Origin of the sequence: Pseudoxanthomonas spadix (assembly GCF_003703395.1) — a bacterium.
GTDB lineage: Bacteria > Pseudomonadota > Gammaproteobacteria > Xanthomonadales > Xanthomonadaceae > Pseudoxanthomonas_A > Pseudoxanthomonas_A spadix.
In genome coordinates, this window is record NZ_RDQN01000003.1 from 169,151 (window position 1) to 225,182 (window position 56,032).

The 56,032-nt window shown below is 68.2% G+C and carries 51 protein-coding genes, 3 tRNA genes and 1 pseudogene (2 of these 55 cut by a window edge); 42 read left to right on the forward strand and 13 right to left on the reverse strand.

The window, feature by feature from the left end:
- Positions 1-449: the beginning of a methionine--tRNA ligase gene (gene metG, locus D9R12_RS05990; RefSeq protein ID WP_122229416.1), read on the reverse strand. It extends 1,618 nt beyond the left edge of the window; only the first 449 of its 2,067 coding nucleotides appear in the window; the start codon lies at positions 447-449; the stop codon falls past the left edge of the window.
- Positions 450-562: 113 nt separating this feature from the next.
- Complete coding sequence (locus D9R12_RS05995; protein ID WP_122229039.1) at positions 563-1,009, reverse strand: DUF2147 domain-containing protein; 447 nt, start codon at positions 1,007-1,009, stop codon at positions 563-565.
- A 123-nt stretch (positions 1,010-1,132) separates the two neighbouring features.
- Between D9R12_RS05995 and apbC the strand changes: the two genes are divergently transcribed.
- Together apbC and dcd are read left to right on the forward strand one after the other, a co-directional pair.
- Positions 1,133-1,972 carry an iron-sulfur cluster carrier protein ApbC gene (apbC, locus tag D9R12_RS06000; protein WP_043290440.1) on the forward strand — a complete coding sequence of 280 codons (840 nt, stop codon included), beginning with the start codon at positions 1,133-1,135 and terminating at the stop codon, positions 1,970-1,972.
- A 77-nt stretch (positions 1,973-2,049) separates the two neighbouring features.
- Entirely contained in the window at positions 2,050-2,619 is a 570-nt protein-coding gene (gene dcd, locus D9R12_RS06005) for a dCTP deaminase (protein ID WP_122229041.1), read from the forward strand.
- Between the two features lie 55 nt (positions 2,620-2,674).
- On the opposite strand, the gene D9R12_RS06010 is transcribed toward dcd, so the two are convergent.
- The 4 genes from D9R12_RS06010 to D9R12_RS06025 form a co-directional block, all read right to left on the reverse strand.
- Positions 2,675-3,082: an HIT domain-containing protein gene (locus D9R12_RS06010; RefSeq protein WP_122229043.1), complete on the reverse strand. Its 408-nt coding sequence runs from the start codon at positions 3,080-3,082 to the stop codon at positions 2,675-2,677.
- Positions 3,083-3,096: 14 nt separating this feature from the next.
- A complete protein-coding gene (locus D9R12_RS06015) occupies positions 3,097-3,768 on the reverse strand; it encodes a dienelactone hydrolase family protein (protein WP_122229045.1) in 672 nt (223 codons plus the stop codon).
- A gap of 109 nt (positions 3,769-3,877) precedes the next feature.
- On the reverse strand, positions 3,878-4,381 hold the full coding sequence (gene greB / locus D9R12_RS06020; RefSeq protein WP_122229047.1) for a transcription elongation factor GreB: 504 nt from the start codon (positions 4,379-4,381) through the stop codon (positions 3,878-3,880).
- A gap of 365 nt (positions 4,382-4,746) precedes the next feature.
- Complete coding sequence (locus D9R12_RS06025; protein ID WP_122229049.1) at positions 4,747-5,208, reverse strand: hypothetical protein; 462 nt, start codon at positions 5,206-5,208, stop codon at positions 4,747-4,749.
- A gap of 295 nt (positions 5,209-5,503) precedes the next feature.
- Here D9R12_RS06025 and D9R12_RS06030 point away from each other — a divergent pair, with 295 nt between their 5' ends.
- The 5 genes from D9R12_RS06030 (at position 5,504) to D9R12_RS06050 (ending at position 15,587) form a co-directional block, all read left to right on the forward strand.
- On the forward strand, positions 5,504-7,087 hold the full coding sequence (locus D9R12_RS06030) for a transglycosylase SLT domain-containing protein (RefSeq protein ID WP_122229051.1): 1,584 nt from the start codon (positions 5,504-5,506) through the stop codon (positions 7,085-7,087).
- A 242-nt stretch (positions 7,088-7,329) separates the two neighbouring features.
- Positions 7,330-8,550, forward strand: coding sequence for an efflux RND transporter periplasmic adaptor subunit (locus D9R12_RS06035; RefSeq protein WP_122229053.1), 1,221 nt, complete (start codon positions 7,330-7,332; stop codon positions 8,548-8,550).
- An 85-nt stretch (positions 8,551-8,635) separates the two neighbouring features.
- Entirely contained in the window at positions 8,636-11,869 is a 3,234-nt protein-coding gene (locus D9R12_RS06040; protein ID WP_122229055.1) for an efflux RND transporter permease subunit, read from the forward strand.
- A gap of 36 nt (positions 11,870-11,905) precedes the next feature.
- Complete coding sequence (locus D9R12_RS06045; RefSeq protein WP_122229057.1) at positions 11,906-15,049, forward strand: efflux RND transporter permease subunit; 3,144 nt, start codon at positions 11,906-11,908, stop codon at positions 15,047-15,049.
- Positions 15,050-15,242: 193 nt separating this feature from the next.
- Positions 15,243-15,587: a hypothetical protein gene (locus D9R12_RS06050; RefSeq protein WP_014160225.1), complete on the forward strand. Its 345-nt coding sequence runs from the start codon at positions 15,243-15,245 to the stop codon at positions 15,585-15,587.
- A gap of 21 nt (positions 15,588-15,608) precedes the next feature.
- On the opposite strand, the gene asd is transcribed toward D9R12_RS06050, so the two are convergent.
- Entirely contained in the window at positions 15,609-16,451 is an 843-nt protein-coding gene (gene asd / locus D9R12_RS06055) for an archaetidylserine decarboxylase (RefSeq protein WP_122229059.1), read from the reverse strand.
- Positions 16,448-17,101: an SCO family protein gene (locus D9R12_RS06060; RefSeq protein WP_122229061.1), complete on the reverse strand. Its 654-nt coding sequence runs from the start codon at positions 17,099-17,101 to the stop codon at positions 16,448-16,450. Before D9R12_RS06060 ends, asd begins: the two co-directional genes overlap by 4 nt.
- Before the next feature lie 82 nt (positions 17,102-17,183).
- On the opposite strand from D9R12_RS06060, the gene prmB reads away from it, so the two are divergent.
- The 7 genes and pseudogenes from prmB to D9R12_RS06095 all read left to right on the forward strand — a co-directional run bounded on the left by prmB (position 17,184) and on the right by D9R12_RS06095 (position 25,198).
- Positions 17,184-18,113 (forward strand): 50S ribosomal protein L3 N(5)-glutamine methyltransferase, encoded by a 930-nt coding sequence (prmB, locus tag D9R12_RS06065; protein WP_122229418.1) that lies wholly within the window; start codon positions 17,184-17,186, stop codon positions 18,111-18,113.
- Between the two features lie 62 nt (positions 18,114-18,175).
- Positions 18,176-19,261 (forward strand): chorismate synthase, encoded by a 1,086-nt coding sequence (gene aroC / locus D9R12_RS06070; RefSeq protein WP_210538988.1) that lies wholly within the window; start codon positions 18,176-18,178, stop codon positions 19,259-19,261.
- Between the two features lie 120 nt (positions 19,262-19,381).
- Entirely contained in the window at positions 19,382-20,428 is a 1,047-nt protein-coding gene (locus D9R12_RS06075; RefSeq protein WP_122229065.1) for a 2-hydroxyacid dehydrogenase, read from the forward strand.
- A 100-nt stretch (positions 20,429-20,528) separates the two neighbouring features.
- The gene (locus D9R12_RS06080) at positions 20,529-21,557 is read left to right on the forward strand and encodes an aspartate-semialdehyde dehydrogenase (RefSeq protein WP_122229067.1); all 1,029 of its coding nucleotides are present in this window, start codon (positions 20,529-20,531) and stop codon (positions 21,555-21,557) included.
- 255 nt (positions 21,558-21,812) lie between these two features.
- A complete protein-coding gene (locus tag D9R12_RS06085; protein ID WP_425479055.1) occupies positions 21,813-23,621 on the forward strand; it encodes a FimV/HubP family polar landmark protein in 1,809 nt (602 codons plus the stop codon).
- 29 nt (positions 23,622-23,650) lie between these two features.
- Positions 23,651-24,430 (forward strand): annotated as a pseudogene (truA, locus tag D9R12_RS06090) (tRNA pseudouridine(38-40) synthase TruA); the annotation flags it as partial.
- A gap of 153 nt (positions 24,431-24,583) precedes the next feature.
- The gene (locus tag D9R12_RS06095) at positions 24,584-25,198 is read left to right on the forward strand and encodes a phosphoribosylanthranilate isomerase (RefSeq protein ID WP_122229071.1); all 615 of its coding nucleotides are present in this window, start codon (positions 24,584-24,586) and stop codon (positions 25,196-25,198) included.
- An 18-nt stretch (positions 25,199-25,216) separates the two neighbouring features.
- Here D9R12_RS06095 and D9R12_RS06100 read toward each other — a convergent pair whose 3' ends face one another.
- Positions 25,217-26,116, reverse strand: coding sequence for a LysR family transcriptional regulator (locus D9R12_RS06100; RefSeq protein ID WP_122229074.1), 900 nt, complete (start codon positions 26,114-26,116; stop codon positions 25,217-25,219).
- A gap of 96 nt (positions 26,117-26,212) precedes the next feature.
- Between D9R12_RS06100 and trpB the strand changes: the two genes are divergently transcribed.
- From trpB to D9R12_RS06130, 6 genes are all read left to right on the forward strand, one after another.
- Entirely contained in the window at positions 26,213-27,430 is a 1,218-nt protein-coding gene (trpB, locus tag D9R12_RS06105; protein ID WP_122229076.1) for a tryptophan synthase subunit beta, read from the forward strand.
- A gap of 51 nt (positions 27,431-27,481) precedes the next feature.
- Complete coding sequence (locus D9R12_RS06110; protein ID WP_122229078.1) at positions 27,482-27,844, forward strand: DUF3144 domain-containing protein; 363 nt, start codon at positions 27,482-27,484, stop codon at positions 27,842-27,844.
- Positions 27,841-28,653 (forward strand): tryptophan synthase subunit alpha, encoded by an 813-nt coding sequence (gene trpA / locus D9R12_RS06115; protein ID WP_122229080.1) that lies wholly within the window; start codon positions 27,841-27,843, stop codon positions 28,651-28,653. Before D9R12_RS06110 ends, trpA begins: the two co-directional genes overlap by 4 nt.
- Before the next feature lie 52 nt (positions 28,654-28,705).
- Positions 28,706-29,590, forward strand: a complete 885-nt coding sequence (accD, locus tag D9R12_RS06120) for an acetyl-CoA carboxylase, carboxyltransferase subunit beta (RefSeq protein WP_122229082.1) — start codon at positions 28,706-28,708, stop codon at positions 29,588-29,590.
- Between the two features lie 160 nt (positions 29,591-29,750).
- Positions 29,751-31,109: a phosphoglucosamine mutase gene (glmM, locus tag D9R12_RS06125; RefSeq protein WP_122229084.1), complete on the forward strand. Its 1,359-nt coding sequence runs from the start codon at positions 29,751-29,753 to the stop codon at positions 31,107-31,109.
- Between the two features lie 129 nt (positions 31,110-31,238).
- The gene (locus D9R12_RS06130) at positions 31,239-32,189 is read left to right on the forward strand and encodes an isopenicillin N synthase family dioxygenase (protein WP_122229086.1); all 951 of its coding nucleotides are present in this window, start codon (positions 31,239-31,241) and stop codon (positions 32,187-32,189) included.
- 85 nt (positions 32,190-32,274) lie between these two features.
- Here the strand turns inward: D9R12_RS06130 and D9R12_RS06135 are convergent, their stop codons facing one another.
- Positions 32,275-33,081 carry an SDR family NAD(P)-dependent oxidoreductase gene (locus D9R12_RS06135; protein ID WP_122229088.1) on the reverse strand — a complete coding sequence of 269 codons (807 nt, stop codon included), beginning with the start codon at positions 33,079-33,081 and terminating at the stop codon, positions 32,275-32,277.
- A 167-nt stretch (positions 33,082-33,248) separates the two neighbouring features.
- On the opposite strand from D9R12_RS06135, the gene tpiA reads away from it, so the two are divergent.
- The 22 genes from tpiA (at position 33,249) to folP (ending at position 51,975) form a co-directional block, all read left to right on the forward strand.
- On the forward strand, positions 33,249-34,001 hold the full coding sequence (gene tpiA / locus D9R12_RS06140) for a triose-phosphate isomerase (protein ID WP_122229090.1): 753 nt from the start codon (positions 33,249-33,251) through the stop codon (positions 33,999-34,001).
- 69 nt (positions 34,002-34,070) lie between these two features.
- A complete protein-coding gene (gene secG / locus D9R12_RS06145; RefSeq protein ID WP_122229422.1) occupies positions 34,071-34,496 on the forward strand; it encodes a preprotein translocase subunit SecG in 426 nt (141 codons plus the stop codon).
- A 46-nt stretch (positions 34,497-34,542) separates the two neighbouring features.
- A tRNA-Leu gene (locus D9R12_RS06150) sits at positions 34,543-34,627 on the forward strand.
- A 402-nt stretch (positions 34,628-35,029) separates the two neighbouring features.
- Positions 35,030-35,386 (forward strand): NADH-quinone oxidoreductase subunit A, encoded by a 357-nt coding sequence (locus D9R12_RS06155; protein WP_014160237.1) that lies wholly within the window; start codon positions 35,030-35,032, stop codon positions 35,384-35,386.
- Entirely contained in the window at positions 35,377-35,931 is a 555-nt protein-coding gene (locus tag D9R12_RS06160; RefSeq protein ID WP_014160238.1) for a NuoB/complex I 20 kDa subunit family protein, read from the forward strand. Before D9R12_RS06155 ends, D9R12_RS06160 begins: the two co-directional genes overlap by 10 nt.
- 30 nt (positions 35,932-35,961) lie before the next feature.
- Positions 35,962-36,714, forward strand: a complete 753-nt coding sequence (locus D9R12_RS06165; RefSeq protein WP_122229093.1) for an NADH-quinone oxidoreductase subunit C — start codon at positions 35,962-35,964, stop codon at positions 36,712-36,714.
- A complete protein-coding gene (locus D9R12_RS06170) occupies positions 36,711-38,021 on the forward strand; it encodes an NADH-quinone oxidoreductase subunit D (RefSeq protein WP_014160240.1) in 1,311 nt (436 codons plus the stop codon). The genes D9R12_RS06165 and D9R12_RS06170 overlap by 4 nt, the downstream gene beginning before the upstream one ends.
- Positions 38,022-38,181: 160 nt before the next feature.
- Positions 38,182-38,709, forward strand: a complete 528-nt coding sequence (nuoE, locus tag D9R12_RS06175) for an NADH-quinone oxidoreductase subunit NuoE (protein ID WP_122229095.1) — start codon at positions 38,182-38,184, stop codon at positions 38,707-38,709.
- Positions 38,710-38,713: 4 nt separating this feature from the next.
- Entirely contained in the window at positions 38,714-40,048 is a 1,335-nt protein-coding gene (gene nuoF / locus D9R12_RS06180; RefSeq protein WP_122229097.1) for an NADH-quinone oxidoreductase subunit NuoF, read from the forward strand.
- Positions 40,045-42,291, forward strand: a complete 2,247-nt coding sequence (gene nuoG / locus D9R12_RS06185) for an NADH-quinone oxidoreductase subunit NuoG (protein WP_122229099.1) — start codon at positions 40,045-40,047, stop codon at positions 42,289-42,291. Before nuoF ends, nuoG begins: the two co-directional genes overlap by 4 nt.
- Positions 42,288-43,379, forward strand: a complete 1,092-nt coding sequence (gene nuoH, locus D9R12_RS06190; RefSeq protein WP_122229101.1) for an NADH-quinone oxidoreductase subunit NuoH — start codon at positions 42,288-42,290, stop codon at positions 43,377-43,379. The genes nuoG and nuoH overlap by 4 nt, the downstream gene beginning before the upstream one ends.
- Before the next feature lie 5 nt (positions 43,380-43,384).
- Positions 43,385-43,873: an NADH-quinone oxidoreductase subunit NuoI gene (nuoI, locus tag D9R12_RS06195; RefSeq protein ID WP_014160245.1), complete on the forward strand. Its 489-nt coding sequence runs from the start codon at positions 43,385-43,387 to the stop codon at positions 43,871-43,873.
- A gap of 7 nt (positions 43,874-43,880) precedes the next feature.
- Entirely contained in the window at positions 43,881-44,537 is a 657-nt protein-coding gene (locus D9R12_RS06200; protein ID WP_014160246.1) for an NADH-quinone oxidoreductase subunit J, read from the forward strand.
- The gene (nuoK, locus tag D9R12_RS06205; protein WP_014160247.1) at positions 44,534-44,839 is read left to right on the forward strand and encodes an NADH-quinone oxidoreductase subunit NuoK; all 306 of its coding nucleotides are present in this window, start codon (positions 44,534-44,536) and stop codon (positions 44,837-44,839) included. Before D9R12_RS06200 ends, nuoK begins: the two co-directional genes overlap by 4 nt.
- Positions 44,840-44,846: 7 nt before the next feature.
- The gene (gene nuoL, locus D9R12_RS06210) at positions 44,847-47,012 is read left to right on the forward strand and encodes an NADH-quinone oxidoreductase subunit L (RefSeq protein WP_170159167.1); all 2,166 of its coding nucleotides are present in this window, start codon (positions 44,847-44,849) and stop codon (positions 47,010-47,012) included.
- Between the two features lie 19 nt (positions 47,013-47,031).
- Positions 47,032-48,552, forward strand: coding sequence for an NADH-quinone oxidoreductase subunit M (locus D9R12_RS06215; RefSeq protein ID WP_122229103.1), 1,521 nt, complete (start codon positions 47,032-47,034; stop codon positions 48,550-48,552).
- A 13-nt stretch (positions 48,553-48,565) separates the two neighbouring features.
- Positions 48,566-50,032 (forward strand): NADH-quinone oxidoreductase subunit NuoN, encoded by a 1,467-nt coding sequence (gene nuoN, locus D9R12_RS06220; protein WP_122229105.1) that lies wholly within the window; start codon positions 48,566-48,568, stop codon positions 50,030-50,032.
- Positions 50,033-50,101: 69 nt separating this feature from the next.
- A tRNA-Met gene (locus tag D9R12_RS06225) sits at positions 50,102-50,178 on the forward strand.
- 45 nt (positions 50,179-50,223) lie between these two features.
- Positions 50,224-50,300 (forward strand) — tRNA-Met (locus tag D9R12_RS06230).
- A gap of 269 nt (positions 50,301-50,569) precedes the next feature.
- A complete protein-coding gene (locus tag D9R12_RS15740) occupies positions 50,570-50,737 on the forward strand; it encodes a glycine zipper domain-containing protein (RefSeq protein WP_170159168.1) in 168 nt (55 codons plus the stop codon).
- 107 nt (positions 50,738-50,844) lie between these two features.
- Positions 50,845-51,030, forward strand: coding sequence for a hypothetical protein (locus tag D9R12_RS06235; RefSeq protein ID WP_014160252.1), 186 nt, complete (start codon positions 50,845-50,847; stop codon positions 51,028-51,030).
- Between the two features lie 45 nt (positions 51,031-51,075).
- Entirely contained in the window at positions 51,076-51,975 is a 900-nt protein-coding gene (folP, locus tag D9R12_RS06240; RefSeq protein WP_014160253.1) for a dihydropteroate synthase, read from the forward strand.
- Positions 51,976-51,985: 10 nt separating this feature from the next.
- Here folP and D9R12_RS06245 read toward each other — a convergent pair whose 3' ends face one another.
- The 3 genes from D9R12_RS06245 to D9R12_RS06255 all read right to left on the reverse strand — a co-directional run.
- Positions 51,986-52,498, reverse strand: a complete 513-nt coding sequence (locus D9R12_RS06245; protein ID WP_043290443.1) for a gluconokinase — start codon at positions 52,496-52,498, stop codon at positions 51,986-51,988.
- A gap of 102 nt (positions 52,499-52,600) precedes the next feature.
- Complete coding sequence (gene zwf, locus D9R12_RS06250) at positions 52,601-54,364, reverse strand: glucose-6-phosphate dehydrogenase (protein WP_122229106.1); 1,764 nt, start codon at positions 54,362-54,364, stop codon at positions 52,601-52,603.
- A protein-coding gene (locus D9R12_RS06255) for a glycoside hydrolase family 15 protein (protein WP_122229107.1) crosses the window boundary here: on the reverse strand, positions 54,361-56,032 show its 3' portion. The gene runs 131 nt beyond the window's last position; only the last 1,672 of its 1,803 coding nucleotides appear in the window; its start codon lies beyond the right edge, outside the window; its stop codon occupies positions 54,361-54,363. Before D9R12_RS06255 ends, zwf begins: the two co-directional genes overlap by 4 nt.

Genomic DNA, 56,032 nt, shown 5'->3' on the forward strand with positions numbered 1-56,032 from the left:
TCGGCGCTGCCGCAGTTGGGGCAGGTGCCCTTGATGTAGCGGTCCGGCAGGAACATGCCCTTGGCGGTGTCGTAGAACTGGGCCACGCTGCGGCGGCTGATGTGGCCGTCCTGTTCCAGCCTGGTGTAGAAGCCTTCGGTCAACTCGCGGTTGGTCTCGCCATTGGTCGAGTCGTAGTTGTCGAAGGCCACGCCGAAGGCGGCAAAGTCGCGCTCGTGGCTGGCCTGGATGTTGGCGATGAAGGCTTCGGGGGTGACCCCGGCCTGTTCGGCGGCCAGCATGATCGGGGTGCCGTGGGTGTCGTCGGCGCAGACGAAGAAGGTCTTGTCGCCGCGCAGGCGGCGGGCGCGCACCCACACATCGGCCTGGATGTAGCCGACCAGGTGGCCCAGGTGCAGGGGGCCGTTGGCGTAGGGCAGGGCAGTACTGACGAGTGCGGTGCGGGTCATGGCGATCAAGCGGCTGGGGTCGCCGATTATCGCATGGGCACCGCGCAGGCCTTCGGAAGCGGGACGGCCCGGATCAAGGCCGGGCCGTCCTGGTCAAGCGCTGCGGCGATGCGTCATTCGCGCACCCAGGTCTGGGCGCGGCAGATGAAGGCGATGCAGCCGGAGACGTCCAGCTTCTTGCCGCCCGGCTGCAGCTCCAGCTTGGACTTGTAGGTCTTGCCGTTGTTCGGGTCCAGGATCGTGCCGCCGGCCCATTCATTGGCGCCGTCCGCTTTGAGATGCCACAGAATGGTCATGCCCTTGATCGGCTTGTCCTTGCGCTCGCCGGTGCAGGCCTTGCACAGCGGGTTGGGCCCGTCGTCCGACTTGAGGATCTCCACCACCTTGCCGGTCAGGCCGCTGCCGTCGCTGGCCTGGCTGATCTCCACGATCGACCTCACCTCGCCGGTCTTGTCGTCGATGGTCTTCCAGCGGCCAACGGCGCCATCGGCGGCCATCGCCGCCGAACACGCGCCGGCCAGGGCCAGCAGGGACAACATGATCAGCTTGGTCTTGCGCATGACTCCCCTCCCGGGGTTGAGTGGTGATGCTTTATACCGTAGCGGGGCGTGTGGTGGGACCATCCAGCGATGGCTGCCTCCAGGCGTCTCGCACATGTGGGCACTTCCAAGGACAATGGCGCCATGAACACTCGCGCACACCAGCCCCAGGGCGGCCTGCAGCCCCATCCCCGCGTCCGCAACGTCATCGCCATCGGCTCCGGCAAGGGCGGGGTGGGCAAGTCGACCACGGCGGTGAATCTGGCGCTGGCCCTGGCGGCCACCGGAGCCAGGGTCGGCGTGCTGGACGCGGACATCTACGGGCCGAGCATTCCGGCCATGCTGGGGCTGTCGGGGCGGCCGGAGAGCCCGGACAACAAGTCGATCGAACCGCTGCGGGCGTTTGGCCTGGAAGCGATGTCGATCGGCCTGCTGATCGATCCGGACACGCCGATGGTCTGGCGCGGGCCGATGGCCACCGGGGCCCTGACCCAGTTGTTCAACGACACCCTGTGGGGCGATCTGGACTACCTGCTGGTCGACCTGCCGCCGGGCACCGGCGACATCCAGCTGACCCTGTCGCAGAAGATCCCGGTGGCCGGCGCGGTGATCGTGACCACCCCGCAGGAGATCGCCACCCTGGATGCGCGCAAGGCGCTGAAGATGTTCGAAAAGGTCAACGTGGCCGTGCTGGGCATCGTGGAGAACATGGCCCAGCACGTGTGCAGCAACTGCGGGCACGTCGAGCACCTGTTCGGCCAGGGCGGCGGGCAGGCGATGGCCGCCGCCTATGGCGTGCCGCTGCTGGGCTCGCTGCCGTTGGACGTGCGCATCCGCGAGCAGGGCGATGCCGGCGAGCCGGTGCTGGTGGCCGCGCCGGATTCGGCCGTGGCCCAGGCCTATCGCCAGGTGGCGGCAGCACTGGTGGCCGAGCTGGACAAGCGCCCGCGCGCGGCCATGCCGATCGCGTCCTCGCTGCTCTGAAAGTCCGCTATGGCCGGCCGTGGCCCCCTTACAATGCCCGGCTTACCCACCGTACTGCCACGGGAACCCCACACCGCATGAGCATCAAGTCCGACCGCTGGATCAGGCGCATGGCCGAAGAGCACGGCATGATCGAGCCGTTCGAGCCGGGCCAGGTCAAGCACGATGCACAGGGCCATCGCATCGTCAGCTACGGCACTTCCAGCTACGGCTACGACGTGCGCTGCTCGCGTGAATTCAAGGTGTTCACCAACATCAACTCCACCATCGTCGACCCGAAGCACTTCGACAGCGGCAGCTTCGTGGACGTGGAGTCGGATGTGTGCATCATCCCGCCCAACAGTTTCGCGCTGGCGCGCACGGTGGAGTATTTCCGCATCCCGCGCAGCACCCTGGTGGTGTGCCTTGGCAAGAGCACCTACGCGCGCTGCGGGATCATCGTCAACGTCACTCCGCTGGAGCCGGAGTGGGAAGGCCACGTGACCCTGGAGTTTTCCAACACCACGCCGCTGCCGGCGCGCATCTACGCCAACGAAGGCGTGGCGCAGATGCTGTTCTTCGAGTCCGACGAGGTCTGCCAGACCAGCTACAAGGACCGCGGCGGCAAGTACCAGGGCCAGACCGGGGTGACCCTGCCGCGGACCTGAGCTTGTAGTGACCGCTGCTTTGCGAGGTGAACGGCGCCGCTCTGGCGTCCGGGAATCAGCCCAGCAAGGCGCGCCAGTGGCTCAGTTGTTGTTCCAGCGCCTGCGCACTGTGGCGTTGCGGGGTGCCGCTGCCCCAGACCGGGCCCGGCCAGGCGGGGTCGCCGGTGTGGCGGCCGACCAGGTGCACGTGCAGCTGGCGCACGCTGTTGCCCAGCGCGCCGATGTTGAGTTTCTCCACGCCGGGCCGGGCCCGCAGCAGCTGGCCGACCTGGTTGACCTCGGCCAGCAGCAGGCGCTGCTGGGCCCCGTCCAGCTCGATCCATTCGCTGGCATCGGCCAGGCGTGGCACCAGCAGCAGCCAGGGAAAGCGCGCATCGTTCATCAGCCGCACCTGCGACAGCGGCCCGTCGGCGACGAACACGCTGTCGGCGGCCAGGCGCGGGTCCAGGCTGAAATCGCGCACCTGCGCCGATCCGATCAGCCGACGTGTTTGCGCAGGAACGCCAGCGCACGGGCAAAGGCGGTCCTGGCGCTGGCCGGGTCGTACACCGCCGGACTGGCGTCGCGGTTGAAGGCGTGGTTGGCCGGGTAGGTGAACACCTCCATGTCCGGCCAGGCCTTGCGCTGGGCCTGGACGATGTCGGCGGTGATGTACGGGTCCAGCTCGCCGAAGTGGAACTGCACCGGCGCCTTGAGCGGCTGGTCCAGGAAATCGCCGTTGCGGCCGCCGTAGTAGCTGATGCTGGGCAGGGCCAGGCGCTGGGCGGCGAGCAGGGCCACCGTCCCGCCCCAGCAATAGCCGACCGTGGCAACCTTGTCCTGGCCCGTCGCCGTGCGCGCGGCCCGGGCCGCGATCTCCACCACGTCCACTGCGGCATCCAGGCCGATGGTGTTGGCGATCTCCAGGCCGCGCTGGGTGCCGGCCTGGTCATAGGGCAGTTCCAGGCCGGGCTCGACCAGGTCGAAGAACGCCGGCGCGATCGCCAGGTAGCCTTCGGCGGCGTACTGCTCGGCCACGTTGCGGATGTGTTCGGTCACGCCGAAGACTTCCTGGATGACGACCAGGCCGCCGCGCGGCGCACCCGCCGGTTCGGCCTGCCAGGCGGCCACCGGCCCCTTGGAGGTGGTGAGCGTGATCCATTGACCCATGGGCTGTCCCTCTTCAAGCAGGATGTGGGACGCGGAGTCTAAATGACCGCGCAGTACGGTTCCGTTGCGGGACTGCCGTCAGTGCGTCGCGCCGGGCGCAGATGCACGCTCAGCCGGCGTAGGACACGGCCACGATCACGAAGCTGCCGTTGCGCCCGGGCAGGGCCACTTCGAACTGGTCGTCCACCCTCTTCCTGAGCATGGCCCGGGCCAGCGGCGAATCGATGCTGATGTGGCCCAGCGCCGCGTCGGTCTCATCCGGGCCGACGACGCGGTAGCGCGCGGTCTGCCCGGTTTGGAGGTCTTCCAGTTCCACCAGGGCGCCGAAGAACACGGCCTGCGGGTCCGACGGTGGCCCGGCGACCACGCGCAGGGCCTCCAGGCGCTTGCTCAGGTAGCGCACGCGGCGGTCGATCTCGCCCAGCTGTTTCTTGCGGTAGGTGTACTCGGCGTTCTCCGAGCGGTCGCCCTCGGCCGCAGCGGCGGCCAGCGCCTTGACCACCTCGGGCCGGCGCACCCGCCACAGCTGCTCCAGCTCGGCCTTGAGCGTGGCGTGGCCGGCGGGAGTGATCAGGGCGGTGCTTTTTTCGGCAGGCGGGCGCCAACGGCTCATGCGTGATGGGACGAGGTGTTGCGGAAGATGGCGCCGATTTTACGGCGTGTGCGTGTACCCGGACGCGGCGTCGGTGCAAGGCGCCGACACGCCAGCAAACCGGTCCGCTCAGCGTGCACGGCGGCAGGGCGACCGCGGCCACCGACGCGGTGCCGGGCAGGGAACAGTGCAAAAAAGTTCGGAGCCGGGCCCGGAACGGTTTGAGTGGCCGCAGGCCGCGCGCTGCGCCGGCGGGTGCATGCCTCAAATCCTTCCATCTCCCTGCACAGCGCCGACGGTGTGGTCCGCCTTCGCCTGGCGCAATCGTCAACCCGATGACGCGTTCGGCAGCCGTGCCGAGCCCCCTGCGCCGCTGGCGGGTCGCTTCAGCGCGCACGCTTGAAGGTGTAGGTACCGTCCTGGCTGTGCAGCTCGTCGGCCGAAACCACCTCGAAGTGCACGTCCTGCGCGGCCTTGTCCTGCGGGTCCAGGAGCAGCAGGCCCGGGCCAGCCGCCGACCAGGTGCCGCTGCTGCTGAGCTGGGCGCCACCGGCATTCAGGGTCTGGGTATAGGCGCCGTCGGCCTCGAGGATGAGCGTGGAGCCATTGCCTTCGAATTCGCCAGCCAGGGCCTTCGCATCGATCACCACGCCGGCCTTGTCGGTGACTTCGGCGGCCGGCGCCTGGTCCACGGCGCTGGTGGCGTCGGTGCCGGGCGTGGTTGCGGCCGGCGTGGTGGTGGCCTTGGTCTGGGGCGGCGTCGAGGCCTGCGGCGCGTCGGCCGGTTTGCAGGCGGCCAGGGCAAGTGCGACGGTGACGGCGAGCAGGGGCAGGCGGAGCACGGTCATGCGGCGGTTCCTTGTGTGGCACGGTTTCTTCAACGCACCTGAGGGCAGAGGCGTGCGGCAGCTTTGGCTAACGCCGGTGCCCGGCAGGATCGGGTCCATGGAGGCTCTATTTCGCGAAGTCGTTTCGATTCTAGGCGCAGTTGGCAGCCAGCAGTTGGCAGCCAGCGGTGCGCCGACTGCGGCCGCCGGCCCCGATCCCGACCGGCCGCTGCCGGGCCGGTCGCCTGCGACCCTTGCCGCTGCGCTGCGACCACGGCTACCCTGCCGAACCGTGTTTGCCTGTGTCGTGTGTCTGATGCCCGTTTCGCTCCGCGCCGTGCCGCTGCTTGCCGCGCTCGTCCTGCTGCCGTTGTCCACAGCGGCCCTGGCACGGGTCTCGGCCAGGGACCAGGCGGCCGCCGACGCCCTGGCCCAACGCATGCAGGCCGCCGAGAAGCGCTACACCGATGCCCTGGTGCTGGCCTCCAACAGCGATCCCAAGGGTCAGGCCGAAGGCGACGCGGCGCTGGAGGACATGGAGGACGTGCTGGATGCCTGCGCCAGGCAGAAGGGTTGCCAGATCCACACCCTGCTGGCCAGCTATAAGCGCCTGCTCAAGGAAAAGGTGGACGCCCAATCCGATGCCGAAGGCGACGACCTGGTCGGCGAGAACACCAGCGACGATCCGCTGGACGATGGCAGCGACCACAGCGTCCCGGCCGATTCCAACATCCCCGACTCGGCCCGGACCACGCGGCTGCTGGACGACCAGCGCCATCGGTTCGATTCGATGGTTGCCTACAACCCGGCCGTGCAGGCCGGCATCCGCCGCTGGCTGACCGACATGCGCGGCACCCTGATCGACAGCTACGAGAACTACCAGAACCTGCGTCCGCAGATGCTGCCGGCCTGGCAGGCCACCGGGCTGCCCGAGGCGCTGCTGTTCGGGATCATGGCCAAGGAATCCAATGGCCGGGTGCATGTCAGTTCGCGCGCCGGCGCGGCCGGGCTGATGCAGTTCATGCCGGCCACCGGCAGCCGCTTCGGGCTGGGCCAGGACGGGACCGGCTTCGATACGCGCTTTGATCCGTACGCGGCGACCGAGGCGGCGGCCGCGTACATGAACGAGCGCATGGGCGAATTGGACCGCAACATCGAGTTTGCCCTGGCCGCCTACAACGGCGGCGAAGGCCGCGCCGCGCGGATTTATCGCGACCGCCCCGGCGCCAGCTTCTGGGATGCGGACGTGTACCGCCAGTTCCCGGCCGAAACCCAGGACTACGTGCCGATGGTGATCGCCGCGGCCTGGCTGTACCTGCATCCCAGGCAGTACGGGCTGAAATTTCCCAAGGTCGACGCCAGCCCGGCGCCGCTGAAACTGGCACGCACCGCCTCGATCTACGAGCTGACCATCTGCCTGGGCAACGGTCGTACCCGCGAGGGCTTCATGCGCGCGCTGCGCAATCTCAACCCGCGCTACCAGGCCGAAACCTGGATCCCGGCCGGGACCACGATCAACGCCAGCTCGCACATGGTCCGGCTGTACAACCGCCAGTGCGTCAAGGGCCCGACCGCCGAGCTGGCCCACACCCTGGTCACCGCCACAGTCGATTCGGCCATCAGGGACGACAGTCCCCGCACCACGCGCGTGGCCGTGGGCGATGTCAGCGGCGTGCCGGTCGGGGTGCCCACCACCGTGGCCACTGGTGCGCCCAGGCCGGCCAAGCCCACGGCCGCGCAGGTCCGCAGCTACAAGGTCGCCCGCGGCGACACCCTGGGCAGGATCGTGGGCAAGTTCCAGTGCGACACCAGGGAACTGGCCAGGGCCAACGGCCTGCGCGCGCCATCCTATGTGCTCAAGCCCGGTCAGCAGCTCAAGCTGACCGGCTGCGATCGCTGAGCTGATCCGGTAGCCGCCGCCGACCGCGACATCTGGCGACCGGACGCGGGGCGCCTTGCTGCCGCAGCGTGCAGGGGCGCGCAGGTGTCAGCGCGGTGGCAAGGCGCCTGGGTTGGCTGAACGAATGCCGTTGACGCGGCCGTGCCCCTGTCATCAGTCATGCAGGCAGCTGCGTTCACTGCCGGTAACCTTGTGGCCTGTCGCCGGGGGGCGTGCGGCCCCCCCATCCGGAGAATCATTGCATGTCGCGTAAATGGAAGATCGCCCTGGCGGTGGTCGTGTTGGTGGCGGTCGTGGCATTTGGCCTGCGCGCATGCGGCAGGAAGGGCGCGCCGGAGGAGACCAGGCAGGGCGGCCAGGACAGCACCAGGCCGGTGCCGGTGACCGTCGAGTCGGTGACCACCCAGGATGTGCCGGTGTACCTCAGCGCCACCGGCACGGTGACCGCGCTCAACACGGTCACCATCAATCCGCAGACCAGCGGGCGCCTGATGAGCCTGGAGTTCAGCGAGGGCCAGCCGGTCAGGAAGGGCCAGGTGCTGGCCCGGATCGATCCGCGCGAGCTGCAGGCCGCCTACGACCAGGCCGCCGCGGCCAAGAAGCAGAACCAGGCCCAGTTGCAGACCGCGCGCGACACCTACGCGCGCCTGACCGATCCGGCCTACGCGCCGTACGTGGCACGCACCGACATTGATACCCAGAAGAACCTGGTTGCCCAGTACCAGGCCGGCGTGGCCGCGGCCGATGCGGCCATGCAGGCGGCCAGCGTGCAGCTGCAGTACACCAACATCATCTCGCCGCTGGACGGCATTGCCGGCATTCGCGGCGTGGACGTGGGCAATATCGTCAACACCAGTACCACGATCGTGACCATTACCCAGGTCGAACCGATCTATGCCTCCTTCAGCCTGCCGGCGCAGGACCTGAGCGCGGTGCGCGCGGCCCAGGCCAGGGGCGAGGCGGTCGTGGCCGCGCTGGACAGCACCGACCAGCACGTGATCGCCAGCGACGGGGTCCTGGACGTGGTCGACAATCAGGTCAGCACCGACACCAACACCTTCCGCCTGCGCGCGCGTTTCCCCAACACCGATCATGTGCTGTGGCCGGGCCAGTTCATCAACGTGCGCCTGCAGGTGGCCGTCATCAGGGGCGGGCTGGTGGTGCCGACCCAGGCGGTGCAGCGCGGCCCGGACAGCGATTATGTGTACGTGGTCCAGCCCGACAACACGGTCAGGATGACCAATGTGATCACCGGGGTGGAAGTGGGCGATACCCACATCGTGGTCACCAAGGGCCTGAAGGCCGGCGACCGGGTGGTCACCGAAGGCCAGTTCCGGCTCAAGCCCGACGCCAGGGTCAATGCGCTCAAGCCTGGCCAGGCGCCGCCGGAGCCGACCGAGCAGGAGCTGCAGCAGGCCATCCAGGGCCAGCGCGGTGGCCGCCGTGGCGGTCCGCCGCGCTGATCCACCCCACGCCTGCGCTGCCTCGGCAGCGCAGGTGCGCCGCCTTCGGCGCGGCTGCACGACGATCTGACAGGACGGACTTCCCTTGGGCTTCTCCAGCATCTTCATCCGCCGCCCCATCGCGACCACGCTCCTGATGATCGGGGTGATGCTGCTGGGCATCCTGGGCTACCGCAGCCTGCCGGTCTCGGCGCTGCCGGAAATCGATTCGCCCAGCCTGGTGGTGACCACCCAGTATCCGGGCGCCAGCGCGGCGACCATGGCCGCGCTGGTGACCACCCCGCTGGAGCGCCAGCTGGGCCAGATCTCCGGCATGGAGATGATGACCTCCGACTCCTCGGCCGGGCTGTCCACGATCGTGCTGCAGTTCTCGATGGAGCGCGATATCGACGTCGCCTCCCAGGACGTGCAGTCGGCCATCCGCCAGGCCACGCTGCCCAGCGGCCTGCCCTACCAGCCCACCTACAACCGGGTGAACCCGGCCGACGCGGCGATCCTCACCCTGAAGCTGACCTCGGACACGCTGCCGCTGCGCGAGGTCAACCGCTACGCCGACTCGATCCTGGCCCAGCGCCTGTCGCAGGTGCCGGGCGTGGGCCTGGTCTCCATCGCCGGCAACGTGCGTCCGGCGGTGCGCATCCAGGCCAATCCCGCCATGTTGTCCAGCATGGGCCTGACCCTGGAAGACCTGCGCAGCGCATTGACCCAGGCCAACGTCAACGCGCCCAAGGGCTCGCTCAACGGTGTCACCCAGTCCTACAGCATCGGCACCAACGACCAGATCGAGGACGCCAACGGCTACAACAGCATCATCATCAGCTACCGCAACGGGGCGCCGGTGCGCCTGGGCGATGTGGCCAGGGTGGTCGATGGCGTGGAGAACGACCAGCTCTCGGCCTGGGCCGACGGCAAGCAGGCGGTGCTGCTGGAGATCCGCCGCCAGCCAGGCGCCAACATCGTCCAGACCGTGGCCGCGATCCGCGCGCTGATGCCGCAGCTCCAGAGCGTGCTGCCGGCTGAGGTGAAGCTGGACATCTTCTCCGACCGCACCGAGACCATCCGCGCCTCGGTGCACGAGGTGCAGTTCACCCTGATCCTCACCATCGGCCTGGTGGTGGCGGTGATCTTCGTGTTCCTGCGTCGGCTGTGGGCCACGATCATTCCCTCGGTCGCCGTGCCGCTGTCGCTGGTGGGCACCTTCGGGGTGATGGCCTTTGCCGGCATGTCCCTGGACAACCTGTCGCTGATGGCGCTGGTGGTGGCCACCGGCTTCGTGGTCGACGATGCGATCGTGATGATCGAGAACATCGTGCGCTACATCGAACAGGGCAAGAGCGGGCCGGAGGCGGCCGAGGAGGGCGCCCGGCAGATCGGCTTCACCGTGCTGTCGCTGACCATCTCGCTGGTGGCGGTGTTCCTGCCGCTGCTGCTGATGCCGGGGGTGACCGGGCGGCTGTTTCACGAGTTCGCCTGGGTGCTGTCGATCGCGGTGGTCATCTCGATGCTGGTGTCGCTGACCCTGACCCCGATGATGTGCGCCTACCTGCTCAAGCCCGACGCGCTGCCCGAAGGCGACGATGCGCACGAGCGCACCCACGCCGCCGGCAGGCAGAACCTGTGGTCGCGCACGGTCGGCCTGTATGAGCGGACCCTGGACTGGGTGCTGGCCCACCAGCGCCTGACCCTGGTGGTGGCCCTGGCCACGGTGGCGGCGACGGTCCTGCTGTACATCGCCATCCCCAAGGGGCTGCTGCCCGAGCAGGACACCGGCCTGATCACCGGCGTGGTCCAGGCCGACCAGACCGTGGCCTTCGACCAGATGCAGGCGCGCACCCAGGCTGTGGCCACGGCGCTGCGCAAGGACCCGGCGGTGACCGGGGTGGCTGCCTTCATCGGCGCCGGCACCATGAATCCGACCATCAACCAGGGCCAGATCAGCATCGTGCTGGCCGAGCGCAGCCAGCGCGAAGGTCTGGACCAGATCGTGCCGCGCCTGCACAAGGCCGTGGCCGGCATCCCGGGCGTGGCGCTGTACCTCAAGCCGGTCCAGGACGTGACCCTGGATACGCGGGTGGCGGCGACCGAATACCAGTTCTCGCTTTCGGATGTGGATTCGGCCGAGCTGCAGGTCCAGGCCGAGCGTGTGACCCAGGCGCTGCGCCAGCGTCCGGAACTGTCGGACGTGGGCAACAACGCCGCCAATGCCGGCCGCGCGCTGATGATCAACGTCAACCGCGACACCGCCAGCGCGCTGGGCGTGCCGATGCAGACCATCGACGATACCCTGTACGACGCCTACGGCCAGCGCCAGATCTCGACCATCTTCACCGCACTCAACCAGTACCGGGTGGTCCTGGAAGTGGCGCCGGAATTCCGCACCCGCGAGGCACTCATGAACAAACTGGCGGTGGCCAGCAACGGCAGCGGCGCGCTGACCGGCAGCAACGCCACCACCCTGGGCCAGGTGACCTCGTCCAACTCGGCCACCGCCACCGGCATCGGCAACGCCAACATCGGCATCAATGTGGGCACCGGTGGGGCGATCCCGCTCTCGGCGCTGGCTACCTCGCAGGTGGGCACCACGCCGCTGGTGATCAGCCACCAGCAGCAGCTGCCGGCGGTGACCGTCTCCTTCAACGTCACCCCCGGCTATTCGCTCTCCCAGGCGGTGGCCGCGATCAACCAGGTGCGCGAGCAGCTCGACCTGCCCGATACGTTGCGCACCGAGTTCATCGGCAAGGCCGCCGAGTACTCCTCCAGCCAGTCCGACGTGGTCTGGCTGCTGATCGCTGCAGTGGTGGTGATCTACATCGTGCTGGGGGTGCTGTACGAAAGCTACATCCACCCGCTCACCATCATCTCGACCCTGCCGCCGGCCGGCGTCGGCGCGCTGCTGGCGCTGATGCTGTGCGGGATGAGCCTGTCGGTGGACGGCATCGTCGGCATCGTGCTGCTGATCGGCATCGTCAAGAAGAATGCGATCATGATGATCGACTTTGCCATCGATGCCCGCCGCGAGGGCATGAGCGCGCACGATGCGATCCGCCGCGCCTGCCTGCTGCGCTTCCGCCCGATCATGATGACCACTGCCGCCGCGCTGCTGGGCGCGCTGCCGCTGGCGCTGGGCGATGGCATCGGCTCGGAGCTGCGCAAGCCGCTGGGCGTGTCCATCGTCGGCGGCCTGCTGCTGTCGCAGCTGGTGACCCTGTACACCACCCCGGTGATCTACCTGTACATGGAGCGCTTCTCCGAGCGCGTGCAGCGCTGGCGCAACCAGGGCGCGGCCGGCGATGGCGCGCCGCTAGCGGAGGCCGGTTGACGGTCGCCCCACGCGATCGCAACCGCGAACCGAGCCATGACGCGCCGAGTCAGTCTCTCCACCATCTTCATCCGCCGGCCGATCGGCACCTCGCTGCTGGCGATGGGGTTGTTCGTCATCGGCCTGATCTGCTACCTGCGCCTGGGCGTGGCCGCGCTGCCGACGCTGAGCATTCCGGTGATCTTCGTCCAGGCCAGCCAGCCCGGCGCCGACGCCAGCACCATGGCCGCCACGGTGACCGCGCCGCTGGAGCGCCGCCTGGGCCAGGTGCCCGGCATCGACACGATGCGTTCGAGCAGCTTCGAAGGTCGCTCGATGATCTTCCTGAGCTTCAATCCCAGTCGCGACATCGACTCGGCCGCGCAGGACGTGGCCGCCGCGTTGAGCGCGGCCAGCATGGATTTGCCCTCGGGCATGCAGCCGCCCAACTACCAGAAAGCCAACCCCAACGACGATCCGCTGATTGCCATGGCCCTGACCTCCGACACGCAGTCGGCGGCGGAGCTGTACAACCTGGCCGACTCGCTGCTGGCCCAGCGCCTGCGCCAGGTGGCCGGCGTGGCCTCGGTGGACATTGCCGGCGCGTCCACTCCGGCGGTGCGCGTGGACGTGAACCTGCGTGCGCTCAATGCCATGGGCCTGTCGCCCGACGACCTGCGCAATGCCATGCGCGCGGCCAACGTGGTCTCGCCGACCGGCTTTCTGTCCGACGGCAAGACGACCATGGCGGTGATCGTCAACGACTCGGTGCGCAAGGCGGCCGACTTCGCCAACCTGGCCATCTCCAGCCAGAACGGCGTGACCGTGCGCCTGAAGGACGTGGCCAGCGTCTACGACGGCCAGCAGGACGCCTACCAGGCCGCCTGGTTCAACAGGAAGCCGGCGGTGGTGATGTACACCTTCATCCGCAGCGGCGCCAACGTGGTGGAAACCGTCGACCGGATCCGCGCCCAGCTGCCGCGGCTGGAGGCGTACCTGCCGCCAGGCACCACGCTGACCCCGTACTTCGACCGCACCCCGACCGTGCGCGCCTCGCTGCATGAGGTGGAGATCACCCTGCTGATCAGCCTGGCGATGGTGGTGCTGGTGATGGCGCTGTTCCTGCGCCGGCTGGCGCCGACCCTGATCGCCACGGTCACCGTGCCGCTGTCGCTGGCCGGCTCGGCGGTGGTGATGTACACCCTGGGCTACACGCTCAACAACCTGAGCCTGCTGGCGCTGGTGATTGCCATTGGCTTTGTGGTCGATGATGCGATCGTGGTGATCGAAAACATCATGCGCCACCTGGATGAAGGCAAGTCGCGGATGGAGGCGGCCATCGCCGGCTCGCGCGAGATCGGCTTCACCATCGTCTCGATCACCGCTTCGCTGATCGCGGTGTTCATCCCGATCCTGTTCGCCAAGGGCATGATCGGGGCGTTTTTCCGCGAGTTCACCGTGACCCTGGTGGCGGCCATCGCGGTCTCGGCGATCATCTCGCTGACCCTGACACCGACCCTGTGCAGCCGCTTCCTGCAGCCACACGATGCCAGCCAGGCCACCTCCAGGCTGGGCCGCCTGATCGAGGCCGGCCACGCGCGGATGCTGCACCTCTATACCGTGTGCCTGGATTTCAGCCTGCGCCATGCATTGCTGCTGTCGATGACGCCGTTGATCCTGATCGGCCTGACCATGTTCCTGTTCACCAAGGTCCAGTCTGGCAGCTTCCCGCCGCAGGACACCGGCCTGATCTGGGGCCGCGCCCAATCCAGCGCCACGGTGTCCTTCACCGACATGAAGAAGCGCCAGGAGCGGATCACCAACATGCTGCTGGCCGACCCGGCGGTCAAGGTCGTGGGCGTGCGCCTGGGCAGCGGCCGGCAGGGTTCCAGCGCACAGTTCAACGTCGAGCTCAAGACCCGCGCCGAGGGCCGCAGGCAACCCACCTCGGTGGTGCTCTCGCGGCTGAGCGCCAAGGCCGACAAGTATCCGGACCTGCAGCTGCGCCTGCGCGCGGTCCAGGACCTGCCCAGCGATGGCGGTGGCGGCAGCAACCAGGGCGCGCAATACGAGAAGTCCCTGCAGGGCAACGACCTGCAGGAACTCCAGTACTGGCTGCCCAGGGTGGTGGCCGAACTGAAGAAGAACCCCAAGTTCCGCGACGTTGGCAGCGACGTGGAAGAGGGCGGTCTGCGTCAGAACATCGTGATCGACCGTGACAAGGCTGCGCGCCTGGGGGTGTCGATCGGCGCCATCGACGGCGCGCTGTACGGCGCCTTCGGCCAGCGCTCGGTGTCCACGATCTACTCCGAGCTCAACCAGTACTCGGTGGTGGTCAATGCGCTGCCCAGCCAGACCGCCAGCCCCGCGCAGTTGGACGCGATCAAGCTCAAGACCCGCAGTGGCGAGATGATCCCGCTCACCGCCCTGGCCAGGCAGACCGATGCCCTGGCGCCCTCGCAGGTCACCCACCTGAACCAGTACACGGTGATGGACCTGAGCTACAACCTGGCCCCGGGCGTGAGCACCGGCGAGGCCGATGTCATCTTCAGGTCGGTGGTCGAAGGCATGCGCATGCCCGGGGACATCAAGATCGCCCAGGACAGCGGCTGGGGCGCACAGCTGAATCCCAACTCGATGGGCGTGCTGGTCCTGGCCGCCATCCTGACCGTCTACATCGTGCTGGGCATGCTCTACGAGAGCCTGATCCACCCGGTCACGATCCTGTCCACGCTGCCGGCGGCCGGTGTGGGCGCGCTGCTGGCACTGGTGGCGACCAACACCGAGCTGTCGGTGATCTCGATGATCGCGCTGGTGCTGCTGATCGGCATCGTCAAGAAGAACGCGATCATGATGATCGACTTCGCCCTGGTGGCCCAGCGCGAGCACGGCCTGGAGCCGCTGGCTGCCGTGCGCGAGGCCTCGATCGTGCGCTTCCGCCCGATCATGATGACCACCATGGTCGCGCTGCTGGCCGCGCTGCCCCTGGCGATCGGCCTGGGCGAAGGTTCCGAGCTGCGCCGGCCGCTGGGCATCGCCATGATCGGCGGCCTGCTGGTCTCGCAGAGCCTGACCCTGCTCAGCACGCCGGCGCTGTACGTGATCTTCTCCTGCCTGCAGCGGCACTGGCGCAACTGGCGCGCGCGCCGCCGCGAGAAGAAGCTGGCCGGTCGCCGCCAGCGCCTGGCCCGGGCCAGCTGAACGATCGGGGACCGGGATCGGTGCTGCAGTGCAAACGCGCGGCGGCACCGGTGGGGGATGAAAACGATCTCTTCGTGACCCGGCGCACACCGGGCGCGCGTGTGCATGCCGATGACCGCGCACGTTCAACAATCTGCAATGCGCCAGCGCCACACTGGCTGCACAGGGGCGGTAACCAGTCAGGGAGTCCGCAATGAACGTCATCAGCAACACCCGCCTGCCGCGGGTCTTCATCGACATCGAAGCAGAACAGGAGTACTGGCAGGACTGGTACCAGAACCTGCCCGGCGCTGCGGCAGCGCGCGGATTTGCCGCCTACTGGCCGGTGATCGGCGCGGTCTACGACGTCTACATCAACTATCCCGGCTGGGATTCGGACCGCGCCCAGGCGCGCTATGCGCGATGTGCCGCAGTCCAGCTGCTGGGCCTGAGCGAGCGCCAGGCCAGCGAGGTGTTCTCCCAGGTCTGGGGCCGCATCAGCGGCGAGCGCCTGGGCCGGGCGGCGCTGGAACGCACGGCGCGACCGTACGCGGCGTAGCCCCGGGATTCGCCGCGGGCCCTACCGCAACCGCGCCAGCGCCTGGCCCAGCCGCACCGGGGTCTGCGCACCCAGGTTTGGTGCCAACGTGGCCACGCCCGGCGGCAGCAGCACGATCACGGTGGAGCCGTAGTTGAAGCGGGCCATCTCGCCGAAACGCTCCAGCACGATGCCGCGGCCGCGGTAGTCCTTGCGCGTGATCCTGGTGGCGTACGCGGGGATCTCGACCCCGCTCCACACCGTTTCCACGCCCGAGACCAGCATCGCCCCGACCATCACGCAGGCCATCGGGCCAAAGTTGGTATCGAAGTGGCACACCAGCCGCTCGTTGCGCGCAAACAGGCCCTGGACCCTGGCCACCGCGTCGACGCCCACGCTGAACAGGCGCCCGGGCACGTGCACGGTCTCGCGCAGGGTGCCGGTCCAGGGCATGTGCACGCGGTGGTAGTCGCGCGGCGACAGGTACACCGTGGCGAAGGCGCCGTGCTCGAACGGCGCGGCGTCGGCGTCGCTGCCCAGCAGCGCGCTGGCGGTGAAATGGCGGCCCTTGGCCTGGAAGATGCGGCCGGACTCGATCGGCCCGCACTGGCTGATGTGGCCATCGGCCGGCATCAGCAGCGCACGCGGATCCGGGTCGGGCACCCGCGCGCCCGGCCTGAGCGCGCGGGTGAAGAACGCATTGAAGCTCGGGTAGGCGGTGGGGTCCGGCTGCGCCGCTTCGGACAGGTCCACGTTGAACCTGGCCACGACCAGGTCGATCAGGCGCTGCTTGATCGCCGGGTTGTGCGAGTACGCCAGCCTGCGCGCGAGCGAGGACAGCAGCTGGTGCGGCAGTGCATAGGTGACGGTGGTGACCAGGCTCACTTGCTGGCCTGTGTGAGCGCGAGCATGTCTGCGGCGATGGCTTGCGGATTGAACGGCGGCTGGATGAGCCCGGCCATGCGCGCCTGCGGATCGAGCACGATCAGCTGTGCGGAGTGGTCCATGGAGTAGTCCTGCGGGTTGTCCTTGAAGTGTTCGCCTGGCACCTTGATGAACACCAGGCTCATCGCGCGGGCGAAGTCCTCCAGGGCGGGAATGTCGGCGGTGGCCGCCAGGGTGTCGCGGTGGAAGGCGTGGGCATATTCGCCGACCCTGATCGGGCTGTCGCGCTCGGGATCGACCGAGACCAACAGTACCCGCGGCCGCACGCTGTCGGCCAGCGCGGCCCACTGCTTCTGCGCCTGGGCCAGCTGGGCCAGGGTGGTGGGGCACACATCCGGGCAATAGGTGAAGCCCAGGAACGCCAGGGTCCAGTGCCCGCGCAGTTCGCCCTGGGTCAGCTGCGTGCCATCGGACTGGCGCAGCGAGAATGCCGGCAGTGGGCGCGGCGTGGGCAGCAGGGTCACCGCCTGGGTTGCCGGCCAGCGCGCGTTGTTGGAGGTGGACGGCCCCAGCAGCCTGTTGCCGGCCAGCACGCCCAGCACCGCGGCGATTGCGACCAGGAGTGCGACACCCAGAGTGCGTTTGGACATTGTTTACGTTTCCGCTGCAACGAGGAACCATGATACCGGCCGCCCCCCTATAATCGGCGGCCGCCTTCCGCTGTTGCTGTCCATGACTGCCGACGCAGCCAACGCCCTGCACACCCTCATCGACCTGATCCGCTACGGCGCCAGCCGCTTCAACGCGGCCGGGTTGACCTTCGGGCACAGCCACGACAACGCGCTGGACGAGGCCACCGCGCTGGTCCTGCATACCCTGCACCTGCCGCCGGACCTGGGCCCGGCCTATGGCCAGGCGCACCTGCTGGCCGAAGAAAAGCAGGCCATCCTGGCGCTGATCGAGCGTCGCGTGGCCGAGCGCGTGCCGGTGGCCTACCTGACCGGCGAGGCCTGGTTCGCGGGCCTGAGCTTCAAGACCGATGCGCGCGCGCTGGTGCCGCGTTCGCCGATCGCCGAGCTGATCGAGTCGGGCTTTGAGCCCTGGCTGGGCGGCCGCCAGGTGCAGCGCGTGCTGGACCTGTGCACCGGCTCGGGCTGCATCGCCATCGCCATGGGCCACTACAACCCGGACTGGCAGGTCGATGGCGCCGACATCAGCGATGAGGCGCTGGCCCTGGCTGCCGAGAACAAGGCGCGCCTGCACGCCGACAACGTGCAACTGATCAAGTCCGACCTGTTCAACGGCCTGTCCGGCCGTCGCTACGAGCTGATCGTCAGCAATCCCCCGTATGTCACCAACGAGGAAACCGACGCGCTGCCGCAGGAGTATTCCCACGAGCCGCAGCTGGGCCTGCGCGCGGGGCAGGACGGCCTGGACCTGGTCCTGAAGATCCTGCGCGATGCGCCGAGCCACCTGTCCGCCGACGGCCTGCTGATCTGCGAAGTCGGCGAATCCGAACGGCACCTGGTCAGACTGCTGCCGGAAGTGGACTTTTCCTGGATCGAGTTCAAGGTCGGCCAGATGGGGGTGTTCGCGGTGGAATGCCGCGAACTGATCGCGCACAGCGCTCGGATCACGGAATTGGCAGCGCAGCGGTCGTGAGCTGCGCTTTCGCCCGTCATGACGGCAACAGCGAAAACAGTAGGTAACGGTACATCCCAATCGTGAACACATTCGGCCATCTGTTCCGCGTCACCACCTTCGGCGAGTCGCATGGCCCGGCGATCGGCTGCGTGGTCGATGGCTGCCCGCCGGGGCTGGAGCTGGACCCGGCCGAGTTCGCCCACGACCTGCAGCGTCGCGCCACCGGCAAGAGCCGGCACACCTCGGCCCGGCGCGAGGCCGACGTGGTGGAGATCCTCTCCGGCGTCTACCAGGGCCGCACCACCGGCACTCCGATCGGCCTGCTGATCCGCAACACCGACCAGCGCAGCAGGGACTACGGCACCATCGCCGCCCAGTTCCGCCCCGGCCATGCCGACTACAGCTACTGGCACAAGTACGGCATCCGCGATCCGCGCGGTGGCGGGCGCTCATCGGCGCGCGAGACCACCATGCGCGTGGCCGCCGGGGTGATCGCCAAGAAGTGGCTGGGCCAGCGCTTTGGGGTGCGCGTGCGCGGATTCCTCTCGCAGCTGGGCCAGATCAGGCCGGCCGGTTTCGACTGGAACGCGGTCGAGGACAACCCGTTCTTCTGGCCGCACGCCGCGCAGGTGGATGAACTGGAAACCTACATGGACGCGCTGCGCAAGTCCGGCGATTCGGTCGGCGCACGGGTGGACGTGGTCGCCGACAACGTGCCGCCGGGCTGGGGCGAGCCGGTCTACGGCAAGCTCGACGGCGAACTGGCCGCGGCGCTGATGAGCATCAACGCGGTCAAGGGTGTGGAGATCGGCGACGGCTTCGCCGCGGCTGCGCAGAAGGGCACCGAACACCGCGACCTGATCACCCCGCAGGGCTTTTTGAGCAATCACGCCGGTGGCATCCTCGGCGGCATCTCCACCGGCCAGGCGATCACCGCCTCGATCGTGCTCAAGCCCACCTCCAGCCTGCGCCTGCCCGGGGCCACCGTTGACGTGGACGGCAACGTGGTGGAGGTCGTCACCACCGGCCGCCACGACCCGTGCGTGGGCATCCGCGCCACGCCGATCGCCGAGGCGATGGTCGCCCTGGTCCTGATGGACCAGGCCCTGCGCCATCGCGCCCAGTGCGGCGATGTCGGCGCCGTCAGCCCGCGCATTCCCGGGTGAGCAGGAACGTGCCACGCCCGGCATGCCGCGCGGTTCCTGCCAGCACCCGGCCATGGAGGGTCGGGCCGGTGCCGCCGGCCTTGCCGTCTGGCGCCATGGATGGCCGCAGGGAATCTCGTGATGTCTAGGCCCCGGGTCTGGGTCAGCCAGCCGTTGTTCGACGACATCGTCGGGCAGCTGGCCGCGCATTTCGAGTTGACCCTGGAGCGCGAAGTGCGCAGCTATTCCTCCGATGAGCTGGCCGAGCGGCTGGCGCCGCTGGACGGGGCGCTGGTCACGCTCAACGAGCGCATCGGCGCGGCCGAGATCGGCAGCGCCGGCAACCTGCGCGCGATCGCCAATGTCGGCGTCGGCTACAACAACCTGGACCTGGAGGCGCTGAGCGCGGCCGGCATCGTGGCCACCAACACGCCCGACGTATTGACCGAGACCACCGCCGACCTCGGCTTCGCCCTGCTGATGGCCACCGCGCGCCGGATCACCGAGGCCGAAGCGTTCGTGCGCGAGGGTCGCTGGCGTGCCTGGTCGTTCACCACCCTGCTCGGCGCGGACCTGCACGGCAGCACCCTGGGCATCCTGGGACTGGGCCGGATCGGCCGGGCCATCGCCCGGCGCGCGCGCGGCTTCGGCATGCGCGTGGTCTACCACAACCGCTCGCGGCTGGCGCCGGCGCTGGAAGCCGAACTCGGCGCCTCCTGGCTCGGCTTCGATGACCTGCTGTCTGCCTCCGATCACCTGGTGCTGGTGCTGCCGTACACACCGGCCTCGCACCACCTGATCGACGCCCGTGCTTTGGCCAGGATGAAGCCGACCGCGACCCTGGTGAACATCGCCCGCGGCGGCATCGTCGATGAACTGGCCCTGGCCGATGCGCTGGCCCATGGCCGCCTGGCCGGCGCCGGGCTGGACGTGTTCGAAGGCGAACCCAGGGTCCGCCCGGAGCTGCTGGCGCTGAAGAACCTGGTGCTGACCCCGCACATCGGCAGCGCCAGCCTGGCCACGCGCCGGGCCATGGTGCAGCTGGCCGTGGACAACCTGATCGCGGCGATGGGCGTGGGGCCCAACGCCGGCCATCCGCCGAGCATCCTCAACGCCGACGCGCTCAAGGCCGCCGGGACTGGCGCTGCCGTCGCCGGCGCGAAAAACACCACCGCGAGCAAACGATAGGGAACCTTGCGCGCGCACACCGACAGCGAAAGGTTCCCCGAGCCCAAGCCCCGCGTGCCCCATGCCCCTGACCATCCTTTCCCTTGAAGAAGACACTTCCATGAGCAACACCCCATCGCGCACATTCCACGTCGCCGTCGTGGGCGCCACCGGCGCCGTCGGCGAGACCATGCTCTCGATCCTGGCCGAACGCGATTTCCCGGTCGGCACCCTGTCGGTGCTGGCCTCCGAGCGTTCGGCCGGCGGCCAGATCGAGTACCGCGGCCGCACGGTCGTGATCCAGGACCTGGCCAGCTTCGATCCGGCCGGCGTGGACATCGCGCTGTTTTCGGCCGGTGGCGCCATCTCCAGGGAATACGCCCCCAGGTTCGCTGCCGCCGGCGCGGTGGTGATCGACAACTCCTCGGCCTTCCGCTACGAGGACGACGTGCCGCTGGTGGTGTCCGAGGTGAACCCGGAAGCGGCCAGCAACCGCCCGCGCGGGATCATTGCCAACCCCAACTGCTCGACCATGCAGATGGTGGTGGCGCTGGCCCCGCTGCACCGCCAGTACGGCATCGAGCGCATCAACGTGGCCACCTACCAGTCGGTGTCCGGCGGCGGGCGTTCGGCGCTGGAGGAGCTGGGCAAGCAGACCGGCCAGCTGCTCAATTTCCAGCAGATCGACCCGCAGCGCTTCCCGGTGCAGATCGCCTTCAACCTGATCCCGCACATCGACGAGTTCCTGGACAACGGCTTCACCAAGGAGGAAATGAAGCTGGTCTGGGAAACCCGCAAGATCCTGGGCGACGACAGCATCCTGGTGAACCCCACCGCGGTGCGCGTGCCGGTGTTCTACGGCCATTCCGAAGCGGTGGCGATCGAGACCAGGATCAAGGTCACCCCGGAAGCGGCGCGCGAACTGCTTTCGCGCTCGCCGGGGGTGGAAGTGGTCGACGAGCGCGTGGCCGGCGGCTACCCGACCCCGGTGACCCATGCCTCGGGCACCGACGCGGTGTACGTGGGCCGCATCCGCGAGGACCTCTCGCACCCGCGCGGACTCAACCTGTGGATCGTCTCGGACAACATCCGCAAGGGCGCCGCGCTCAACGCCGTACAGCTGGCCGAACTGGTCGCTGCCGGCGGCTAGTGGCGGGTCCCGGGACTCGGGAGTCGGGGCTCGGGACTCGGGACTCGGGACCCGGGACCCGGGACCCGGGACCCGGGGAGGAGCAAGCGCCGACAGCGACGGCGACAGCGACAGCAGGCTTTCGCGCTGATGCGTCCGCGCCTCGGCTTTTCCGGGCCCCGGGTCCCGAGTCCCGAGTCCCGAGTCCCCAACAAGCCGTCAGACGACCAGCGCCGCGGCGCGAACGGCTATAGTCGCGGCGGGAAAACGCAGGGGATGTCCTTGAGACTGGCGGGGTGTAAACCGGTTGTGCGTGGCGTGCTGGGGCTGGTATTGCTGGCCGCCAGTGGCATGGCCATGGCGCTGGGTCTGGGCGAGATGCGGGTGAAGTCGCGGTCCGGCCAGCCGCTGGTGGCCGAGATTCCGGTCATCTCCGGCGCGCCGGGCGAGCTGGAACAGCTGCGCGCGCGGCTGGCCTCGCCGGAGATCTTCGAACGGGTGGGCCTGCAGCGGCCGACCGGGCTGGTGGGCCAGCTGGACTTTGCCGTGGCGCTGTCCGACGCCGGCGAGCCGGTGATCCGGGTCACCAGCCAGGATCCGGTGGACACCGCTTCGGTGAATTTCCTGATCGAAGTGGACTGGGGCCAGGGCCGGCTGGTGCGCGAGTATTCGGCACTGGTCGGCGCGCCCGGCGCGCTGGCCGCCGCCGACGCCCCGCAGCTCCAGGCGCCCGCGCCGGCGCCGTCAAACCGCATCGACCGCCCGGCCGTGGCGGCTGCAGCGGCACCCTTGCCGGGCCAGCCGGAGGAATCGGTGGCCAGCGAAGGGGCTGCTTCGGTCGCCTCGGCGCCGCGCGCAGACAACAGCGCGCCGGTCGCGCCCACGGGCGTACTCGAAACGGTCCGTGTCCAGCAGGGCCAGTCGCTGTCGCAGATCGCGCGCAGCCTGCAGCAGGGCGGCACCCTGGACCAGACCATGATCGCGCTGCTGCAGGCCAACCCGCAGGCCTTCATCGACAACAACATCAACAGGCTGCGCAGCGGCGCGCTGCTGCGGGTGCCGCCGGTTTCGGAGATGACCGCGCTGGCCGCGGCCGAGGCGGCGGCGATGGTCCGCCAGCAGGTCAGCGACTGGCGCCAGGCGCGCCAGACCGTGCCGCAGCCGGCCGACGCATCCGGTGCGACGCCGATTCCCCTTGCCAACGCCGCACCGGCGGTGGCCGGCGCACGTCTTGAAATCGCACCGCCGGCGGCCGATGCCGCGCAGCGGGCAGGAACGACATCCGGCACCCAGGCCGGGGGCGAGGGCGACATGCTGGCAAACGAACAACTGCGTCAGACCAGGGAAGACCTGGCCGCGCGCAACGCCGAGGTGCAGGAACTGCGTACCCAGGTGGCCGAACTGGAAAAGCTCAGGGCCCAGCAGGCCCAGCTGATCGCGATGAAGGACAGCGACCTGGCCGCCGCGCAGCAGCGCCTGGGCCAGGCCCAGGGCGGGGCAGGGGTGCCGGCCTGGCTGTGGATCGGCGCGCTGCTGGTGATCGTCGGCCTGCTGGCCTGGGCGCTGCTGCGGCGCCACCGTGGCCTGCGCCCGACGCCGGTCTACCAGGGCGCGCTAGCGGTGCCGCCGGCGGCCGGTCCGGCCGAATCGGTGCCCGTGGCCACGCCGCCGGTCGAAGCGGCCGTGCCCGGATCGGTTCCCGAAACGGCGCGCTACACGCCGGTGTACGTTTCCGCCGAACCGGCGCCGGACACGCCCGCGTCCGCGCCGGCCAGGGTCGCCACGCCGGCCTGGATGCAGACGGCCACCGCCAAGCCCACCTGGCACACCGTCGATGGCCCGCAGCCGGCCGCCACCCGGATCCTGTCCGGGATATCACCGGCCGCGGCGGCGCCTGCGCCGGCGGCCGACCCGGTGCCGGCGATTGCGCCGTCGGCCGGCAGCCGCGAGCGCCTGGAGCTGGCCATCGCCTACCTGGACCTGGGCGACACCGAAGCGGCCCGTTCGCTGCTGGCGCAGGTGGCCGCCGGCGACGATCACCAGGCCCGCGCCGAAGCCGACAAACTCCTGCGCGAGCTCGGCTAACGCCGCGCCGCGCACGGGAGTTCTTCGGCATGCGTTATGCGCTGGGCGTCGAGTACGACGGCAGCGACTTCAATGGCTGGCAGCGGCTTGAAAAAGCGGGCGCGCCGGTACACACGCCCAGCGTGCAGTCGGCGCTGGAAGCGGCCCTGTCCAGCGTGGCCGATGCGCCGGTGGCCACCGTCTGCGCCGGGCGCACCGATGCCGGGGTGCACGGCCAGTGCCAGGTGGTGCATTTCGACAGCGACGCCCCGCGTGCTCCGCGCGGCTGGGTGCTCGGGGTCACCGCCCAGCTGCCGCCGTCGGTGTGCGTGCGCTGGTGCCAACCGGTGGCCGAGGACTTCCACGCCCGGTTTTCGGCGCGCGCGCGTCGCTATCGCTACGTGCTGCTGAACCGCCAGGTGCGCCCGGCCCTGGGTCGCCAGCTGCTGGCCTGGGAGCGCCTGCCGCTGGATGCCGAGGCGATGCATCGCGCCGCGCAGGCCCTGCTGGGCGAGCAGGATTTTTCTGCGTTTCGCACCGTGCACTGCCAGGCCCGCCACCCGATGCGCGAGCTGCAGTCGATCACCGTCACCCGCCAGGGCGAGCAGGTCATCGTCCAGGTGCAGGCCAACGCCTTCCTGCACCACATGGTGCGCAACATCGTCGGCTCGCTGCTGCTGGTGGGCCGCGGCGAACAGCCCGAGCGCTGGATCGGCCAACTGCTGGCCGGCCGCGACCGCACCCTGGCCGGCCCGACCGCCCCGGCACAGGGGCTGGTGTTCGTCGGCCCCCTGTACGCGCCGCAATGGGGCCTGCCGGACGAAGTAACCTTGCAGCAGGGTGGCCCGGGGCCAGGCGTGAGCGCCGGATCGGCGCGCCGCGGCGCCTGCGATCCATCCTGAGCACGGCGCCAGCGTCTCTTTCGCGCTGGCGTGCCGTCCTTCCCCTTCGTTTCTCACTCCTTCGACCTCACTGCCTGCTGCATGTCGACCCGAATCAAACTCTGTGGCATGACCCGCCCCCAGGACGTGCGCCTGGCGGTGGAACTGGGCGTGGACTACATCGGCCTGGTCCTGGCCCGCAGCGCGCGCCAGCTGTCCATCGCCCAGGCCCGCGCGCTGCGTGAGCTGATTCCGGACAGCATCGGCGCGGTGGCGCTGGTGATGGACCCCAGTGCCGCCGAGCTGGCCGCCATCGCCGAACAGGTTCGCCCGGACCTGATCCAGTTCCATGGCCAGGAAGACGATGCGGCCTGTGCCGCAGCCGGCCTGCCCTTCCTCAAGGCGCTGCCGATGGGGGCCGGCCTGCAGGCCGAGGCGGCGATGCCGGCCTTCCCGTCGGCCTGGGGCTTCGTGCTGGACAGCCACGCGCCCGGCGGCGCCGGCGGCAGCGGCAGGACCTTCGACTGGTCCCGCTATCCGCACAAGGCCGCCAGGCCCTGCCTGTTGGCCGGCGGCCTGACCGCCGCGACCGTCGCGGCGGCCATTGCCGCCGCCCAGCCCTGGGGCGTGGACGTCTCCGGCGGCATCGAATCGGCGCCGGGACACAAGGACCCCGAAGCCATGCGCCGCTTCGTCGCCGCGGTGCGTGCGGCCTGAGGCGCCACCCGCAGACCGTCAGCCGGCCGGCGCGGGCGCGGCCAGCTCCGCCTGCATCCACTGCGCCAACGACGCCAGGCGGGCATCGGGACCGCGGCGCGGCGTGCACAGCGCCCAGCTGCCGCGGGTGCGGGTGAAGCCCCACGGCGCCAGCAGGCGGCCGCTGGCCAGATCCTCGGCCACCAGCTGGCGCGGGGCGATCGCCACGCCCAGGCCTGAGGCGGCCGCTTCCAGCAGGTAATACAGGTGCGCGAAGCGCTCGCCGTAATTCAGGTCGGCCGTGGCCAGCCCGTGTTGGGCCGCCCATTGCGGCCAGGCCTGCGGGCGCGAGCCGGTGTGCAGCAGGCGCTGCCCCGACAGTGCCTGTGGCGGTTGGCCTTCGAGCGCCGCCAGGCCCGGGTAACGCGGGCTCACGACCGGGCCGATTTCCTCATCGCCCAGCGCGATGACCTGCCAGTGGGCCGGCCAGGGCGGCTGGCCCAGCAGCAGCATCGCGTCCGCGCCGGACTGCAGCTCGGGGGATTGCTGCGCGGAAAAATGCAGGCGCACCCCGGGCAGGACCTGACCCATGCGCTCCAGGCGCGGGATCACCCAGCGCGCCAGCACGCTGGCCGAGCAGCCCAGCACCAGGGTGTCGCCGGTGTCGGCGCGGCGCAGCGCGCTCCAGGTCTGATGCAGCTGGGCGAAGGCGGCCCCGGTGGCATCGCGCAGGCGGGCGCCGGCCGCGGTCAGGACCAGGCCGCGGCCGGCGCGTTCGAACAACGGCTGGCCCAGTGCCTGCTCCAGCGCGCGGACCTGGCGGCTGACTGCGCCGTGGGTGAGGTGCAGTTCGGCGGCCGCCTGGGTCACGCTTTCCAGGCGGGCGGCGGCTTCGAACGCCCGCAGGGCGCCCAGCGGGGGCAGGGAAGGGCGGGCCATCGGTGAGTTTTCCTGACAGGTCGTGGCGATCTTATCGCTATGGGCCGGCGACCGGCTGCGCTAACATGTCGCTCCAGTCCCAACCGCCCCGCGCCCATGCCCAACGCCGCCATCGGTGACTTCCACGCCTATCCCGATGCCGCCGGGCATTACGGCCGCCACGGCGGGCGCTTCGTCGCCGAGACCCTGATCGGGCCGCTGCAGGAGCTGGCCGCAGCCTATGACGCGGCCCGGGTCGATCCGGCCTTCATCGCCGAATACGACCGCGACCTGACCCATTACGTGGGCCGGCCCAGTCCGATCTATCACGCGCAGCGGCTGAGCCGCGAGGTGGGCGGGGCGCAGATCCTGCTCAAGCGCGAGGACCTCAACCACACCGGCGCGCACAAGATCAATAACGCCATCGGCCAGGCGCTGCTGGCCAGCCGCATGGGCAAGACCCGGATCATCGCCGAGACCGGCGCCGGCCAGCACGGCGTGGCCAGTGCCACCGTGGCCGCGCGCCTGGGCCTGGAGTGCGTGGTCTACATGGGCGCCACCGACATCGAGCGGCAGAAGGCCAACGTCTACCGCATGCGCCTGCTGGGCGCCACGGTGGTGCCGGTGAGCAGTGGTTCGGCCACGCTCAAGGACGCCCTGAACGAAGCCATGCGCGACTGGGTCAGCAACGTCCAGGACACCTTCTACATCATCGGTACCGTCGCCGGCCCGGACCCGTATCCGCGCATGGTCCGCGACTTCAATGCCATCGTCGGCCGCGAGGCGCGGGCGCAGATGCTGGCCGAATATGGCCGCCTGCCGGACCTCATCACCGCCTGCGTCGGCGGCGGCAGCAATGCGATCGGGATCTTCCACGCCTTCCTCAACGACCGTGAAGTCAGGCTGGTCGGGGCCGAAGCGGCCGGTGAGGGCATCCAGACCGGGCGCCACGCCGCTTCCATCGCCGCCGGTCGGGTGGGGGTGCTGCACGGCAATCGCACCTACGTCATCTGCGATGACGACGGCCAGATCACCGAGACCCATTCGATCTCCGCCGGCCTGGACTACCCGGGCGTCGGTCCGGAGCATGCGTTCCTGGCCGACGTCGGCCGCGCCGAGTACGTGGGCATCACCGACCAGGAGGCGCTGGCCGCCTTCCACACCCTGGCCCGCAGCGAAGGCATCCTCGCCGCGCTGGAGTCCAGCCACGCCGTGGCCCAGGCGATCAAGCTGGCGCGCGAGCTGCCCGCCGACCAGTTGGTGCTGTGCAACCTGTCCGGGCGTGGCGACAAGGATGTGCATACCATCGCCGCGCACGACAACATCCAGCTCTAAGGGGGGCGCGTTTCGCTGCACCCTTCATCATCGACTTGCAAGGAACGTTTCATGGCTGACGACACCGCGTCTTCGCAGACCCCGCCGGACCCCGAGGCGCTGCCGCTGGATCCGGCGTTCTTCGAGGTGGTCAACAAGTTCGTGCAGCTGGCCAACCGCCAGGGCGGGATCCACGGCCTCAAGCGCACCAGCTTCGCCGCGCTCTACGGCGTGGCCCGCTACAACGCGTTTACCTATGTCAGCGTCGAACCGGACCTGGCGGGTTCGCGCGCCGGTTTCCTGGACTACATGAGCGCCCTGTACCGGCGCATGCTCAACGAGCACCTGGACGCGCTGGGTGCCGAACGCGGCCTGGATGTGGGCGTGTCAGAACTGGCCGAACCGGCCGCCGTCCAGGACACCAAGCCCGAATGAATCGCCTGGACAGCAGGTTCGCCGCACTCAAGGCGGCTGGGCGCAAGGCGCTGGTGCCCTTCGTCACCGCCGGCGATCCCTCGCTGGAAGCCACCGTGCCGGTCATGCGCGCGCTGGTGGCCGCCGGCGCCGACGTGATCGAGCTGGGCGTGCCGTTTTCCGACCCGATGGCCGATGGTCCGACCATCCAGCGCTCCTCCGAACGGGCGCTGGCGCGCGGGGCCGGGCTGCGCTTCGTGCTGGAGGTGGTGTCGGCCTTCCGCCAGACCGATGCGGACACCCCGGTGGTGCTGATGGGCTATCTGAATCCGGTCGAGATCCACGGCGCGCAGCGCTTCGCCCGCGAGGCCATCGATGCGGGCGTGGACGGGGTGCTGCTGGTCGACCTGCCGCCGGAGGAGGCCGCCGAGACCCGCGCGCTTTTCAACCACGCCGGCCTGCAGCTGATCGCGCTGGCCGCGCCGACCACCTCGCCCGCGCGCACCGCGCTGCTGTGCCAGCAGGCGCAGGGCTATCTTTATTACGTCAGCTTCGCCGGGGTCACCGGAGCCTCGGAGCGGCTGGACAGCGCCGCCGCCGGCCCCCGGCTCAAGGCGCTGCGGGCCGCCTCCCCGGTGCCGGTGGTGGCCGGTTTCGGCATCAAGGACGCCGCCAGTGCCGCGGCCATGGCCCCTGAGGCCGACGGGGTGGTGGTCGGCAGCGCCCTGGTCCAGGCCATCGCCCAGGCCACCAGCCCTGCGCAGGCTGCTGAACTGGCAGGGAATTTCCTCAGGCCCCTGCGGGAAGCGCTGGACCGGGGGCTGGGCTAAACTGCCGCGCTTGCATCCCGCCCCGCGCGCTGAATCAGGTTTCCATACATCCATGAGCTGGCTGAGTAAACTGATGCCTTCGGGCATCCGCACCGACGCGGCAACCCGCAAACCCAGGCGCAGCGTCCCCGAGGGGCTGTGGGAAAAATGCGACAGCTGCGGCGCGGTGCTGTACCGGCCCGAGCTGGAAGAAAACCTGGAGGTTTGCCCCAAGTGCAACCACCACATGGCCATCCGCGCCCGTGCCCGGCTGACCGCGTTGTTCGATCCGGATTCGACCCAGGAGATCGGCGCGGCCCTGGGGCCGACCGACGTGCTCAAGTTCCGTGACCAGAAGCGCTACGCCGACCGGATCAAGGCCGCGCAGAAGGCCACCGGCGAGCGCGATGCGCTGATCACCCTGCAGGGCAAGGTCAAGGGACGCGCGCTGGTCGCCAGCGCCTTCGACTTCGCCTACATGGGCGGGTCGATGGGCTCGGTGGTCGGCGAGCGCTTCGCCCTGGGCGCGGAGAAGGCCCTGGAGCTGGGCTGCCCATTCGTGTGCTTCTCCGCCTCGGGCGGGGCGCGCATGCAGGAAGGCCTGTTCTCGCTGTTGCAGATGGCCAAGACCTCGGCCGCGCTGGGTCGCCTGCGCGCGGCCGGGTTGCCGTACATCTCGGTGCTGACCCACCCGACCACCGGCGGGGTGTCGGCCAGTTTCGCGATGCTGGGCGACATCAACATCGCCGAACCCAAGGCGCTGATCGGCTTTGCCGGCCCGCGGGTGATCGAGCAGACCGTGCGCGAGAAGCTGCCCGAGGGCTTCCAGCGCGCTGAATTCCTGCTCGAGCACGGCGCCATCGACCAGATCTGCGACCGCCGCGCGCTGCGCGAGCGCATCGCCGAGCTGACCGCGATGATGATGCGCCAGCCGGCGCCGCAGGAAACCGCGGCATGAGGGTGGGTGGGAGGCCGGGACTCGGGACCCGGGACCCGGGACCCGGGAAAGCAGTGGCAAGGCTTGCAACTGGAGCCAGCGGGGGGAGGGGAAAGCGCGCCTGTGGCCCGCCGGCTTTTTCCTGGGTCCCGGGTCCCGGGTCCCGGGTCCCGGCCTCCCCATGACCCGCAAGTACTTCGGCACCGACGGCATCCGCGGGCGGGTGGGGCAAAGCCCGATCTCGGCCGATTTCATGCTGCGCCTGGGCAATGCCTATGGCCACGCGCTGGCCGCGCGCGTGCGCCGGGCCGGGGCCGGCAAGCCGATGGTGATCATCGGCAAGGACACGCGCATCTCCAACTACATGTTCGAGGCCGCGCTGGAAGCCGGGCTGGTGGCCGCCGGCGTGGACGTGCAGCTGATGGGCCCGATGCCCACCCCGGCCGTGTCGCACCTGACCCGCGCCCTGCGCGCCTCGGGCGGGATCGTGATCTCGGCCTCGCACAATCCGCATTACGACAACGGCATCAAGTTCTTCTCGACCGAAGGCGAAAAACTCGACGACGCCACCGAGCTGGCCATCGAGGTCGCCCTGGAACAGCCGTTCCGGACCGTGGCCTCCGAGCACCTGGGCAAGGCGGTGCGCACCCGCGATGCGGTCGGCCGCTACGTGGAAAGCTGCAAGAACTCGGTGCCGCGCGAGTTCGACCTGACCGGGATGAAGATCGTGGTGGACTGCGCCAACGGCGCCACCTACCAGGTCGCGCCGATCGTGCTGCGCGAGCTCGGCGCACGCGTGGAAGTCATCGGCGATGCGCCCAACGGCCTGAACATCAATGACGGGGTGGGTTCGACCCATCCCGAGCACCTGGCCAAGCGCGTGCTCCTGTCCGGCGCCGACCTGGGGATCGCCTTCGATGGCGACGGCGACCGGGTGCTGTTGGTCGATGGCCACGGCAAGGTGGTCGACGGCGACGGTCTGCTGTACGTGCTGGCCAGCGACTGGAAGCGCAGCGGCCGCCTGCACGGGGCCGTGGTCGGCACGCTGATGACCAACTACGGCCTGGAAAAGTCGCTGGGTGAGCAGGGCATCGCCTTCGTCCGTGCCCAGGTCGGCGACCGCTACGTGCACCAGGCGCTGGTCGATGGCGGCGGCGTGCTCGGCGGCGAAGCCTCCGGCCACATCCTGTGCCTGGACCGGGCCAACACCGGCGACGGCATCGTCAGCGCGCTGCAGGTGCTGGAAGTGCTGCGGCGCACCGGCCAGCGCCTGGACCAGGCATTGAAGGGACTGGTGATGCTGCCGCAGCAGACCGTCAACGTGCGCCTGGAGGGCGTATCGGCCAAGGACGTGGTCCAGGCGCCGGCGGTCAGGGCGGCACTGACCCAGGCCCAGCAGTGCGTGGCCGGGCGTGGGCGCGCGTTCCTGCGTCCGTCCGGTACCGAGCCGGTGGTGCGGGTGACGGTGGAAGCCGACGACGATGCACTGATGCAGGCCACCCTCGACGCCCTGGCCGGTGCGGTGCGTGCCGCGGCGTGAAAGGCTGCTGATCGCCCTGGGCGTGGTCATCGCCAAGGCGTTCACGTTCTGGGGCTTGTGTCTGCTCCTGCGTTAGCTGCGTGCCAGGCGATAAACTGGCCGGCCAAGCATGCTGACCGCCGATCGCCCATGAGCGCCATCCCCACCCTCGACATCGCCCGCTTCATCCATCCGACCAGCGCGGCCGATCGCGCCGCGTTCGTGGCCGAACTGGGCGCGGCCTACCGCCAGTGGGGCTTTGCCGGGATCGGCAATCACGGCATTGCGCAGGCGCAGATCGATGCGGCCTACGAGGTGTTCAGGGACTTCTTCGCGCTGCCGGAGCAGACCAAGCTCAAGTACTGCCTGCCCGGCAGCGGCGGGGCGCGCGGCTACACACCCTTCGGTGTGGAGACGGCCAAGGACTCAAGGCATTTCGACCTGAAGGAGTTCTGGCACATCGGCCGTGAGCTTCCGCCCGACTCCAGGTACGCCCAGGTGATGCCGCCGAACCTGTGGCCGGAGGAAGTGCCCGGCTTCCGCGAGCATGGCTACGGCCTGTACCAGCAGCTCGATGCACTGGGCAGCCATGTGCTGGCGGCGCTGGCGCTGCATCTGGGCTTGCCGGAAGACTATTTCCTGGACAAGACCGACTGTGGCAATTCGATCCTGCGGCCGATCCATTACCCGCCGATCACCAGCCAGGACATCCCCAACGTGCGCGCCGGCGCGCACGAGGACATCAACCTGATCACGCTGCTGGTCGGCGCCAGCGCCGCTGGCCTGGAAGTCAAGTCCAAGCAGGGCCAGTGGGTGCCCTTCACCAGCGATGCGGACACCATCGTGGTCAACATCGGCGACATGCTGCAGCGCCTGACCAACCACGTGTATCCCTCCACCACCCACCGGGTGACCAATCCGCCGGGTGAGGCAGCGCGCCAGCCGCGCTATTCGGTGCCGTTCTTCCTGCACCCCAATCCGGATTTCCTGATCGACGTGCTGCCTTCGACGATCACCCCGGACAATCCCAACCGCTATCCGGAAGCGATCACCGCACAGGGCTATCTGGAACAGCGCCTGCGCGAGATCAAGCTGAAGTAGGAGCACACCGCAGGGGCGCGATGGAGCGTTCCCGGTAAAGCCCCTCGCGGCCGCGTCCCAAGAAGGCGACAAAGGCCGCCCCCGTTCACCCCTGCGAGCGCACCCGCCGCGAGCTGCGCGCCATCAGGCGCAGCAGCCAGGCCTGTGGCAGATGCCGCAGTACCTGGTACAGCCCGCGATAGCGCCAGCCGGGAATGACCAGCACCTGGCCGCGGCGGACACCTTCGATGCCGGCGCGCACCACTTGCTCGGCGCTGAGCCAGACCCACTTGGGCAGCCTGGACATCTGCGCGCGGGTGCCGGTGACATCGTGGAACTCGGACCAGGTGAAGCCCGGGCACAGCGCGCACACGTGCACGCCGCGGTCGGCGTATTCCAGCGACAGTGACTGGCTCATCGCCAGCAGCCAGGCCTTGGCCGGTGCATACAGGGTCTGGCCATCCGCACCCGGGACCAGGGCCGCAAACGAGGCAACGTTGATGATCTGGCCGCTGCCGCTCTGGATCAGGTCTGGAAGCAGGCGCCAGGTCAGTTCGCTGGGCGCGGTCACCATCAGCTGCACGAAGCGTGCATGCACGGCCCAGTCGCGGGTCAGATAACGGCCGGCAACGCCATAGCCGGCATTGTTGACCAGGATCTGCACGGGCAGCCGGCGGCGCTGGAGTTCCGCCTGCAGACGCGCCGGCGCGGCCGGGTCTTCCAGATCCTCGGCAATGACCTGGACGTCCACCTGCGATGCCAGTTCGGCCGCCAGCGATTGCAGGCGATGGACCCGTCGCGCAGTGAGGATCAGCGGCACGCCAAGGGCGGCGTACTGCCGCGCGAATTCAGCCCCGATGCCGCTGGAAGCACCGGTGATCAGGGCATAGCCTCGGGCCGCCGTAGCATCCATGGATGCGCCTTTTGCTCTGGTTGAGGCGGCAGAGTGTGCATGACGTCCGTCGGCCTGGCATCGACACACGCTTCGGCCCCTTTGCAAGAGGGCGGACATATCGCACCGTCAACCGGTGACGACAGGCGCCGCGGTATGCTGTGGGCCCTATCCAGACAGGAGCCCCCATGCGCCGCAGGATCGTCGCCGGAAACTGGAAGCTGCATGGCAGCCGCGCCTTCGCCACCCAACTGGTGTCGGAACTGGTGGCCGCGCTGCCATTGGGCGGCGTGGAGCTGGTGATCCTGCCGCCACTGCCCTATCTGGGCGACCTGATCGAGGATTTCGAAGACCGGCCCATCGCATTCGGGGCGCAGGATGTCAGCGCCAACGAGAAAGGCGCCTACACCGGTGAAGTCTCCGCCGCGATGCTGGCCGATGTGGGCGCGCGCTACGGCCTGGTCGGCCATTCCGAACGCCGCCGCTATCACCACGAGAGCAACGCGCTGGTCGCGCGCAAGTTTCTCGCTGCACGCAACGCGGGCCTGACGCCGGTGCTGTGCGTGGGCGAAACCCTGGAGCAGCGCGAGGCCGGCCAGACCGAGGCGGTGATCGCCGACCAGCTCGAGTCGGTGCTGGCCCTGGCCGGCGTGGCCGCCTTCGACGGCGCGGTGGTGGCCTACGAGCCGGTCTGGGCGATCGGCACCGGCCGCAGCGCCTCGCCGCAGCAGGCCCAGGCGGTCCATGCCTTCATCCGTGGCGTGGTGGCGCGACACGATGCTAGAATTGCCGATTCACTGCCGCTGCTGTACGGCGGGAGCGTCAAGCCCGACAACGCCGCCGAACTGTTTTCGCAAGCCGATGTCGATGGTGGGCTGGTCGGAGGCGCCTCGCTGGTGGCTGCCGACTTCCTGGCCATCGCGCGTGCGGCGGCCGGCTGACCTCACGCGTATTAGAACGGCTCCGCTGCATGCCGGCGGGGTTCTTTACCGAGAAACCGATTCATGTCGATGTTGATGCTGATCCTCAATGTGGTCTACGTGGTGGTGGCGATCGCCATCATCGGGCTCGTGCTGATGCAGCGCGGCTCCGGTGCGCAGGCCGGCTCGGGCTTTGGTGCCGGTGCTTCCGGCACCGTATTCGGCTCGCGCGGCGCGTCCAACTTCCTGTCCAAGAGCACCAAGTGGCTGGCCGTGGCGTTCTTCGCCATCAGCCTGTTCATGGCCTGGAGCGCCTCGCGCACCGCCCACACCGGCAGCCAGCAGCAGGACCTGGGCCTGATGTCCGAGCAGCCGGCCGCCGCCGCACCCGAGCCGGCGGCGCCGCCGCCGCCGGGCGAACTTGCACCGCCGGCCAGCAGCCAACCAGCTGCTTCGGCCCCGGCCGCCGCCACGCCGGCACCGCCACCGCAGCAGGCTCCCGCTCCGGCGGAGTGACGCGTACAATGCCCGCCCGGCGCAGGTCGGGTTGGCAGACAGCTTTGCCCAGGTGGCGGAATTGGTAGACGCACTACCTTGAGGTGGTAGCGGCGAAAGCCGTAGGGGTTCGAGTCCCCTCTTGGGCACCAAACGAGCAGGACACGACAGAGGGCCTTGATGGCCCTTTGCCGTTGCTGGCATCGGCATTTTGCGCGGCTGGCCCGTCCAGTGGGCCATTTGAGCGACGTGTTGCGGCCCAGTGCGTTCGCAGTCGATGGCAGCGCCTCAAAACGTTTACTCACCAGTTCAGTGAACGCTACAATTGAACGGTTCGCTGCAGTGTCCGGTACGAATCAACGGAAGGAGACTGAAGCGGAGCGCCCGGCTTGGCCGGACCGGAGTACGGAAGACGCGGGTCGCGGCTTCCGGGCGCCAGGCCCACCGCAAGGGTGGACCCGCAAGACCGGACCCGTTTGCGACCTTCGCATCGCCTGCCGCATTGCAGCAGTAGACTGTGCCCAGTCGCCGGACCCCTACAGAGAGAACTGCGCGTGCTGGCCAATTACCTGCCGAACCTGCTTTTCCTGATCGTCGCCACCGGCATCGGCATCTCGTTGATGGTGATCGGTCGCCTGATCGGCCCCAGGCGCCCTGACGCCGAGAAACTCTCCCCCTACGAATGCGGCTTCGAGGCATTCGAGGACGCGCGCATGAAGTTCGACGTGCGCTACTACCTGATCGCCATCCAGTTCATCGTCTTCGATCTGGAAATCATCTTCATCGTGCCCTGGACCCAGGTGTTCATGGAAATCGGTGCGCGCTCCCTGGTCACCATGGGCCTGTTCGTGGGCATGTTGTTCCTGGGCTTCATTTACGTCTGGAAGAAGGGAGCGCTCGAATGGGAGTGATCCAAACCATCGACAAGCTGATGACCAACCCCGTGCCGGAGGGTCGGGTGGACGACATCCTGCGTCCCGAGGGCGACAATCCGCTGCTGGACAAGGGCTACGTCACCACCAGCGTCGATACGCTGATGAACTGGGCCCGCACCGGTTCGATGTGGCCGATGACCTTCGGCCTTGCCTGTTGCGCGGTGGAGATGATGCATGCCGGTGCCGCGCGCCTGGACCTGGACCGCTATGGGGTGGTGTTTCGCCCAAGCCCGCGCCAGGCCGACGTGATGATCGTGGCCGGCACCCTGGTCAACAAGATGGCTCCGGCGCTGCGCAAGGTCTACGATCAGATGCCCGACCCCAAGTGGGTGATCTCCATGGGCAGCTGCGCCAACGGCGGCGGTTACTACCATTATTCGTACTCGGTGGTGCGCGGCTGCGACCGTATCGTGCCCGTCGACATCTACGTGCCGGGCTGCCCGCCCACTGCCGAGGCGCTGGTCTACGGCATCCTGCAACTGCAGAAGAAGATCTGGCGTACCCAGACCATCGCCCGCTGAACCCCTTTATCTAGAGCACGCAAAGCCCCCATGGCAGAGCAAGCCGCTTATATCCAAGAGCTGTGCACGCGTTTGACCGACGCGGTCGTGACCGTGTCGCCCGCGGGCGAGACCACCATCGAGGTGCCGCATGCGCAATGGCATGCGCTGTGTCTGGCGCTGCGCGACAGCTTCGGCTTCGAGCAGCTCAGCGACCTGTGCGGGGTCGATTACCTGGGCTATGGCAGTGACGAGTGGGATACCGCGGATGTGTCCTCGCAGGGCTTCTCGCGCGGGGTGGAAGGCAAGGCCGTGGGCCGTTTCGCCTGGGGTGAGTTCCCCTCCCAGGAAAACGGCAACGCCGACGGTGTCCAGCCGATGCAGGTGCCGGTCCAGCGCTTTGCCGTGGTGGTCCACCTGATCTCGTACCAGCACAACCGTCGCCTGCGCCTGCGCTGCTATGCGCCCAACGACGACGTGCCGGTGGTGGCCTCGGTCACCGACATCTGGCCTGGCGCCAACTGGTTCGAGCGCGAGGCATTCGACCTGTTCGGCATCGTCTTTACCGGCCACCCGGATCTGCGCCGCATCCTGACCGACTATGGTTTCGTCGGGCATCCGTTCCGCAAGGATTTCCCGCTGATCGGCAACGTCGAAGTGCGTTACGACGCAGAGCGCAAGCGGGTGGTGTACGAGCCGGTGACCTCGGTCGAGCCGCGCGTGGGCGTGCCGCGCGTGATCCGCGAGGACCCCCGCTACCAGACCGCCGCCGGTGAAGCCGCAGCGCGGGAGTCGAGCAAATGAGCGCACACGTCAGGCCATCGCATGAAGCCTTCGCCAGCAATCCCAGCGAAGGCAAGCAGGAAATCCGCAACTACACGATGAACTTCGGCCCGCAGCATCCGGCCGCGCACGGCGTGTTGCGCCTGATCCTGGAAATGGACGGCGAAACCATCGTCCGTGCCGATCCGCACATCGGCCTGCTGCACCGTGGCACCGAGAAGCTGGCCGAGTCCAAGCCGTTCAACCAGTCGATCGGCTACATGGATCGCCTGGACTACGTGTCGATGATGTGCAACGAGCACGCCTACGTGCTGGCCATCGAGAAGCTGATGGGCATCCAGGCGCCCGAGCGCGCGCAGTACATCCGCACGATGTTCGACGAGATCACCCGGATCCTGAACCACCTGATGTGGCTGGGTTCCAACGCGCTGGACCTGGGCGCGATGGCGGTGATGCTGTACTGCTTCCGCGAGCGCGAAGAGCTGATGGACTGCTACGAGGCGGTCAGCGGCGCGCGCATGCATGCCACCTACTACCGTCCGGGCGGGGTCTATCGCGACCTGCCCTCGCAGATGCCCAAGTACAAGGAATCGCCCTGGCACAAGGGCGCTTCGCTCAAGCGCATCAACGCCGCGCGCGAGGGCTCGCTGCTGGACTTCCTGGAAGACTTCACCAGGACCTTCCCGAGCCGCGTCGACGAGTACGAAACCCTGCTCACCGACAACCGCATCTGGAAGCAGCGCACCGTGGGCATCGGCGTGATCACCCCGGACCAGGCGCGTGCCTGGGGCATGACCGGGGTAATGCTGCGCGGTTCGCAGATCGAATGGGACCTGCGCAGGAAGCAGCCCTACGCCAAGTACGACGCGATGGAGTTCGACATCCCGGTCGGCATGAATGGCGACTGCTACGACCGCTACCTGGTGCGCGTGGCCGAGATGCGCCAATCCAACCGCATCATCGCCCAGTGCGTGAAGTGGCTCAAGGCCAACCCCGGTCCGGTGATGGTGGAGAACTTCAAGGTCGCCCCGCCCAGGCGCGAGGCCATGAAGGACGACATGGAAGCGCTGATCCATCACTTCAAGCTGTTCAGTGAAGGCTACTGCGTGCCGGCCGGCGAGACCTATACCGCGATCGAGGCGCCCAAGGGCGAGTTCGGCTGCTACCTGGTGTCCGATGGCGCCAACAAGCCGTTCCGCGTGCACCTGCGCGCGCCGGGCTTCGTCCATCTTTCGTCGATGGACGCGATCGTGGTCGGGCACATGCTGCCGGACGTGGTCGCGATGATCGGCACCTATGATCTGGTGTTCGGCGAGGTGGACCGGTGAACGGCTCGGGACTCGGGTTTCGGGACTCGGGGCTCGGCGAACGTCGGTCCATGGCTCCCCTTTCTGCAACTGCACCAAGGTTTTTCGACGGTCCGGGCATTCCGGCGCATGGGCTCTTCCGAGTCCCGAGTCCCGAGTCCCGAGTCCCGGAGATTCACGCATGAGAGCCACAGGCAATTTCGAAAACGCGCGCCACGTCGATCCGATGGTCGTGCTGAGCGAAAAGACGCGCGCCCATATCGATCACTGGCTGAGCAAGTTTCCGCCGGACCGCAAGCGCTCGGCGGTGCTGCAGGGCCTGCATGCGGCGCAGGAACAGAACGGCGGCTGGCTCAACGACGAGCTGATCGCCGCGGTGGCCAGGTATCTGGACATTCCGGCCGTGTGGGCCTATGAGGTGGCCAGCTTCTACTCGATGTTCGAGCTGGAAAAGGTCGGCCGCCATAACGTGGCCTTCTGCACCAACATCAGCTGCTGGCTCAATGGCGGCGAAGAGCTGGCCCAGCACGCCGAGCGCAAGCTCGGTTGCAAGCGTGGCCAGTCCACCGCCGACGGGCGCATCTTCCTCAAGCGCGAGGAAGAGTGCCTGGCCGCCTGTTCGGCCGCGCCGATGATGGTCATCAACGGCCATTACCACGAACACCTCACACCCGAGAAAGTCGACGCACTGCTGGACGGGCTGGAGTAAGCGCATGGCAGATTCGCACGCATCCACCGGCCCGGTCGGGCCGGCGCCGCAGCCGCACCAGGTGGTCTACACCACGCTGCATTACGACACCCCGTGGTCCTACGAGAACTACCTCAAGACCGGCGGCTATGCGGCCCTGCGCAAGATCCTGGAAGAAAAGATCGCGCCGGCCGACGTCATCGAGATGGTCAAGGCCTCCAACCTGCGTGGCCGCGGCGGGGCGGGCTTTCCGACCGGTCTGAAGTGGTCCTTCATGCCCAAGGGCGACATGCAGAAGTACATCCTCTGCAATTCGGACGAATCCGAGCCTGGCACCTGCAAGGACCGCGACATCCTGCGCTACAACCCGCACTCGGTGGTGGAGGGCATGGCGATCGCCTGCTATGCCACCGGATCGACGGTGGGCTACAACTACCTGCGCGGCGAGTTTCACCACGAGCCGTTCGAGCATTTCGAACAGGCCCTGGCCGATGCCTACGCCAATGGCTGGCTGGGCCGGGACATCCTCGGCAGCGGCGTGAACATTGACATCCACGCCGCGCTGGGCGCCGGCGCCTACATTTGCGGCGAAGAGACCGCGCTGATGGAGTCGCTGGAAGGCAAGAAGGGCCAGCCGCGCTACAAGCCGCCATTCCCGGCCAACTTTGGCCTGTACGGCAAGCCGACCACGATCAACAACACCGAGACCTACGCCTCGGTGCCGGCGATCATCCGCAACGGTCCGGAATGGTTCCTGGGGCTGAGCAAGACCAAGAACGGTGGCCCCAAGATCTTCTCGGTCTCCGGCTGCGTGACCAAGGGCGGCAATTTCGAAGTGCCGCTCGGCACCACCTTCGATGAACTGCTGGAAATGGCCGGCGGCCTCAGGCCGGGCCGCACGCTCAAGGGCGCCGTGCCCGGCGGCGTGTCGATGCCGGTGCTCAAGGCCGAGCAGCTGGCCGGCCTGCAGATGGACTACGACACCCTGCGTGCGCTGGGCACCGGCCTGGGCTCGGGCGCCATCGTGGTGCTGGACGACAGCGTGTGCTGCGTGCGCTTTGCCTGCCGCATCAGCCAGTTCTTCCACAAGGAATCCTGTGGCCAGTGCACCCCGTGCCGCGAGGGCACCGGCTGGATGCACCGGGTGCTGGAGCGGATCGTCGCCGGCAAGGGCACGATGGAAGATCTACATCAGTTGAAAGCCGTGGCCGGCCAGATCGAAGGCCACACCATCTGCGCGTTCGGTGAAGCGGCGGCATGGCCCATCCAGGGCTTCCTGCGCCAGTTCTGGGACGAATTCGAGTACTACATCGTCAACGGTCGTTCGATTGTGGACGGTCCGCTGGAGGCTGCGGCATGAGTGCCCAACCGGTCGATCCCAAGGTCCCGCCGGATCACGTCACCATCGAGATCGACGGTCGCGTCCTGTACGCGCCCAAGGGCTCGATGATCATCCAGGCCGCCGACAAGGCCGGTATCCCGATCCCGCGTTTCTGCTACCACGACAAGCTGTCCATTGCGGCCAACTGCCGCATGTGCCTGGTCGATACGGAAATCGGTGGCCGCGGTGCGCCCAAGCCGTCGCCGGCCTGCGCCACGCCGGTGGGCGATGGCCTGAAGGTCTTCACGCGCAACGAGAAGGCGCTCAAGTACCAGCGCAGCGTCATGGAGTTCCTGCTGATCAACCATCCGCTGGACTGCCCGATCTGCGACCAGGGCGGCGAGTGCGAACTGCAGGACGTCTCGCTGGGCTATGGCCGTTCGGTCAGCCGCTTCAATGAGCGCAAGCGCACCGTGCCCGACGAGGACATCGGTCCGTTGGTCGCCACCGAGATGACCCGCTGCATCCAGTGCACGCGCTGCGTGCGCTTCACCGCCGAGATCGCGGGGACCTACGAGCTCGGCGGCATGTACCGCGGCGAGAACCTGCAGATCGGCACCTACGACGGCCAGCCGCTGACCACCGAGCTGTCCGGCAACGTGGTGGACGTGTGCCCGGTCGGCGCGCTGACCAACAAGGTGTTCCAGTTCCGCGCCCGTCCGTGGGAGCTGCAGGCGTACCCGTCACTGGGCTACCACGACCCGATGGGCTCGAACCTTTTCGTGCACGTGCGCCGCGGCGAAGTGCTGCGCACGGTGCCGCGCGACAACGAGGCGGTCAACGAGTGCTGGCTGTCCGATCGCGACCGTTATTCGCACCAGGGCCTCTATGCCCAGGACCGCGCGGTCAAGCCGCTGCAGAAGGTCGACGGCGAATGGAAGGAAGTGAGCTGGGCCGAAGGCCTGGCCGCCGCCGCGCAGATCCTCAAGGCGCACCAGGGCGATGACCTGGGCGTGCTGGTCCATCCGGCCACCTCGAACGAGGAGGGCGGGCTGCTGGCCAGGCTCGCCGCAGGGCTGGACAGCGGCAATCTCGACCACCGCATCCTGTCGTGCGACCTGTCCGATGGCGCAGTGGCGCAGCCGTTCGCGCTGCCGCTGGCCGACATCGAGAAGGCCGGCGCGATCGTGGTGTTCGGCAGCAACCTGCGCCATGAGCTGCCGCTGCTGCACCAGCGCATCCGCAAGGCCAACCGCAACGGCGCCCAGGTGCACGTGGTCAATCCGGTGGATTTCGAGTTCACCTTCGCCACCACCGGCAAGTACATCGTGCCGCCCTCGCAGCTGGCTGACGCACTGGACAATGCCGAACTGCGCGACGCGGTGAAGGGCGCCAGCTCGGCCGTGGTCATTGTGGGTGCGATCGCCGAAAACCACCCGCAGGCTTCGGCACTGCGCAAGGCCGCGGCCGACTTTGCCGCGGCCACCGGCGCTGCGCTGTGCCGGATCCCGCAGGGCGCCAACGCCGTGGGCCTGACCCGCGCCGGGGTGCTGCCGACCGGCAGTGACGCGGCCGAGATGGTGTCCAGGCCGCGTGCTGCGTATGTGATCTACGGGATCGAGCCGGGCCTGGATTTCGCCCATGGCTTTGCCACCCAGAAGGCGCTGGCCGCAGCCAAGGTCGTGGCCTTCAGCCACTTCGCCTGCGCCTCCACCCGCCGCCTGGCCGATGTGATCCTGCCGATCGGTGCGCTGCCGGAAATCGAGGCGACCCTGACCAACCTGGACGGCCGCGAGCAGCGCGCCCAGGCCGGCGGCAAGCCGCCGGGCGAGGCACGCGAAGGCTGGAAGGTGCTGCGCGCCCTGGGCGGCGCGCTGGAACTGCCAGGCTTCGAGTTCACCGACCTGGCCGGTGCCCGCGCCAGCCTGGCTGGTGCCGCCACCGTGACGCCCAGGGCATCGGCGGCGCCGTCGCTGGCGGGCGAGGGGCTGGAAGTGGTGACCACCGCGGCGATCTACCGCACCGACGGCTTCGTCCGTCGCGCCAGCGCGCTGCAGTCGCATCCGCTCAACGCCGCGCCGGCCGTGAGCCTGCACCCGGACGACGCCAAGGCCGCCGGGCTGGCCGACGGCCAGGTGGTCAAGGTGCAGGCCAGTGACGGAACGGCCACCCTGCCGGTGGTGATCAATGACCGTGTCGCACCGGGTTCGGTGTGGATCGAGTCGGGCCATGGCGCGACCGCGCCCATCGGTGCCGGCCGTGTGAAGGTGGTGGCTGCATGAACGAGCTGTTGATCAATGGGGTCAGCCCGCTGCGCGACTGGCTGCTGGGCCTGGGCGCCATCGGCGTGATCGTGTGGATCGTGCTGAAGATCCTGGTGATCGCCATGCCGGTGATCATTTCGGTGGCCTTCTACGTGGTCTGGGAGCGCAAGCTGATCGGCTGGATGCACGTGCGCCACGGGCCGATGTACGTCGGCATGGGCATCTTTCAGGCCTTTGCCGACGTCTTCAAGCTGCTGTTCAAGGAAATCATCCAGCCAGCCAGCGCGCAGAAGTCGATTTTCGTCATCGCCCCGCTGATCACCCTGGCGCCATCCTTCGCAGCCTGGGCGGTGGTGCCCTTCGATGGCCAGCTGGTGTTGTCCAATGCCAACGCCGGGCTGCTGTATCTGCTGGCGATGACCTCGCTGGGCGTGTACGGCATCATCCTGGCCGGCTGGGCCTCCAACTCCAAGTACGCCTTCCTGGGCGCGCTGCGCTCGGCCGCGCAGGTGGTCAGCTACGAGATCGCGATGGGCTTTGCGCTGGTGGGCGTGATGATCGCGGCCGGCAGCCTCAACCTGTCGGCCATCGTCGAGGCCCAGCGCGGCAATGCCGGCTTCCTGGAGTGGTACTGGCTGCCGCTGTTGCCGCTGTTCATCGTGTACTGGGTGTCCGGGGTGGCCGAGACCAACCGCGCGCCGTTCGACGTGGTGGAAGGCGAATCGGAAATCGTCGCCGGGCACATGGTGGAGTACTCCGGCTCGGCGTTCGCGCTGTTCTTCCTGGCCGAGTACGCCAACATGATCCTGGTCAGCTTCCTGATCTCGATCTTCTTCCTGGGTGGCTGGCTGAGCCCGATCCAGGGCTGGGTCGAGGCGGACGTCTCCCCGTGGGTCGACTGGATCTGGCAGGGTGGCTGGCCGTGGCTGTTTGCCAAGGTGTTCTTCTTCGCCAGTGCCTACATCTGGTTCCGCGCCAGCTTCCCGCGCTACCGCTATGACCAGATCATGCGGCTGGGCTGGAAGGTGTTCATTCCCCTGACCATCGTGTGGATCGCAGTGACCGCACTGATGGTCTTCTACGGCGTCATCCACCGAGGCGCCTGACCCCTATGAACAAGATCGCCCATTACTTCAAGAGCCTGTTGTTGCTTGAGCTGCTGCAGGGTCTGTGGCTGACCCTCAAGTACACCTTCAAGCCCAAGTACACGATGATGTACCCGATGGAAAAGTTCCCGCAGTCGCCGCGCTTCCGCGGCCTGCACGCGCTGCGCCGCTATCCCAACGGGGAAGAGCGTTGCATTGCCTGCAAGCTGTGCGAAGCGGTCTGCCCGGCGCTGGCGATCACCATCGATTCGACCAGGCGCGAGGATGGCACCCGCCGCACCACGCGCTACGACATCGACCTGTTCAAGTGCATCTATTGCGGCTTCTGCGAGGAAAGCTGCCCGGTGGACTCCATCGTGGAAACCCACATCCTGGAGTACCACTTCGAAAACCGTGGCGAGAACATCGTCAACAAGCAGCAGCTGCTGGCCATTGGCGACCGACTCGAGTCGGAAATCGCCGAGCGCCGTGCCGCCGACGCCGCCTTCCGCTGAGGACGAGATGGACTGGGTACTGATCAGCTTCTACATCTTCGCCGCCGTGGCCGCCCTGTCGGGCGCGGCAGTGATCAGCGTGCGCAACCCGGTGCACGCGGTCCTGTTTCTCATCCTGACCTTCTTCAGCGTGGCCTGCACCTGGCTGCTGGTGGGCGCCGAGTTCCTGGGCGTGGCCCTGATCCTGGTGTACGTCGGCGCGGTGATGGTGCTGTTTTTGTTCGTGATCATGATGCTGGACATCGACGTGGCCAACCTGCGCGAGGGGTGGGTCAGGTTCCTGCCGGTGGGCATCCTGGTGGCGGTGGTCATGCTGGTCCAGATGCTGGTGCTGATCGGGATCAAGGCCAAGACCGGCGCGCCGCTGCCGGACAACGCGGCCTCGGTGGCGGCCGAGACCTCCAACATCACCTGGCTGGCGCGCACGCTGTTCACCGAATTCCTGCTGCCGTTCGAGTTCGCCGCGGTCATCCTGACCGTGGCGGTGATCGCCGCGGTGATGCTGACCCTGCGCAAGCGCGAAAACGTCAAGACCCAGGACGTGTCGGAGCAGACCAGGGTCAAGGCCAGCAACCGCTTGCGCATGGTGCACATGGAGTCGGTGCGCCCGGTGGTGGCTGTTCCGGAAACGCCGGCCGACGATTCGCAGGAGACCAAGCCATGATCACCCTGGGACACCTGCTGGCCCTGGGCGCGGTGCTGTTCTGCATCTCGCTGGCGGGCATCTTCCTCAACCGCAAGAACATGATCATCCTGCTGATGTCGATCGAGCTGATGCTGCTGTCGGTCAACATCAACTTCGTGGCCTTCTCGCGCCAGTTGGGCGATCCGGCCGGGCAGCTGTTCGTGTTCTTCATCCTCACCGTGGCCGCGGCCGAGGCCGCGATCGGCCTGGCGATCCTGGTCGCGCTGTTCCGCAGCCGGCGCACGATCAACGTCGCCGAAGTCGACTCCCTCAAGGGCTGATGTACTGATGATGGGCGAAATCCTCCTTTCCAAGTCCATGCTGGTCGCCGTGGTGCTGGCGCCGTTGCTGGGCAGCATCGTGGCCGGCCTGTTCGGCCGCCAGGTCGGCCGTGTCGGTGCGCACACCATCACCATCCTGGGCGTGGCGATCAGCTGCGCACTGTCGTGCTGGGTGCTTTACCAGCTGGCCTTCAACGGTGCGGCGCCGTTCAACGAAAACCTCTACACGCTGTTCGACATCGGCAATTTCCATGGCCACGTCGGCTTCATGGTCGATCGCCTGACCGCGATGATGATGGTGGTGGTGACCTTCGTGTCGCTGCTGGTCCACATCTACACCATCGGCTACATGGCCGACGACGACGGCTACCAGCGCTTCTTCAGCTACATCTCGCTGTTCACCTTCAGCATGCTGATGCTGGTGATGAGCAACAACTTCCTGCAGCTGTTCTTCGGCTGGGAGGCGGTGGGCCTGGTGTCCTACCTGCTGATCGGTTTCTGGTTCAAGCGCCCGACCGCGGTGTTTGCCAACCTGAAGGCGTTTCTGGTCAACCGGGTGGGCGACTTCGGCTTCCTGCTGGGCATTGCCGCGGTGCTGCTGTGGTTCCGCACGCTGGACTACAGCGCGGTGTTCGCCAGCGCGCCGATGCTCAAGAACATGTCGTTGACCCTGATCGAGGGTCATCCGTGGCAGGTCTCGACGGTGATCTGCATCTGCCTGTTCATCGGTGCGATGGGCAAGTCGGCCCAGGTGCCGCTGCACGTGTGGCTGCCCGACTCGATGGAAGGCCCGACCCCGATCTCGGCCCTGATCCACGCCGCGACGATGGTCACCGCCGGCATCTTCATGGTGGCGCGCATGTCGCCGCTGTTCGAACTGTCGCAGGCGGCGCTGGACTTCGTGCTGTTCATCGGCGCGACCACGGCCTTCTTCACCGGCCTGATCGGCATCGTCCAGAACGACATCAAGCGCGTGATCGCCTACTCCACGCTGTCCCAGCTGGGCTACATGACCGTGGCGCTGGGCGTGTCGGCGTACAGCGCAGGCGTGTTCCACCTGATGACCCATGCCTTCTTCAAGGCGCTGCTGTTCCTGGGCGCCGGCTCGGTGATCATCGGCATGCACCACGAGCAGGACATGCGCAGGATGGGCGGGCTGCGCAGGTACATGCCCATCACCTACGTCACGATGATCATCGGCACCCTGGCCCTGGTCGGCACGCCGTTCTTCTCCGGGTTCTACTCGAAGGACACCATCATCGAGGCCGCCGGCCACCACGCGCAACAGGCGCACGGCTGGGTTGCCTCCTACGGCTACTGGGCGGTGCTGGGCGGGGTGCTGGTGACCAGTTTCTACAGCTTCCGCCTGCTGTTCCTGACCTTCCACGGCGCTGAACGCTTCCGCGATCCCCATGTCGCGCAGGAATCGCAGCACGGCGCAGCCGCGCACACCGATGCGGAGGCACAGGTGCACGCCGATGATCGCGGCGTGCAGGCCCATGGCGATCACGCCCATGACGAGCACGGGCATGGCGCGCATGAGCCGCACGAGTCGCCGTGGGTGGTGACCGTGCCGCTGATCCTGCTGGCGATCCCCTCGGTGCTGATCGGCTTCTTCACCATCGGCCCGATGCTGTTCGGCACCAACTGGGCGGGGCATCACGCCGAGGCGGCAGTGCCTGGACAGGAGGTGGGCTTCTTCACCGGCATCATTGATTTCTACGAGCCTGCACGCGATACGGTCGGGGCGCTGGCCGAGGAATTCCACGGTCCGGTGGCGTTTGCGCTGCACGGCATCTGGGCCTGGCCGTTCGCGCTGACCGTGCTCGGTTTCGTGCTGGCCGCGCTGCTGTACCTGGTGCTGTCGCCGGAATGGCCGGCCAGGCTGCGCCAGCGCTTCTCGGTGCTGGTGAAGATCCTGGAGGCCAAGTACGGCTTCGACATCCTGTGGATCGACGGTTTCGCCGCTGGCGGTGTCCAACTGGGCAAGCTTTCGCGCTGGATCGATACGCGCATCATCGATGGGTTCTTCGTCAACGGCAGCGCCCGGGTGGTCGAGCTGGCCTCGCAGCTGCTGCGCCGCACCCAATCCGGTTTCCTCTACCACTACGCCTTCGCCATGATCCTCGGCCTGATTGCACTGCTGGCCGCAGTCATGACGTACTGGCGCTGATCTGTACGGATACGAACACGTGTCGAACCTGCTGAGCATTCTGATCTGGCTGCCGATCCTCGGCGGTGCCCTGGCACTGGCGATGGGGGCCGGACGCGCGCAAGCCGCACGCTGGCTGGCCCTCATCGTCGCGCTGCTGACCTTCCTGGCGAGCATTCCGTTGCTGACCCACCTGCAGTGGGGCAGCGGCGAGATCCAGTTCGTCGAGAAGCACGCCTGGGTGTCGGCCTTCGACATCTGGTATGCGCTGGGGGCCGATGGCATCTCGGTGGCGCTGATCGTGTTGACCACGCTGACCACGCTGCTGGCGTTGATCGGCGCCTGGACGGCGATCGACAAGCGGGTCAACCAGTACGTGGCCGCCTTCCTGATGCTGGAAGGCATGATGATCGGCGTGTTCAGTGCCACCGACGCGATCCTGTTCTACGTGTTCTTTGAAGCGATGCTGATCCCGATGTTCCTGATCATCGGCATCTGGGGCGGCCCGCGCCGCATCTATGCGTCGATCAAGTTCTTCCTGTACACCTTCCTCGGCTCGGTACTGATGCTGGTCGGGTTGATCTACCTGTACATGAAGGGCGGCGAGCTGGGCCATGCAAGCTTCCAGTTCGCCGATCTGTACATCCTGCCGCTGACGGCCAGGGAACAGACCTGGTTGTTCTTCGCCTTCCTGATCGCCTTCGCGGTCAAGGTGCCGATGTTCCCGTTCCACACCTGGCTGCCGGACGCGCATGTGGAGGCGCCGACTGCAGGCTCGGTGATCCTGGCCGCGATCATGCTCAAGATCGGTGGCTATGGCTTCCTGCGCTTCTCGCTGCCGATCACGCCCGATGCGGCCCACGAGTGGGGCCAGCTGGTGATCGTGCTATCGCTGATCGGCATCGTCTACGTCGGCCTGGTGGCGCTGGTGCAGGAGGACATGAAGAAGCTGATCGCCTATTCGTCGGTCTCGCACATGGGCTTTGTCACCCTGGGCACCTTCATTGCCGCCGGCCTGATGCGCGATTACGACAACGGCGATGCCGCGCGCCTGGGCCTGCAGGGCGCGGTGGTGCAGATGATCTCGCATGGCTTGGTCTCCGGCGCGATGTTCTCGCTGGTCGGCGTGGTCTACGACCGCATGCACACGCGCATGATCAAGGACTACGGCGGGGTGGCCAATGTCATGCCCTGGTTTGCGGTGTTCTTCGTGTTCTTCGGCATGGCCAACTCGGGCCTGCCGGGCACCAGCGGCTTCGTTGGCGAGTTCATGGTGATCCTGGCCAGCTTCCAGAAGCATCCCTACATCGCCGTGGTCGCGGCGCTGACCCTGATCATCGGCGCCGGCTACACGTTGTGGCTGGTCAAGCGCGTGCTGTACGGGGAAGTGGCCAACAGCCACGTCGCCGAACTGAAGGACATCAACTGGCGCGAAGCCCTGGTGCTGGGCGTGTTCGCCGCCGGCACGCTGGCCATCGGTGTGTATCCCAAGCCGCTGACCGACCTGCTCGAGCCGTCGATCGCGCAACTGGCGATGCAGCTCGCCACCAGCAAGCTGTAAGGACTCCAACGTCATGGCCGCCCCGATGCTTTCCTCCGCCCCCGTCACCGACCTGCTGCCGATCATTCCGGAGCTGGTCGTGGTTGCCGGTGCCTTCGCGCTGCTGATCCTGGACGTGTTCCTGGACGCGCGCCGCCGCGTCGTCACCCACGGCCTGACCCTGGTGGTGCTGGCGATCGCCTTGGTCCTGCTGGTGACCCACGTCGGCTGGGATGCCGCAGGCGCCAGGACGGTGTTCAACGGCATGTTCGTGCGCGATCAGCTGGCCGATGTGATCAAGGCCGCGATCGTGCTGGTCTCGGGCCTGTCGCTGGTCTATGGCTGGCCGTACCTGCGCGAGCGCAACCTGTATCCGGGCGAATTTCCTGTGCTGGTGCTGTTCGCCAGCGCCGGCATGATGATGCTGGCCTCGGCCGGCAGCCTGGTGATGGTCTACCTGGGCCTGGAACTGCTGTCGCTGTGTTCGTATGCGCTGGTCGGCATGAACCGCGACAACGGCCTGGCGACCGAGGCGGCGATGAAGTACATCGTGCTCGGGTCGATCGCTTCGGGCTTGCTGCTCTACGGCATGTCGCTGGTCTACGGTGCGACCGGTTCGCTGGAGCTGTCGCAGATCAACGCCGCCATCGCCGGCATTGCCGATCGCCCGATGCTGCTGACCGGGATGGTGTTCATGGTCTGCGGCATCGCCTTCAAGCTGGGCGCCGCGCCGTTCCACATGTGGCTGCCGGACGTCTACCAGGGCGCGCCGACGCCGATCACGCTGTTCATCAGCGCCGGTCCCAAGCTGGCCGCCTTCGCCATGGCCTATCGCGTGCTGGAGCAGGGCGTGGGCCCGACTTCGCCGCAGTGGCAGCTGTTGCTGGCCGGCCTGGCCGCACTGTCGCTGATCATCGGTAATGTCGTGGCCATCGCCCAGCGCAACCTCAAGCGCATGCTGGCCTATTCGACCGTGTCGCACATGGGCTTCCTGCTGCTCGGCCTGGCCGGCGGTGGACCCGAGGGCTATGCAGCGGCGCTGTTCTACGGCATCACCTACGCGCTGATGTCGGCCGCCTCGTTCGGCGCGATCCTGGTGCTGTCGCGCCGCGGTTTCGAAGCGGAGATGATCGACGATTTCAAGGGGCTGAGCTCGCGCAGCCCGTGGATGGCCGGCATGGTGCTGTGCGTGATGGCCTCGCTGGCCGGGGTGCCGCCGTTCCTGGGCTTCTGGGCCAAGCTGGTGGTATTGCGCGCGGCCTTGAACGGCGACCTGATGTGGCTGGCGCTGCTGGCGGTGGTGTGCGCGGTGATCGGCGCGTTCTACTACCTGCGCGTGGTCAAGGTGATGTACTTCGACGAGCCGGTTGGCGCATTGCCGGCGCCGCGCGCGGGCAAGGTCGTGCCGTTTCTGTTTGGCGTCAACGCGCTGGGCCTGCTGGTGCTGGGTCTTGCCTGGAACCCATTGATGACCTGGTGCAAGGCCGCCTTCGGCCTGTGATCCATTCAGTCGCCAAGGTGTCACAGGGCTTGCCTATTTTCCTGTAATTCTCCATAATTCCGCTCCTGATGCGGGGTGGAGCAGTCTGGCAGCTCGTCGGGCTCATAACCCGAAGGTCGCAGGTTCAAATCCTGCCCCCGCTACCAATGAATCTACGTTCGAGATGACGTAGTCGCTTCAGAAGTTTCTGTTGCGGGGTGGAGCAGTCTGGCAGCTCGTCGGGCTCATAACCCGAAGGTCGCAGGTTCAAATCCTGCCCCCGCTACCACGGAAAATCTGCATCGGCGACGATGCAGCGGTGGTACACGAAACGGCGTTCCCGGCAACGGGCTCGCCGTTTTCGTTTGTGCTGGATCGTGGGGTTTCGGGCCAGGGCTTGCGATCGTCCAGACGGGGGTTTCCCTGCAGCGACTTTGCGCAGCTGCTTCACTGGATCTGTCGATCCTTGTCAAGGCGACGCGCCCATGTGCATGCCCACATGGCTTCAGAACGCGTCGAGGGAGCGAATCCTGCGGCGGTGGATAGATCGAGGAACGCATGAACAAGCGCGCGGGTTGGAGTCTGGGAATCGGCATGGCATTGGGCGCCGCGCTGGGCGTGGGCTTTGGCGCGGCCATGCATGACATCGGTGCCGGCCTGGCGGTCGGGCTCGGCCTGGGTGCCGTGCTCGGTGCGTTCAAGCTCAGCCAGAAAAAACGCCGCTGACCCATGAGGGCCGCCGCGCATGCGGTCACATCGGCCGGCGTGATGCGTCCTGTCCCACAAGGGCCCCGCACGGCGGCGTGTGGTGCGGCCCGGACAGGAGCAACGACATGAAACGCCATCGCGGCATCGTGGTATTGGTACTGGGCATCGCCCTGGGCGCGGCCCTGGGCGCGGCGACTGGGGAGATGGGCCTGTGGCTGGGCATGGGCGCCGGCATCGGCGCGGGCTGGATGGCGCTGCTGGGCGGGATCGATCGCGGCCGTCGCTGCCTGCGCGGGCGCGCGCGCGACTGACGCGTATCATGCGCGCTCGCTGAAACTGCCCACGGAGTGCGCCGCATGTTCGACACCTCGGTCCAGCTGGATTGCGCCGGGCGCCTGCTGCGTCTGGACCGTCCGCGGGTGATGGGCATCGTCAACGTCACCCCCGATTCGTTCTCCGACGGCGGCGCGCACGACACCCTGGAGGCGGCCGTCGCCCATGGCCTGCAACTGGCTGCCGAAGGCGCCGACCTGCTGGACGTCGGCGGCGAGTCCACCCGCCCGGGCGCGCAGCCGGTGCCGCTGGAAGAAGAGCTGCGCCGGGTGGTGCCGGTGATCGAGCGGCTCGCGCGCCAGACCACGCTGCCGATCAGCATCGATACCTTCAAGCCGGCGGTGATGCGCGCGGCGGTGGCCGCCGGCGCCGGCATGATCAACGACATCCGCGCACTGCGCGAGGACGGCGCGCTCGAAGCGGCCGCCGAACTCGGCGTGCCGGTGGTGCTGATGCACATGCTGGGCCAGCCGCAGTCGATGCAGGACGCGCCGGTGTATGACGACGTGGTGGGCCAGGTGCATCGGTTCCTGGCCGAGCGGATCCTTGCCGCGGAAATGAGCGGCATCGACAGGAAGAAGCTCGTGGTCGATCCCGGCTTCGGCTTCGGCAAGACCACCGCGCACAACCTGGCGCTGCTGGCCCAGCTGCAGCGCTTTGGCGAACTGGGGGTGCCGGTGCTGGCCGGGCTCTCGCGCAAGCGCAGCATCGGCGAAATCACCGGGCGCCAGGTGCCGGCCGAGCGTCTGGCCGGCTCGGTGGCCGCGCACCTGATCGCCGCCCAGCGCGGCGCGATGATCCTGCGCGTGCATGACGTGGCCGCCACGGTCGACGCGCTGAAGGTCTGGGCGGCGGTGGCTGCCGTGCCGATGCCGCGTGCCGATGCGCCGGCGGCGCAGGTCCGCTGGCCCGACGAAGATTGACCAGCTCAGCTCAGCGCAGGGCAGGGAGCTGGGCGATGATCTGGGCGACCGTGCCTTCGACCGGGCCCTTGGGCACCACCCGCACGGCGCGTTCATCGGCCGCTGGCGGTTCCAGCGTGGCGAGCTGGTCATCGAGCAGGCTGGCCGGCATGAAATGGCCGGACCGGTGTCCGATGCGCTGCTCCAGGGTGGCGCGGTCCACGTCCAGCCACACGAACACCATGTCCGGATCGGCCTGGCGCAGCACATCCCGGTAGCGGCGCTTGAGGGCCGAGCAGGACACCACCACGCGGTGCTGCAATGCGCGTTGCTCGGCGATCCACGCGGCCACCTTCTGCAGCCACGGCAAGCGGTCGGCATCGTCCAGGGCGATACCGGCGCGCATCTTCTCCACGTTGGCGGCCGGGTGCAGGTCGTCGGCGTCGAGCACATGACAGTCCAGCTCGGCGCCGAGCAGGTTGGATATCGTGGTCTTGCCGGAGGCCGAAACGCCCATCACCACCAATGTCCCGGGATTGCTCATGGCTGCGCCTTCGCGTGAAAGGAATCGGATCGGATCAGGGCGAGGCGGTGCAGCCGTCGCCGTACGGCACTGGGCCGCGTCGCGGTCTGCCGGCCGCGCCGGTCACCTTGCGCGCTTGCCGGTGCGCGACCTGGCCGCGGGCGGCGATGTGACGGCCTTGGTCGCGGTCTTCGCCGCGTGCCTGGCAGGCGCCTTGGTCGCGTTACGTTTCGCCGGCGCCTTGGCAGGCGCGGCCGCGGCCGCCTTCGGGGCGCGCTTGTTCTTCGTCGCGCCTGGATCGACTGGACGCCGCGCACGCTGCGGCGGACGCGTGCGGCCCGGCGTCAACACCCGCCAGGTGCGTCCGCCGTCCAGCGCCAGCAGCGCATCGGCTGCGGCCGGGCCGGCGCTGCCGGCGGCGTAGTTGGGGAATTCGACCGCTGGCTGCCTGGCCCAGGCATCCAGCACCGGCTGCACGATGCGCCAGGCCGCATCGACCATGGCCGCGTCCTGGAACAGGCCGGCCTCGCCGCGCATGCAGTCGTGCAGCAGGCGCTCGTAGCCGACCGTGTTCTGCTGCGGGAACCAGTCGCGGTAGCGGAAGTCCATCCGCACCGGCGCCAGGGCCACCGGATAGCCCGGGCGCTTGACGTCGAACTGCAGCGAGATGCCCTCATCCGGCTGGACGTGCAGCACCAGCCAGTCCGGTCCGTAGCCGCCCACGGCGGTGTGCCGGAACGGCGCCAACGGCGCCGGCTTGAAACGGATCGCCACCTCGGTGGTACGGGTGCGCAGGCGCTTGCCGGTGCGCAGGTAGAACGGCACCCCGGCCCAGCGCCAGCTGTCGATGGCCAGCTTGATCGCCACGTAGGTTTCGGTGTCCGAGGTGGGCGAGACCGTGTCCTCGTCGCGATAGGCCGGCACCGCCTCGCCATTGACCGTGCCGGCCGCATACTGGCCGCGCACCACATCATCCGGGCCCAGCGGACGCACTGCCTCGATCACTTCCGAGCGCCGGCGCAGCATCGCCTTGGGGGTGAACTCGCTGGGCGGTTCCATCGCCACCATTGCCAGCAGCTGGAACAGGTGGTTGGGCACCATGTCGCGCAGTGCGCCGGTGGGTTCGTAGAAGCTGCCGCGGCCTTCCACGCCGATCGTCTCGGCGGCGGTGATCTGCACGTGGTCGATGCGGTCCCGGTTCCAGACCGGTTCGAACAGGCCGTTGGCGAAACGGAACGCCAGGATGTTCTGCACCGTCTCCTTGCCCAGGAAATGATCGATCCGGAACACCTGGTCCTCGCTCAGCACCTTGCCGATCTGGGCATTGAGCGCGCGGGCGCTGTCCAGGTCGTGGCCAAAGGGTTTTTCGATGATGACCCGGCGCCATGGGCCCTCCTGCGCCTGCTTGACCAGGCCGGCGCGGCCCAGTTCGCTGACCGCCTGGCCAAAGAAACGCGGTGCGGTGGCCAGGTAGAACAGCGCATTGCCCTGGGTACCGTGCCTGTGGTCCAGCTCGGCCAGGCGCGTCTTGAGCGCGCGGTAGTCCGTGGCCACGGTGAAGCTGCCGCGCTGGTAGTACATGCGTCTGGACAACCAGCGCCAGGTGTCCTCGTCGATGCCGTCGGCCTGGAATTCGCCGCCCCCGCGCTTGGCCTGGCCACGCAGCGCATCGCCGATCATGCGCCGCCAGGCGGCCTCGCTGATGTCGCCGTGATCGAAGCCGACGATGGCGAAGCGCTCGTCCAGCTGCCCGGCGCGCCTGAGGTTGTACAGCGCCGGCATCACCAGGCGCCGGGCCAGATCACCGCGCGCGCCGAACAGCACCAGTACGCACGGCGGCGCCAGGGCGGAGGAGTCGGTCACGCCGGGGGACGGGGTATCGTTCATGCATGAACCTCCGCGCTGGTGCGCTTGGCGTTGTGGGCGTCGTTGAGACGGTAGGCGGCGTTGACCAGCGCCACGTGCGAATACCCCTGCGGGAAATTGCCCAGCATGCGCTTGCTGCGCGGGTCGTATTCCTCGGCCAGCAGGCCGACATCGTTGCACAGGGCCTGCAGGGTGTCGTAGAGCGCGGTGGCCTGCTCGGTACGGCCGATCATCACCAGCGCCTCGACCAGCCAGAAGCTGCAGGCCAGGAAGGTGCCTTCGCCGGGGGGCAGGCCATCGGCGTGGTCGTGGGTGTGATAGCGCTGGACCAGGCCATCGACAGTCAGTTGCGCCTGGATCGCCTCGACCGTGGCCACGATCCGCGGATCGTCTGCCGGCAGGAACCCCACCAGTGGCATCAGCAGCAGGGCCGCGTCCAGCGCATCGCTGTCGTAGCTCTGCACGAAGTAGCCGTCGGCGTGCAGGCCGCGTTGCAGGATCTGCGCATGGACCTGCTCGGCCTGCACCTGCCAGCGCTGCCGATCTTCCTGGCTGAAGCCGCTCTGGTCATTCTGCGAGGCCAGATGGAAGGCCAGCCACGCCATCAGCTTGGAATGGGTGAAATGGCGGCGTTCGGAGCGCACTTCCCAGATGCCTTCGTCCGGCTCCTGCCAGCGGGCCTCCAGCTCCTGCAGGAAGGCGCGCTCGAGCTGGTTGCCATCTCTGCCGACCTTCATGCCGCGCATGCGCGCCACCTCGAACAGCGCGATCAGCTCGCCGTAGACGTCCAGCTGGAACTGGCACGCGGCCGCGTTGCCGATCCGGACCGGGGCCGAGCCCTCATAGCCGGGCAGCCAGTCGGCGACCCATTCCTGCAGCCGGCGTTCGCCGCCGACCCCGTACAGCGCCTGCAGCTGGTCGGGCGTGCCGGCCACCGCGCGCTTGACCCAGTCGCGGAATGCGCCGGCTTCATGGCGGAAACCGGCGTTCATCAGTGCCAGCAGGATGAAGCTGCTGTCGCGCAGCCAGCAGTAGCGGTAGTCCCAGTTGCGCTGGCCTGCGATCTTTTCCGGCAACGAGGCGGTGGGCGCGGCGACGATCGCGCCGGTGGGCAGGTAACTCAGGCCCTTGAGCACCACCAGCGAGCGCCTGACCTGCGCGCTCCAGCGCCCGGCCGGTGCGCAGCGCGCGGACCAGTCTTCCCAGAAGGCCAGGGTGGCCTCCAGCGCATCCTGCGGTTCCAGCGCCGGTGGGCGCTCCAGGTGCGAGGCGCCGTGGCTGAGCACGAACCAGGTCGATTCACCGGCGGCCAGGGTGAAATCGGACTGCGAGGTCAGGTCGCGGCCTTGCATCGCCACCGGCGTGCGCAGCAGTACCTGATCGGGACCGGCCACGGCCCGCAGCGCATCGTCGTCCTCGGTCACCCACGGCACGATGCGGCCATAGCCGAAGCGCAGGACCAGCTCGGTGCGCATCGGCACGCGGCCCTGGACGCCCTCCAGGCAGCGCACCAGGTGGCTGTGCGGATGGCCGTTGCCACTGGCAACCATGAAGTCGATCATCCTGACCACGCCGGTGGCGGTGGTGAAGGTGGTTTCCAGGATCAGGCTGCCGTCCAGATAGCGGCGCGTGCTGGTGGCCTGGTCGTCCTGCGGACACAGCAGCCAGCGGCCGTGTTCCGGGGTGCCC

What these genes read in the sequence shown, in the direction of transcription:
- D9R12_RS06015 (WP_122229045.1), bottom strand. Translation starts at nt 3,768, where the DNA reads ATGGGTCAATGGATCACGCTCACCACCTCCAAGGGGCCGGTGGCCGCC.
- nuoI (WP_014160245.1), top strand. Translation starts at nt 43,385, where the DNA reads ATGAACAAGATCGCCCATTACTTCAAGAGCCTGTTGTTGCTTGAGCTG.
- trpB (WP_122229076.1), top strand. Translation starts at nt 26,213, where the DNA reads ATGCCCAACGCCGCCATCGGTGACTTCCACGCCTATCCCGATGCCGCC.
- D9R12_RS06170 (WP_014160240.1), top strand. Translation starts at nt 36,711, where the DNA reads ATGAGCGCACACGTCAGGCCATCGCATGAAGCCTTCGCCAGCAATCCC.
- D9R12_RS06245 (WP_043290443.1), bottom strand. Translation starts at nt 52,498, where the DNA reads ATGAGCAATCCCGGGACATTGGTGGTGATGGGCGTTTCGGCCTCCGGC.
- D9R12_RS06235 (WP_014160252.1), top strand. Translation starts at nt 50,845, where the DNA reads ATGAAACGCCATCGCGGCATCGTGGTATTGGTACTGGGCATCGCCCTG.
- nuoN (WP_122229105.1), top strand. Translation starts at nt 48,566, where the DNA reads ATGGCCGCCCCGATGCTTTCCTCCGCCCCCGTCACCGACCTGCTGCCG.
- glmM (WP_122229084.1), top strand. Translation starts at nt 29,751, where the DNA reads ATGACCCGCAAGTACTTCGGCACCGACGGCATCCGCGGGCGGGTGGGG.
- apbC (WP_043290440.1), top strand. Translation starts at nt 1,133, where the DNA reads ATGAACACTCGCGCACACCAGCCCCAGGGCGGCCTGCAGCCCCATCCC.
- D9R12_RS06130 (WP_122229086.1), top strand. Translation starts at nt 31,239, where the DNA reads ATGAGCGCCATCCCCACCCTCGACATCGCCCGCTTCATCCATCCGACC.
- accD (WP_122229082.1), top strand. Translation starts at nt 28,706, where the DNA reads ATGAGCTGGCTGAGTAAACTGATGCCTTCGGGCATCCGCACCGACGCG.
- dcd (WP_122229041.1), top strand. Translation starts at nt 2,050, where the DNA reads ATGAGCATCAAGTCCGACCGCTGGATCAGGCGCATGGCCGAAGAGCAC.
- D9R12_RS06025 (WP_122229049.1), bottom strand. Translation starts at nt 5,208, where the DNA reads ATGACCGTGCTCCGCCTGCCCCTGCTCGCCGTCACCGTCGCACTTGCC.
- D9R12_RS06200 (WP_014160246.1), top strand. Translation starts at nt 43,881, where the DNA reads ATGGACTGGGTACTGATCAGCTTCTACATCTTCGCCGCCGTGGCCGCC.
- D9R12_RS15740 (WP_170159168.1), top strand. Translation starts at nt 50,570, where the DNA reads ATGAACAAGCGCGCGGGTTGGAGTCTGGGAATCGGCATGGCATTGGGC.
- prmB (WP_122229418.1), top strand. Translation starts at nt 17,184, where the DNA reads ATGACTGCCGACGCAGCCAACGCCCTGCACACCCTCATCGACCTGATC.
- zwf (WP_122229106.1), bottom strand. Translation starts at nt 54,364, where the DNA reads ATGAACGATACCCCGTCCCCCGGCGTGACCGACTCCTCCGCCCTGGCG.
- D9R12_RS06035 (WP_122229053.1), top strand. Translation starts at nt 7,330, where the DNA reads ATGTCGCGTAAATGGAAGATCGCCCTGGCGGTGGTCGTGTTGGTGGCG.
- D9R12_RS06080 (WP_122229067.1), top strand. Translation starts at nt 20,529, where the DNA reads ATGAGCAACACCCCATCGCGCACATTCCACGTCGCCGTCGTGGGCGCC.
- tpiA (WP_122229090.1), top strand. Translation starts at nt 33,249, where the DNA reads ATGCGCCGCAGGATCGTCGCCGGAAACTGGAAGCTGCATGGCAGCCGC.
- D9R12_RS06100 (WP_122229074.1), bottom strand. Translation starts at nt 26,116, where the DNA reads ATGGCCCGCCCTTCCCTGCCCCCGCTGGGCGCCCTGCGGGCGTTCGAA.
- nuoH (WP_122229101.1), top strand. Translation starts at nt 42,288, where the DNA reads ATGAACGAGCTGTTGATCAATGGGGTCAGCCCGCTGCGCGACTGGCTG.
- nuoK (WP_014160247.1), top strand. Translation starts at nt 44,534, where the DNA reads ATGATCACCCTGGGACACCTGCTGGCCCTGGGCGCGGTGCTGTTCTGC.
- secG (WP_122229422.1), top strand. Translation starts at nt 34,071, where the DNA reads ATGTTGATGCTGATCCTCAATGTGGTCTACGTGGTGGTGGCGATCGCC.
- nuoL (WP_170159167.1), top strand. Translation starts at nt 44,847, where the DNA reads ATGATGGGCGAAATCCTCCTTTCCAAGTCCATGCTGGTCGCCGTGGTG.
- nuoF (WP_122229097.1), top strand. Translation starts at nt 38,714, where the DNA reads ATGGCAGATTCGCACGCATCCACCGGCCCGGTCGGGCCGGCGCCGCAG.
- D9R12_RS06110 (WP_122229078.1), top strand. Translation starts at nt 27,482, where the DNA reads ATGGCTGACGACACCGCGTCTTCGCAGACCCCGCCGGACCCCGAGGCG.
- nuoG (WP_122229099.1), top strand. Translation starts at nt 40,045, where the DNA reads ATGAGTGCCCAACCGGTCGATCCCAAGGTCCCGCCGGATCACGTCACC.
- D9R12_RS06165 (WP_122229093.1), top strand. Translation starts at nt 35,962, where the DNA reads ATGGCAGAGCAAGCCGCTTATATCCAAGAGCTGTGCACGCGTTTGACC.
- folP (WP_014160253.1), top strand. Translation starts at nt 51,076, where the DNA reads ATGTTCGACACCTCGGTCCAGCTGGATTGCGCCGGGCGCCTGCTGCGT.
- D9R12_RS06060 (WP_122229061.1), bottom strand. Translation starts at nt 17,101, where the DNA reads ATGTCCAAACGCACTCTGGGTGTCGCACTCCTGGTCGCAATCGCCGCG.
- D9R12_RS06135 (WP_122229088.1), bottom strand. Translation starts at nt 33,081, where the DNA reads ATGGATGCTACGGCGGCCCGAGGCTATGCCCTGATCACCGGTGCTTCC.
- D9R12_RS06045 (WP_122229057.1), top strand. Translation starts at nt 11,906, where the DNA reads ATGACGCGCCGAGTCAGTCTCTCCACCATCTTCATCCGCCGGCCGATC.
- D9R12_RS06085 (WP_425479055.1), top strand. Translation starts at nt 21,813, where the DNA reads ATGTCCTTGAGACTGGCGGGGTGTAAACCGGTTGTGCGTGGCGTGCTG.
- nuoE (WP_122229095.1), top strand. Translation starts at nt 38,182, where the DNA reads ATGAGAGCCACAGGCAATTTCGAAAACGCGCGCCACGTCGATCCGATG.
- D9R12_RS06050 (WP_014160225.1), top strand. Translation starts at nt 15,243, where the DNA reads ATGAACGTCATCAGCAACACCCGCCTGCCGCGGGTCTTCATCGACATC.
- greB (WP_122229047.1), bottom strand. Translation starts at nt 4,381, where the DNA reads ATGAGCCGTTGGCGCCCGCCTGCCGAAAAAAGCACCGCCCTGATCACT.
- D9R12_RS06030 (WP_122229051.1), top strand. Translation starts at nt 5,504, where the DNA reads ATGCCCGTTTCGCTCCGCGCCGTGCCGCTGCTTGCCGCGCTCGTCCTG.
- D9R12_RS06095 (WP_122229071.1), top strand. Translation starts at nt 24,584, where the DNA reads ATGTCGACCCGAATCAAACTCTGTGGCATGACCCGCCCCCAGGACGTG.
- trpA (WP_122229080.1), top strand. Translation starts at nt 27,841, where the DNA reads ATGAATCGCCTGGACAGCAGGTTCGCCGCACTCAAGGCGGCTGGGCGC.
- D9R12_RS06075 (WP_122229065.1), top strand. Translation starts at nt 19,382, where the DNA reads ATGTCTAGGCCCCGGGTCTGGGTCAGCCAGCCGTTGTTCGACGACATC.
- D9R12_RS06160 (WP_014160238.1), top strand. Translation starts at nt 35,377, where the DNA reads ATGGGAGTGATCCAAACCATCGACAAGCTGATGACCAACCCCGTGCCG.
- D9R12_RS05995 (WP_122229039.1), bottom strand. Translation starts at nt 1,009, where the DNA reads ATGCGCAAGACCAAGCTGATCATGTTGTCCCTGCTGGCCCTGGCCGGC.